The sequence below is a fragment of the Pseudonocardia sp. ZF1 genome (genome assembly GCF_056835605.1).
Window position 1 is genome coordinate 4,602,057 of record NZ_JAJNBY010000001.1, and the last position, 56,571, is coordinate 4,658,627.

At 74.2% G+C, this 56,571-nt stretch carries 51 protein-coding genes (2 of these 51 running past the window's edge); 21 read left to right on the forward strand and 30 right to left on the reverse strand.

Features of this window, described 5'->3' with window-relative positions:
• Positions 1–3,841, forward strand: the 3' portion of a protein-coding gene (locus ZF1_RS22130; protein ID WP_482638744.1) for a multifunctional oxoglutarate decarboxylase/oxoglutarate dehydrogenase thiamine pyrophosphate-binding subunit/dihydrolipoyllysine-residue succinyltransferase subunit. 11 nt of this gene lie to the left of the window's left edge; 3,841 of the gene's 3,852 nt are visible here — the last part of the coding sequence; the start codon falls outside the window, past its left edge; the stop codon is at positions 3,839–3,841.
• Positions 3,842–3,903: 62 nt separating this feature from the next.
• Here the strand turns inward: ZF1_RS22130 and ZF1_RS22135 are convergent, their stop codons facing one another.
• Both ZF1_RS22135 and ZF1_RS22140 read right to left on the reverse strand, forming a co-directional pair.
• Entirely contained in the window at positions 3,904–4,356 is a 453-nt protein-coding gene (locus tag ZF1_RS22135; RefSeq protein WP_482638251.1) for a hypothetical protein, read from the reverse strand.
• Between the two features lie 53 nt (positions 4,357–4,409).
• Positions 4,410–5,624: a DUF418 domain-containing protein gene (locus tag ZF1_RS22140; protein WP_482638252.1), complete on the reverse strand. Its 1,215-nt coding sequence runs from the start codon at positions 5,622–5,624 to the stop codon at positions 4,410–4,412.
• 87 nt (positions 5,625–5,711) lie between these two features.
• On the opposite strand from ZF1_RS22140, the gene ZF1_RS22145 reads away from it, so the two are divergent.
• Both ZF1_RS22145 and ZF1_RS22150 read left to right on the forward strand, forming a co-directional pair.
• Positions 5,712–5,888, forward strand: a complete 177-nt coding sequence (locus ZF1_RS22145) for a DUF6104 family protein (RefSeq protein ID WP_020623156.1) — start codon at positions 5,712–5,714, stop codon at positions 5,886–5,888.
• A gap of 125 nt (positions 5,889–6,013) precedes the next feature.
• Positions 6,014–7,444, forward strand: a complete 1,431-nt coding sequence (locus tag ZF1_RS22150) for a CitMHS family transporter (protein WP_476652512.1) — start codon at positions 6,014–6,016, stop codon at positions 7,442–7,444.
• Between the two features lie 204 nt (positions 7,445–7,648).
• On the opposite strand, the gene ZF1_RS22155 is transcribed toward ZF1_RS22150, so the two are convergent.
• From ZF1_RS22155 to ZF1_RS22165, 3 genes are read right to left on the reverse strand one after another with little or no spacing between them, the layout of a single operon-like run.
• On the reverse strand, positions 7,649–8,011 hold the full coding sequence (locus tag ZF1_RS22155) for a hypothetical protein (protein ID WP_139283056.1): 363 nt from the start codon (positions 8,009–8,011) through the stop codon (positions 7,649–7,651).
• Positions 8,008–10,797, reverse strand: a complete 2,790-nt coding sequence (locus ZF1_RS22160) for an FtsK/SpoIIIE domain-containing protein (protein ID WP_482638253.1) — start codon at positions 10,795–10,797, stop codon at positions 8,008–8,010. Before ZF1_RS22160 ends, ZF1_RS22155 begins: the two co-directional genes overlap by 4 nt.
• 19 nt (positions 10,798–10,816) lie before the next feature.
• Positions 10,817–11,077 (reverse strand): hypothetical protein, encoded by a 261-nt coding sequence (locus ZF1_RS22165; RefSeq protein ID WP_020623160.1) that lies wholly within the window; start codon positions 11,075–11,077, stop codon positions 10,817–10,819.
• A gap of 272 nt (positions 11,078–11,349) precedes the next feature.
• Between ZF1_RS22165 and ZF1_RS22170 the strand changes: the two genes are divergently transcribed.
• Positions 11,350–12,744, forward strand: coding sequence for an Nramp family divalent metal transporter (locus ZF1_RS22170; RefSeq protein WP_405415283.1), 1,395 nt, complete (start codon positions 11,350–11,352; stop codon positions 12,742–12,744).
• A 56-nt stretch (positions 12,745–12,800) separates the two neighbouring features.
• On the opposite strand, the gene ZF1_RS22175 is transcribed toward ZF1_RS22170, so the two are convergent.
• From ZF1_RS22175 to ZF1_RS22195, 5 genes are all read right to left on the reverse strand, one after another.
• Positions 12,801–13,595 carry an MOSC domain-containing protein gene (locus tag ZF1_RS22175; protein WP_345649930.1) on the reverse strand — a complete coding sequence of 265 codons (795 nt, stop codon included), beginning with the start codon at positions 13,593–13,595 and terminating at the stop codon, positions 12,801–12,803.
• Between the two features lie 1,606 nt (positions 13,596–15,201).
• Positions 15,202–16,137 (reverse strand): ABC transporter substrate-binding protein, encoded by a 936-nt coding sequence (locus ZF1_RS22180; RefSeq protein ID WP_345646489.1) that lies wholly within the window; start codon positions 16,135–16,137, stop codon positions 15,202–15,204.
• 21 nt (positions 16,138–16,158) lie between these two features.
• A complete protein-coding gene (locus tag ZF1_RS22185; protein ID WP_345646491.1) occupies positions 16,159–16,881 on the reverse strand; it encodes an ABC transporter permease in 723 nt (240 codons plus the stop codon).
• Complete coding sequence (locus tag ZF1_RS22190) at positions 16,878–17,537, reverse strand: ABC transporter permease (protein ID WP_345646494.1); 660 nt, start codon at positions 17,535–17,537, stop codon at positions 16,878–16,880. The genes ZF1_RS22185 and ZF1_RS22190 overlap by 4 nt, the downstream gene beginning before the upstream one ends.
• A gap of 10 nt (positions 17,538–17,547) precedes the next feature.
• Positions 17,548–18,621, reverse strand: a complete 1,074-nt coding sequence (locus ZF1_RS22195) for an ABC transporter ATP-binding protein (RefSeq protein ID WP_345646497.1) — start codon at positions 18,619–18,621, stop codon at positions 17,548–17,550.
• Positions 18,622–18,843: 222 nt separating this feature from the next.
• Between ZF1_RS22195 and ZF1_RS22200 the strand changes: the two genes are divergently transcribed.
• Complete coding sequence (locus ZF1_RS22200) at positions 18,844–20,073, forward strand: acyl-CoA dehydrogenase family protein (protein WP_482638254.1); 1,230 nt, start codon at positions 18,844–18,846, stop codon at positions 20,071–20,073.
• A 39-nt stretch (positions 20,074–20,112) separates the two neighbouring features.
• On the opposite strand, the gene ZF1_RS22205 is transcribed toward ZF1_RS22200, so the two are convergent.
• The 3 genes from ZF1_RS22205 to ZF1_RS22215 form a co-directional block, all read right to left on the reverse strand.
• Positions 20,113–22,905 carry a putative bifunctional diguanylate cyclase/phosphodiesterase gene (locus ZF1_RS22205; protein WP_482638255.1) on the reverse strand — a complete coding sequence of 931 codons (2,793 nt, stop codon included), beginning with the start codon at positions 22,903–22,905 and terminating at the stop codon, positions 20,113–20,115.
• A 304-nt stretch (positions 22,906–23,209) separates the two neighbouring features.
• Entirely contained in the window at positions 23,210–24,391 is a 1,182-nt protein-coding gene (locus ZF1_RS22210; protein ID WP_251784247.1) for an NAD(P)-dependent malic enzyme, read from the reverse strand.
• Between the two features lie 282 nt (positions 24,392–24,673).
• Positions 24,674–25,720, reverse strand: coding sequence for a serine protease (locus ZF1_RS22215; protein WP_251784250.1), 1,047 nt, complete (start codon positions 25,718–25,720; stop codon positions 24,674–24,676).
• Between the two features lie 125 nt (positions 25,721–25,845).
• On the opposite strand from ZF1_RS22215, the gene ZF1_RS22220 reads away from it, so the two are divergent.
• On the forward strand, positions 25,846–26,466 hold the full coding sequence (locus tag ZF1_RS22220; protein WP_405415269.1) for a histidine phosphatase family protein: 621 nt from the start codon (positions 25,846–25,848) through the stop codon (positions 26,464–26,466).
• A 35-nt stretch (positions 26,467–26,501) separates the two neighbouring features.
• Positions 26,502–26,960: a GNAT family N-acetyltransferase gene (locus ZF1_RS22225; RefSeq protein ID WP_251784436.1), complete on the forward strand. Its 459-nt coding sequence runs from the start codon at positions 26,502–26,504 to the stop codon at positions 26,958–26,960.
• On the opposite strand, the gene ZF1_RS22230 is transcribed toward ZF1_RS22225, so the two are convergent.
• The gene (locus ZF1_RS22230) at positions 26,957–27,385 is read right to left on the reverse strand and encodes a hypothetical protein (RefSeq protein ID WP_100878641.1); all 429 of its coding nucleotides are present in this window, start codon (positions 27,383–27,385) and stop codon (positions 26,957–26,959) included. The genes ZF1_RS22225 and ZF1_RS22230 overlap by 4 nt on opposite strands.
• 83 nt (positions 27,386–27,468) lie before the next feature.
• On the opposite strand from ZF1_RS22230, the gene ZF1_RS22235 reads away from it, so the two are divergent.
• Both ZF1_RS22235 and ZF1_RS22240 read left to right on the forward strand, forming a co-directional pair.
• Positions 27,469–28,419 carry a diacylglycerol/lipid kinase family protein gene (locus tag ZF1_RS22235; RefSeq protein WP_062397493.1) on the forward strand — a complete coding sequence of 317 codons (951 nt, stop codon included), beginning with the start codon at positions 27,469–27,471 and terminating at the stop codon, positions 28,417–28,419.
• A 477-nt stretch (positions 28,420–28,896) separates the two neighbouring features.
• Positions 28,897–29,148: a WhiB family transcriptional regulator gene (locus tag ZF1_RS22240; RefSeq protein ID WP_043277332.1), complete on the forward strand. Its 252-nt coding sequence runs from the start codon at positions 28,897–28,899 to the stop codon at positions 29,146–29,148.
• 479 nt (positions 29,149–29,627) lie between these two features.
• On the opposite strand, the gene ZF1_RS22245 is transcribed toward ZF1_RS22240, so the two are convergent.
• Positions 29,628–31,142 carry a sensor histidine kinase gene (locus ZF1_RS22245; protein WP_482638256.1) on the reverse strand — a complete coding sequence of 505 codons (1,515 nt, stop codon included), beginning with the start codon at positions 31,140–31,142 and terminating at the stop codon, positions 29,628–29,630.
• Between the two features lie 92 nt (positions 31,143–31,234).
• Between ZF1_RS22245 and ZF1_RS22250 the strand changes: the two genes are divergently transcribed.
• Positions 31,235–31,309 (forward strand): 50S ribosomal protein bL37, encoded by a 75-nt coding sequence (locus ZF1_RS22250; RefSeq protein ID WP_369804880.1) that lies wholly within the window; start codon positions 31,235–31,237, stop codon positions 31,307–31,309.
• 83 nt (positions 31,310–31,392) lie between these two features.
• On the opposite strand, the gene rsrA is transcribed toward ZF1_RS22250, so the two are convergent.
• The gene (gene rsrA, locus ZF1_RS22255; RefSeq protein ID WP_179763035.1) at positions 31,393–31,737 is read right to left on the reverse strand and encodes a mycothiol system anti-sigma-R factor; all 345 of its coding nucleotides are present in this window, start codon (positions 31,735–31,737) and stop codon (positions 31,393–31,395) included.
• Positions 31,738–31,778: 41 nt separating this feature from the next.
• On the reverse strand, positions 31,779–32,423 hold the full coding sequence (locus tag ZF1_RS22260; protein WP_062403710.1) for a sigma-70 family RNA polymerase sigma factor: 645 nt from the start codon (positions 32,421–32,423) through the stop codon (positions 31,779–31,781).
• A gap of 315 nt (positions 32,424–32,738) precedes the next feature.
• Between ZF1_RS22260 and ybaK the strand changes: the two genes are divergently transcribed.
• The 3 genes from ybaK (at position 32,739) to ZF1_RS22275 (ending at position 36,357) form a co-directional block, all read left to right on the forward strand.
• A complete protein-coding gene (gene ybaK / locus ZF1_RS22265) occupies positions 32,739–33,215 on the forward strand; it encodes a Cys-tRNA(Pro) deacylase (RefSeq protein ID WP_482638257.1) in 477 nt (158 codons plus the stop codon).
• 113 nt (positions 33,216–33,328) lie between these two features.
• Positions 33,329–34,150 carry an SAM-dependent methyltransferase gene (locus tag ZF1_RS22270; protein ID WP_346104314.1) on the forward strand — a complete coding sequence of 274 codons (822 nt, stop codon included), beginning with the start codon at positions 33,329–33,331 and terminating at the stop codon, positions 34,148–34,150.
• Between the two features lie 20 nt (positions 34,151–34,170).
• Entirely contained in the window at positions 34,171–36,357 is a 2,187-nt protein-coding gene (locus ZF1_RS22275) for a putative bifunctional diguanylate cyclase/phosphodiesterase (protein ID WP_482638258.1), read from the forward strand.
• 45 nt (positions 36,358–36,402) lie between these two features.
• On the opposite strand, the gene ZF1_RS22280 is transcribed toward ZF1_RS22275, so the two are convergent.
• Together ZF1_RS22280 and ZF1_RS22285 are read right to left on the reverse strand one after the other, a co-directional pair.
• Positions 36,403–37,002: an alpha/beta hydrolase family protein gene (locus ZF1_RS22280; protein WP_482638259.1), complete on the reverse strand. Its 600-nt coding sequence runs from the start codon at positions 37,000–37,002 to the stop codon at positions 36,403–36,405.
• On the reverse strand, positions 36,999–37,817 hold the full coding sequence (locus ZF1_RS22285; protein ID WP_208824105.1) for an SOS response-associated peptidase: 819 nt from the start codon (positions 37,815–37,817) through the stop codon (positions 36,999–37,001). The genes ZF1_RS22280 and ZF1_RS22285 overlap by 4 nt, the downstream gene beginning before the upstream one ends.
• A gap of 35 nt (positions 37,818–37,852) precedes the next feature.
• Between ZF1_RS22285 and aroA the strand changes: the two genes are divergently transcribed.
• The 3 genes from aroA to ZF1_RS22300 are packed head-to-tail and all read left to right on the forward strand — an operon-like array spanning position 37,853 to position 41,014.
• A complete protein-coding gene (aroA, locus tag ZF1_RS22290; protein ID WP_482638260.1) occupies positions 37,853–39,145 on the forward strand; it encodes a 3-phosphoshikimate 1-carboxyvinyltransferase in 1,293 nt (430 codons plus the stop codon).
• Between the two features lies 1 nt (position 39,146).
• Positions 39,147–40,166 carry a ribosome small subunit-dependent GTPase A gene (gene rsgA / locus ZF1_RS22295; RefSeq protein ID WP_208824101.1) on the forward strand — a complete coding sequence of 340 codons (1,020 nt, stop codon included), beginning with the start codon at positions 39,147–39,149 and terminating at the stop codon, positions 40,164–40,166.
• A 47-nt stretch (positions 40,167–40,213) separates the two neighbouring features.
• A complete protein-coding gene (locus tag ZF1_RS22300) occupies positions 40,214–41,014 on the forward strand; it encodes a hypothetical protein (RefSeq protein ID WP_405415254.1) in 801 nt (266 codons plus the stop codon).
• Between the two features lie 9 nt (positions 41,015–41,023).
• On the opposite strand, the gene ZF1_RS22305 is transcribed toward ZF1_RS22300, so the two are convergent.
• Positions 41,024–41,962, reverse strand: a complete 939-nt coding sequence (locus ZF1_RS22305) for an SMP-30/gluconolactonase/LRE family protein (RefSeq protein ID WP_482638261.1) — start codon at positions 41,960–41,962, stop codon at positions 41,024–41,026.
• A 32-nt stretch (positions 41,963–41,994) separates the two neighbouring features.
• On the opposite strand from ZF1_RS22305, the gene ZF1_RS22310 reads away from it, so the two are divergent.
• Complete coding sequence (locus tag ZF1_RS22310) at positions 41,995–42,825, forward strand: crotonase/enoyl-CoA hydratase family protein (protein ID WP_482638262.1); 831 nt, start codon at positions 41,995–41,997, stop codon at positions 42,823–42,825.
• A 14-nt stretch (positions 42,826–42,839) separates the two neighbouring features.
• Here ZF1_RS22310 and ZF1_RS22315 read toward each other — a convergent pair whose 3' ends face one another.
• Both ZF1_RS22315 and ZF1_RS22320 read right to left on the reverse strand, forming a co-directional pair.
• A complete protein-coding gene (locus ZF1_RS22315) occupies positions 42,840–43,346 on the reverse strand; it encodes a DUF6912 family protein (RefSeq protein WP_073576326.1) in 507 nt (168 codons plus the stop codon).
• Complete coding sequence (locus ZF1_RS22320) at positions 43,343–44,818, reverse strand: WS/DGAT/MGAT family O-acyltransferase (RefSeq protein ID WP_405415246.1); 1,476 nt, start codon at positions 44,816–44,818, stop codon at positions 43,343–43,345. Before ZF1_RS22320 ends, ZF1_RS22315 begins: the two co-directional genes overlap by 4 nt.
• On the opposite strand from ZF1_RS22320, the gene ZF1_RS22325 reads away from it, so the two are divergent.
• Genes ZF1_RS22325 through ZF1_RS22335 form a run of 3 tightly spaced genes read left to right on the forward strand, consistent with a single transcriptional unit; the run spans position 44,817 to position 47,181 of the window.
• Positions 44,817–45,611 (forward strand): TrmH family RNA methyltransferase, encoded by a 795-nt coding sequence (locus ZF1_RS22325; RefSeq protein ID WP_062397518.1) that lies wholly within the window; start codon positions 44,817–44,819, stop codon positions 45,609–45,611. The two genes, ZF1_RS22320 and ZF1_RS22325, sit on opposite strands and share 2 nt — an antisense overlap.
• Before the next feature lie 21 nt (positions 45,612–45,632).
• A complete protein-coding gene (locus tag ZF1_RS22330; RefSeq protein ID WP_482638263.1) occupies positions 45,633–46,904 on the forward strand; it encodes an alpha-hydroxy acid oxidase in 1,272 nt (423 codons plus the stop codon).
• A 19-nt stretch (positions 46,905–46,923) separates the two neighbouring features.
• On the forward strand, positions 46,924–47,181 hold the full coding sequence (locus tag ZF1_RS22335; RefSeq protein WP_482638264.1) for an antitoxin: 258 nt from the start codon (positions 46,924–46,926) through the stop codon (positions 47,179–47,181).
• Positions 47,182–47,299: 118 nt separating this feature from the next.
• Here the strand turns inward: ZF1_RS22335 and ZF1_RS22340 are convergent, their stop codons facing one another.
• Genes ZF1_RS22340 through ZF1_RS22355 form a run of 4 tightly spaced genes read right to left on the reverse strand, consistent with a single transcriptional unit; the run spans position 47,300 to position 50,019 of the window.
• On the reverse strand, positions 47,300–47,704 hold the full coding sequence (locus ZF1_RS22340; protein ID WP_062397524.1) for an HAD-IA family hydrolase: 405 nt from the start codon (positions 47,702–47,704) through the stop codon (positions 47,300–47,302).
• 47 nt (positions 47,705–47,751) lie between these two features.
• Entirely contained in the window at positions 47,752–48,516 is a 765-nt protein-coding gene (locus ZF1_RS22345; protein ID WP_178376074.1) for an ABC transporter permease, read from the reverse strand.
• A complete protein-coding gene (locus tag ZF1_RS22350) occupies positions 48,513–49,499 on the reverse strand; it encodes an ABC transporter ATP-binding protein (protein WP_482638265.1) in 987 nt (328 codons plus the stop codon). Before ZF1_RS22350 ends, ZF1_RS22345 begins: the two co-directional genes overlap by 4 nt.
• Before the next feature lie 16 nt (positions 49,500–49,515).
• Positions 49,516–50,019 (reverse strand): MarR family winged helix-turn-helix transcriptional regulator, encoded by a 504-nt coding sequence (locus ZF1_RS22355; RefSeq protein ID WP_482638266.1) that lies wholly within the window; start codon positions 50,017–50,019, stop codon positions 49,516–49,518.
• Positions 50,020–50,284: 265 nt separating this feature from the next.
• Between ZF1_RS22355 and ZF1_RS22360 the strand changes: the two genes are divergently transcribed.
• A complete protein-coding gene (locus ZF1_RS22360; protein ID WP_482638267.1) occupies positions 50,285–51,130 on the forward strand; it encodes an Rv3235 family protein in 846 nt (281 codons plus the stop codon).
• A 39-nt stretch (positions 51,131–51,169) separates the two neighbouring features.
• Here ZF1_RS22360 and secA read toward each other — a convergent pair whose 3' ends face one another.
• The 4 genes from secA to ZF1_RS22380 all read right to left on the reverse strand — a co-directional run.
• Entirely contained in the window at positions 51,170–53,995 is a 2,826-nt protein-coding gene (secA, locus tag ZF1_RS22365; protein WP_482638268.1) for a preprotein translocase subunit SecA, read from the reverse strand.
• Between the two features lie 211 nt (positions 53,996–54,206).
• Entirely contained in the window at positions 54,207–54,866 is a 660-nt protein-coding gene (hpf, locus tag ZF1_RS22370) for a ribosome hibernation-promoting factor, HPF/YfiA family (RefSeq protein WP_062397537.1), read from the reverse strand.
• Between the two features lie 238 nt (positions 54,867–55,104).
• On the reverse strand, positions 55,105–55,920 hold the full coding sequence (locus ZF1_RS22375) for a ComF family protein (RefSeq protein WP_482638269.1): 816 nt from the start codon (positions 55,918–55,920) through the stop codon (positions 55,105–55,107).
• Between the two features lie 117 nt (positions 55,921–56,037).
• On the reverse strand, positions 56,038–56,571 hold the final stretch of the coding sequence (locus tag ZF1_RS22380) for an LpqB family beta-propeller domain-containing protein (protein ID WP_346106780.1). Its footprint extends 1,191 nt past the window's final position; only the last 534 of its 1,725 coding nucleotides appear in the window; its start codon lies off the right edge, out of view — the gene reads right to left on this strand; the stop codon is at positions 56,038–56,040.

A 56,571-nucleotide genomic window follows, 5' to 3' on the forward strand; every position in this document is an offset into this window, starting at 1 on the left:
CTTCCAGGAGGACCCGTCGGCCGTGGACCCGGCCTGGCACGAGTTCTTCGCCGACTACGGCAAGGACGGTGAGAAGGCCTCCTCGTCGTCCGTCGGGACCGAGGAGCCGGCCGACACCTCCGCCGGCAACGGGTCCGCCCCGGCGGCCTCCTCGGGTGGGGTCACCCGGGGCGCGGCCACCGAGGACGACCAGGGCAGCGGGAGCGGCACGGAGACCGGCGCGGCCGGCTCCGGCGACGCCCCGGCCCAGAAGGCCGTGACGAACGGCGGGAAGGCAGGCGGCAAGGGCACCGCCACCTCCCGCGACGTCCCGCCGCCGGTCACCCCGAAGGCCGAGCCGCCGCCCGCCGAGGAGCGCCTGCGCACCGCGAGCGCACCGGCCCCGGCGTCGTCGAACGGGACATCGGCCAAGCCCGCCGCGGGCAGCGGTTCCAAGGCCGCGAAGCCGGCGCAGGACGGGGGTGGCGCGACCACCACCCCGCTGCGCGGTGCCGCGAACGCCATCGCCAAGAACATGACGTCGTCGCTCACGCTGCCGACCGCGACCAGCGTCCGTGCGGTCCCGGCCAAGCTGCTGGCCGACAACCGCATCGTCATCAACAACCACCTCAAGCGCACGCGCGGCGGGAAGCTGTCGTTCACCCACCTGATCGGCTACGCGCTGGTCCGGGCGCTGACCGACTTCCCGAACATGAACCGGCACTTCGCCGAGACCGACGGCAAGCCCTCGGTCGCGACGCCGGAGCACGTGAACCTGGGCCTGGCGATGGACATGCCGGGCAAGGACGGCAGCCGCTCGCTGATCGTCGTGTCGATCAAGGGCTGCGAGAACATGTCGTTCGCGCAGTTCTGGCAGGCCTACGAGGGCATGGTCCGCAAGGCCCGTGACGGCAAGCTGACCGCCGACGACTTCGCGGGCACCACGATCAGCCTGACCAACCCCGGCACGCTGGGCACCAACCACTCGGTGCCGCGGCTGTCGGTGGGCCAGGGCGCGATCGTCGGCGTCGGCGCGATGGAGTACCCGGCCGCCTTCCAGGGCGCGTCGGAGGAGCGGCTCGTCGAGCTCGGCATCTCCAAGATCATCACGCTGACCTCGACCTACGACCACCGGATCATCCAGGGCGCCGAGTCCGGCGACTTCCTGCGCCGGATCCACCAGCTGCTCCTCGGCGAGGACGGCTTCTACGACGACATCTTCGCCTCGCTGCGGGTGCCGTACGAGCCGGTCCGCTGGGTGCAGGACTTCCCCGAGGGCGAGGTCGACAAGACCGCCCGCGTGCTGGAGCTGATCGAGTCCTACCGGACCCGTGGCCACCTGATGGCCGACACGGACCCGCTGAACTACCGCCAGCGCCGGCACCCCGATCTCGACGTCCTCAGCCACGGCCTGACCCTGTGGGACCTCGACCGCGACTTCGCGGTCGGCGGGTTCGGCGGGCAGAGCCACATGAAGCTGCGCGACGTGCTCGGCCTGCTGCGCAACTCCTACTGCCGCACCATCGGCACGGAGTACATGCACATCGCCGACCCCGAGCAGCGCAAGTGGCTCGAGGAACGCATCGAGGTCGCGCACGTCAAGCCGGACTCCTCGGAGCAGAAGTACATCCTGTCCCGGCTGAACGCGGCCGAGGCCTTCGAGACCTTCCTGCAGACCAAGTACGTCGGGCAGAAGCGGTTCTCGCTGGAGGGCGGCGAGACCGTCATCCCGCTGCTCGACGCCGTGCTGGACAAGGCCGCCGAGCGCGAGCTCGACGAGGTCGTCATCGGCATGCCGCACCGTGGCCGGCTCAACGTGCTGGCCAACATCGTCGGCAAGCCGATCAGCCAGATCTTCCGCGAGTTCGAGGGCAACCTCGACCCGGGCCAGGCGCACGGTTCCGGCGACGTGAAGTACCACCTCGGTGCCGAGGGCAAGTACTTCCGCATGTTCGGCGACGGCGAGACCGCGGTCTCGCTGACCGCGAACCCGTCGCACCTGGAGGCCGTGGACCCGGTGCTGGAGGGCATCGTCCGCGCGAAGCAGGACCTGCTCGACAAGGGCGACGGCGGCTTCACCGTGCTGCCGGTGCTGATGCACGGCGACGCGGCCTTCGCCGGTCAGGGCGTCGTGGCCGAGACGCTGAACCTCGCGCTGCTGCGCGGGTACCGCACCGGCGGGACCGTGCACGTCGTCGTCAACAACCAGGTCGGGTTCACCACCGCGCCGGAGCACTCGCGGTCCTCGCAGTACTGCACCGACGTCGCGAAGATGATCGGCGCGCCGGTCTTCCACGTGAACGGCGACGACCCGGAGGCCTGCGTCTGGGTCGCCAAGCTGGCCGTGGAGTACCGCCAGCGCTGGAACAACGACGTCGTGATCGACATGATCTGCTACCGGCGCCGGGGCCACAACGAGGGCGACGATCCCTCGATGACCCAGCCGTCGATGTACGACATCATCGACGCCAAGCGAAGCGTCCGGAAGATCTACACCGAGTCGCTGATCGGCCGTGGTGACATCACCATGGAGGAGGCCGAGCAGGCGCTCAAGGACTTCTCCAACCAGCTCGAGCACGTCTTCAACGAGGTGCGCGAGCTCGAGAAGACCCCGCCGGTGATCTCGCCGTCGATCGAGTCCGAGCAGCTCGTCCCGTCCGACCTCGACACCTCGGTCCCGCTCGAGGTCGTCCACCGGATCGGCGACGTGCACGCCAACCTCCCCGAGGGGTTCGCCGTGCACAAGCGGGTCGAGCCCGTGCTGCGCAAGCGCGAGAAGATGTCCCGCGAGGGCGACGTCGACTGGGCCTTCGCCGAGCTGCTCGCCATCGGCTCGCTGGCGATGGACGGCCGGCTGGTCCGGCTGTCCGGTCAGGACTCGCGTCGCGGCACCTTCGTGCAGCGGCACTCGGTCCTGATCGACCGGCACACCGGTGCGGAGTACTTCCCGCTGCGCAACCTGGCCGAGGGGCAGGGCCGGTTCCTGCCCTACGACTCGGCGCTCTCGGAGTTCGCCGCGGTCGGCTTCGAGTACGGCTACTCGGTCGCCAACTCCGACGCGCTCGTCATGTGGGAGGGCCAGTTCGGCGACTTCGTCAACGGCGCCCAGTCGATCATCGACGAGTTCATCTCCTCCGGCGAGGCAAAGTGGGGCCAGCTCTCCGACGTCGCGCTGCTGCTGCCGCACGGCCTGGAGGGCCAGGGCCCCGACCACAGCTCCGGGCGCATCGAGCGCTTCCTGCAGCTGTGCGCCGAGGGCTCGATGACCGTCGCGCTGCCGTCGGACCCGGCGAACTACTTCCACCTGCTGCGCCAGCACACCCTCGACGGGGTGCGCCGGCCGCTGGTGGTCTTCACGCCGAAGTGGATGCTGCGTGCCAAGCAGGTCGTCAGCCCGCTGTCCGACTTCACCGAGGGCCGGTTCCGCCCGGTCATCGACGACCCGGAGCACGCCGGCAAGGGCGACACCGTCTCCGGGGTGAAGCGGGTGCTGTTCTGCTCCGGCAAGATCTACTGGGAGCTGGCCGCGGCCCGCGACAAGCGCCGCAAGAACGGCGACGCAGGCGTGGACGAGGCCGCGCTGGTCCGCGTCGAGCGGCTCTACCCGATGCCGGCCGAGGAGATCGCCGCCGTCCTCGAGCGCTACCCCGAGGCCGCCGGTGACGTCCGCTGGGTCCAGGAGGAGCCGGCCAACCAGGGCTCGTGGCCGTACTACGGCCTGGAGCTGCCGCAGAAGCTGCCCCAGCTGCAGGGCAGCTTCACCCGGGTGTCCCGGCGCCGGATGGCGGCCCCGGCCGCCGGCTCGTCGAAGGTGCACGAGGTCGAGCAGGCCGAGCTGATCGACAAGGCGTTCGCCCGGTAACACCACGCACGACGACGGCCCGGTCGGGGATCTCCCCGGCCGGGCCGTCCGTGTCCCACGGGTCAGGAGCGGCGCAGCGCCCCGGCGACGACCGCGACGCCGGTCACGACCGGCACGGCCCACTCCGCCACCCGGATCCGGCGGCGCAGCGCGGCATCCGGGCCCTCCGGCGTCGCGGCGCGGCGGCCCAGCGCCCCGGCCCAGGCGCTCGCGGCGAGCGCGGCACCGGTCAGTGCGGTCCGGGTCGCCGCCGCGGCCGCGACGCCCGGCTCGCGCCGGCGGACCGCGTCGCGCGCCAGCAGGCCCGCCCCGCCCAGCAGGTGCGCCGCCGTCGCGGCGGTGCCGATCCGGCCCCACCCGCCCCAGCCCGCGCCGGCGAGCCGTTCGCGCTCGGCCGGGTCGCCGACCGCGTCCAGTGCGCCGTTGAGGCCGGTGACGCCCATCAGCGAGCCGCCGAACCAGGCGGCCAGGCCGACGTCGTGCAGGGTGCGGGCCACGGGAGGGGTGAGTGCCATGAGAACTCCGGATCGGGGGGCGGCGGGGCCGCGGGCGCGGCGGTCCGTCGACGCTACCGAGCGCTCCGCGGCGACGGCCCGTAGGTCAGGCGGCGCAGCAGCGTCTCGGCGGGCCCCCGCACGCCGGCCCGGTCGAGCCGGTACGCGACGACGACGGTCAGCAGCCACACCCCGACCGCGACCAGCGACGCCGACCAGCCCGACAGGTGCGCGCCCAGCCCGAGGCCCCACGCGGCGAGCAGCGGCACGAACAGCAGCGACTGCGCCAGGTAGCCGCTCAGCGAGCGACGGCCGAGCGCGACCAGGGCCCGGACCGGCAGCGGCGCCGTCGGACGGGTTCCCAGCCGGTGCGCGACGAGGCCGAACACCGCCGCGTAGCCGAGCGCGGCGAAGATCCCGGTGGCGATGTGCAGGCCGGCGAACGCACCCGGGTCCGGCAGCGCGACGACGCCGACGTGCACGAGGGCCTGGGCCAGCCCGGCCGACCAGCCGACGGCGATGCCGACGGCGGCGGTGCGGCGCAGCAGGGGCAGGTGCGCGCCCGGCTCCTCCAGCACGCGGTGCCGCGCGGCGAGCAGCCCGAGCAGCACCGCGGCAGGCATCACCAGCGTCACGAACGCCCCGGGGATCGCCGACACCCACAGCGCGAGCCGCAGCGGCAGCGTCGCGAACCAGTCCGGGGTGGCGAGGGCGAGCTGCTGCGCGGCGGACGTCGGCGTCGCGCCACCCGTGAACTGCGCCAGCACGCCCGTCGCCGCGGGGACGGCCACGGCGAGACCGACCAGGACCCCGGCCCCGATCCGCAGGGTGCGGTCGCTGCGGTGCAGGAACAGCGGCACCAGCACCAGGCCCAGGACCCCGTAGGTGCCCAGGATGTCGCCCTGCCACAGCAGGGCCGCGTGCAGCAGGCCGAGGACGAGCAGCCACCGGTGCCGGGTGCGCAGCAGCCGCCGCGCCTGCGCGTCGGTGCCGCCGCCGGCGATCCGGCGGGCGTGGAGCTGCCCGATGCCGTAGGCGAACAGGAACCCGAACAGCGTCCAGGCGCGGCCGTCGACGGCGGTGATGGTCACGACCTGGGCGATCCGGTCGGCGGGTCCGCCGTCCGCGGCGTGGAGCAGCGTGGCCCCCAGCTCGGAGGTGTAGGCGAACCAGGGCGCGTGGGCCAGTGCGATCAGCAGCAGCATCGCGCCCCGGGCGAGGTCGGGGGCGAGCGCGCGGTCGCTCACCGGGGTCGGGGCGACGGTCGCGGCGGGCGGCGCGGTGGACATGGGATCTCCTCACGGGGCGGTGGGAGACCCATCGGAAACGATGCCGTCGCGTCCGGGTCAAGCGGCGGCCGCCGTATCCTCGCCGGCATGTACTTCACCGACCGCGGCATCGAGGAGCTCGTCGACCGGCGCGGCGACGAGCAGGTCAGCGTCGAGTGGCTGGCCGACCGGCTCCGCGCCTTCGTCGACGCGAACCCGCAGTTCGAGACCGCCGTCGAGCGGCTGTCGAGCTTCCTCGCGCGCGACGACGCCGACGACGAGTAGCCCCGTGACCACAACGACCACAGGGCACGCAGCGACCACTACGTGGGCTGTGTCCGCAAGCGGGACCGGGGCCGGGCCCCGGACCTAGCGTCGCTCCTCGACACATCCGTCGAGGAGGAGCACCGATGCTCATCGTTCTCGGGTCCGCGATGATCGCGGTCTTCATGTACCTGATCCTGGCGAAGCGGCTCGCGCCGACGCTGGCGCTGGTACTCGTCCCCCTGACCTTCGCCCTCGTGGCGACCGGCACCGGCCTGTCCGAGCCGGGTGAGGACGGCGTCGTCGACTCGATCTCGTCGGCGTTCTCCGACTTCGCGCCGACGGCCGTGCTGCTGTTCTTCGCGATCATCTTCTTCGGCACGATGATCGACGTCGGGCTGTTCGACCCGCTCATCCGCTTCGTGCTGCGCACGGTGGACAACGACCCGGTGCGCCTGGTCGTGCTGACCGCGGTGCTCGCCGGTGTCGTCTCCCTCGACGGCGACGGCTCGACCACCTTCATCATCACGGTGTCCGCGCTGCTGCCGATCTACCTGCGGCTCGGGCTGAGCCCGGTGGTGCTGACCGTCGTCGCCAACCTCGCGAACGGCGTGCTCAACATCCTGCCCTGGGGCGGCCCCACGATCCGCGCCGCGACGGTGCTGAACGTGTCGCCCTCGGAGCTGTTCAACCCGATGGTCCCGGGCATGGTGGCCGGCATCGCCACCGTGCTGCTGCTGGCCTGGCAGCTGGGCCGTTCCGAGCGCAAGCGGCTGCTGGTCTCGGGCCGCACGCTGTCGGTCGTCGCCGACGAGATGGTGGCGGTGCGCGAGCCCGCCCTGGTCGGCGGGGGCACCGCCACCGACGGCCCGGCCACCGGTTCGGGCGGAGGCCCCGCCGACGGAGCCGACGCCGGGGGCGCGCTGGAGGGCACGCTGGACCCGAACCGTCCGACGTTGCGGCCGAAGCTGATCTGGTTCAACCTCGGGCTCACCGTCGCGCTGCTGGTGCTGCTGGGCATGGACGTCCTGCCGCTGTCGCTGGTGTTCGTCGCGGCCGCCGCGATCGCCCTGGTCGTGAACTTCCCGAAGCCCGAGGACCAGCTCCGGGCGGTGACCTCGCACGCCACCTCGATCGTCGGCGTCGTGTCCATGGTGTTCGCCGCCGCGGTCCTGGTCGGGGTCCTGTCGGGCACCGGCATGGTGACGGCGATGGCGAACGGGATCGTCTCGGCCGTACCGCCGTCGGTCGGCTCCTGGTTCGCGGTGATCACCGGTGTGCTGAGCATGCCGCTGACGTTCTTCCTCACCAACGACGCGTTCTACTTCGGCATCCTGCCGATCCTCACCGAGGCCGCGGGCCACTACGGCATCGCCCCGGTGGAGATGGCCCGCGCCTCGATCATCGGCCAGCCGGTGCACATGACCAGCCCGCTGGTCCCGGCGCTGCTGCTGCTCGTCTCGCTCGCGAAGGTCGACCTGGCCGACCACCACCGCAGGGTGATCTGGCGGGCCGCGCTCTGCTCGCTGGTGATGCTCGGGGTCGCGCTGCTGCTGGGCGTCGTCCCGCTGGGCTGACCGCCCGCCCACCATCCGGTGCCGCCCACGCGGTACGCCGGGGAGGGGCGGACGGCGACCACCGGCCCCGGACCCCCGGCACGACCGTCGAGATGCAGCTCGGGGCTGCCCGCCACCCGTGGGGCGGCCCCGGGCTGCATCTCGGCGTATCCGGCCCGCGGCCGGGCCGGGCCGGGCCGGACGGGTGCGGCGTGCGGGGCGGGGTCAGTCGTCGTCGCGGCGCAGGCGGAACAGCCGCCGGTCGCCCGAGGAGCGCAGCTCGCGCAGGGCCTCGTCGGCGGCCTCCTCCAGCGCGGCGTGCTCGTCGGGGTCGGCCCGCAGGTCGGGCCGCGGCCGGGGCCGCCCCGGCTCCTCGGCCGACCACATCAGCTGCAACGCCGCCTCCCAGCGCAGCTCGAACATGCCGCGGGCCAGGGTGAGCCGGTCCGCGGCGTCGCGCAGCTCCCGCTCGGTGCCGCGCAGCTCGCGGCGCAGCTCCTCGGCCCGCCGGGCGTCGCGTTCCCGCAGGTCGACGACGGCGCCGGCCAGCTCGGCCACCACCGCGCGGTAGCGCTCCACGGCACTCACACCCCACCTCCGGCGACGCTGTCCGGGCCGCCCCCGCCCGCGTCGGTCAGGATGACCAGCTGCGGGCGGCCGTGCCGGGAGCGGTCGAGGAACAGCGCGCGCCCCGGCGTCGGCGTCCAGTCCAGCGGCTGTCCGCCCAGCAGCGGCACCAGGTCGGTGCCCTGCACGCCGGTCGCCACCCAGGCGCCCAGGTCGTCGATCGCCGCACCCGGCGGGGCCAGCAGCGTCTTCAGCCGCTGCGCGCCCTGCCACCAGCCCAGCACGTGCACCCCGACCCCGGGCCCGTGGCGCAGCAGCGCCCGCAGGTCCTCGGTGCCGGTGCGGTCCAGCATCGACTCCGCCGCGTCGGCGCCGAACACCACGACCAGCAGCGACGCGTGTCCCCCACCGCCGCCCGACGCGGCCCGGGCGCGGACCGTCGCCGCCAGCTCGGCGACGCGGGCGGCGAACCCGTCGGCGGACACCTTCTCCACCGTGCCGGGCAGGTCCGGGGCGAGCGCGCCCGCGGCCGCCGCGTCCGGGGCCAGCGGCACGAGCAGGACCTGCGCACCGGCCGGGTCGGGCAGCGACGCCGCCACCGAGCGGACGGCCGAGCACAGCAGCGGGACCGCGACACGGGCGTCGGGACCGATCACCCCGAGGTTGCGGCCGGGGCCGTCGGACAGCTCGGCGGCCGCGGGGCTGCCGTGCACGTCGACGAACTGCCCGACCAGCGCGCGGGGCACGCCGTCGGCGGGCAGCCGGGCGGCCAGTGCGTCGTGGGAGGGGGCGCGGGCGCCGTCGAAGACGACCGGCTCCGGGGTGTCGGGGAAGTCGGTGAACGCGGTGACCTGGACGTCGCGGACCACCGGGCCGCCCGCCTCGGGCAGCCGGACCACGTGGTTGCCGTGCGCGACGCCCGAGTCGTGGTTGACGATCGCGTGCCAGCGCGGGAGCGCCAGCGCGGCCTCGTTGTCCTGGGCGAGGATCCGCCGCGCGCGGGGCAGCGCGATCCGCAGCACGAACTGCTCGAAGATCGCCGAGCGGCCCCACAGCGCGTCGATGCCGGAGACGTCCTGGCTGGCCAGGACCAGGTGCACCCCCTGCGAGCGGCCGCGCCGGGCGACGTCCTCCAGCAGCGCGGTCGCCTCGGCGCTGACGGCGTCGCGACCGGTGAACAGGAACTGGAACTCGTCGATGACCGCGACGATCCGCGGCAGCCGCAGGTCGGGACGTTCCACCCGGAGCTCGGCCAGCTTGGTCGCGCCGTGCCGGCGGGCGGCCTCGGCGCGGCTGCGCATGACCTCGGACAGGTGGCGCAGCAGTGCCAGCCCGAACTCCCGGTCGGTGTTGATGTTGACGCCGATCAGCCGGGCCTGCGGGAGCCGGTCGGCGCGGTGGCCGTCGGGGTCCGGGGCGAACGGGGTGAACGACACCCCCTCCTTGAAGTCGAGCAGGTACAGCTCGACCTCGTCCGGGCCGTAGTGCGCGGCGAGACCGGCGATCCAGGCCAGCAGCAGGTTCGTCTTGCCCGACCCGCTGGGCCCACCGACGAGCGCGTGCGGGGAGTGGTCGTCGAGGCTCAGCTCGGCGGGGATGCCGTCCTCGTGCCCGACGACGACCTTGAGCCCGTCGTGCGAGCGGCCCTCGCCGCGCCGCCGGGGCAGCATGTCCTTGAACGCGCCCAGCCGTCCGCGCCACTGCTCGTGCCCGGCGGCGATCGCCTCGCACACCGCGGTGACGTCGTCGGCCGGTACCGGCGGGTCCGGCTCGACGAGCACGTGCGGCCCGGTCACCGAGGTCCGCACCGGGACCGGCGACCGGTCGTCGGCCGGGTCGACGCCCGGCGGGTCCCCGAAGCCGACGGTCTCCACCGGACGCGGCAGGGCCGCCGGCACGTCGAGCAGCACCAGCTGCACCCCGGCCGCGACACCGCCGCGCGCCACCCGCTGCAGCTGGCGCAGCTCGGCCTCGGGCAGCTCGCGGCCGTTGCCGACGAGCACCGCCACCAGCCACGCCTCGGGCCGCTCCCCCGTGCGGTCGGCGAGCTCGCGCAGCGAGGTGGCGCCGTCGGCGAGCACCCGGGTCTGCACCCGGCGGATCCGGTCCGCGAGCTGGTCCAGCAGCCGCCCCAGCCGGGTCGGGTCGTGCACGGTCAGCAGCCCGGTGCGGGTCAGCGGGTACAGCCCCGGCAGGGCGCCTGCGAGCTGGCCGACGTCCCAGACGTGCACGTTCACCGCGCCGGGCCGGAAGTACCGCACGGTGCGCAGGACCAGCTGCTCGACCATCGCCTCGGCCCGGTCGCGGGAGCGTGGCGTCGACACCACCTGCAGGTGCGCGCCGTCGAGCAGCGGGACCGCGACCCGGAACGGGGCACCGCCCTCCACCGAGCCGGTGCCCAGCACCCACATCTCCGGGACCGGGCCGGTCGGCTCGACGGCGCCCGCGACCGGCCTCCAGTCCGCCGGGGCGTCCCCGGCGGCGCCGGGGGTGGCGTCGGCGACGATCTCCGACAGTGTCTGCGGCGAGTCGCCCTGCCAGCGGTCGAACACGTGCGCCCGGTCCTCGGCGACCCGGGCGAGGACGCCCGCGAGCCGCGGGTTGCCGAGCACCCGGGCCAGCCCCGGGTCGCGGCGCGCGGCGTCGTGCCCGGTCTCGCGCAGCCACAGCTCCGCCATGACCTCGGCGTGCCGGGCCGCAGCCCGGTCGCGGCGGCCCTCCGCCGCACCCAGGGCCCGCGACGCCGCCCGGTGGAACCCGTCGAAGGCGGACCGGATCCGCTCGCGACGGTTCGGACGACGTGCCATCAGGGGCGGGCGGGCGCGGTCAGAGCCGCGAGGCGACGTCGTCGGCGGACTGCATGGCGATGTGCAGGGCCTGCTCGACCTCGTCGATCTTCTCCGACGCGGCGGCGAAGCGGGCGCGGGCGTCGTCGGCGTCGTTCTGGGCGGTGCCGTAGATGTTCTGGGAGAACGCGGCGCCGGCCTCCTCGATGGCCTGGCGGGCGTGCCGCAGCGCGCCGAGGCTCTCGGTGGCCTGCTGGTTGGCCCGCCCGATCCCGGCCCGGATCTCGTCGATGTTCGCCATGCCCACCCTCCGTGCGTGCGCGTGCGGCGACCGTGACCCGGCCGACGCCGCGGTCAATCTATCGGCCGGTCCCGGTACCCGTTCATGGTGCGCCGGGCGTGCACCGCCTGCAACGGCGGGTGCGCCGTGCGTCGTAGCCCGTCGCCGCGATCGGGGGGTCCGATACGTCCGTTCGTGACCCTTCCGCGCTGGAATGCACCGCCCCGCTCGCCTAGCGTGCTCGGCGAACCCGCGCGACACCTCCCACGACGCCGTGATCGGAGACTGTGACGATGGCCTCCCCCGGTCCGCAGACGGACTTCCTCGAACCCCCCACCGGCGCGCGGAAGATCCGCTCGATCGGGCCGGGCCTGCTCGCCGCGGCGACCGGCGTCGGCGCGGGCGACCTCGTCGCGACGATGGTGGCGGGGGCGTCGTTCGGGACGGTGCTGCTGTGGGCCGCCGTCGTCGGGACCCTGGTCAAGCTCGCGCTCGGTGAGGCCGTCGGTCGCTGGCACCTCGGTTCCGGCGCGACCATGCTCGACGGCTGGCGGCGGCTGGGCTACTGGGCGACGGGCTTCTTCGGCGTCTACATCGTGGTGTGGGGCTTCGTCTACGGCGCCACCGCGATGTCGGCGGTCGGGCTGCCGCTGAACGCGCTGTTCGGCGGGCTGCCGGTCGGCGGGTGGGCGGCGATCGCGGGCGTCGTCGGGCTCGCGCTGGTGTGGGTGCAGCGCTACCACGCGTTCGAGAAGTTCATGACCGTGCTCGTGCTGATCAAGTTCGCGACGGTCGTGTTCGTCGCGATCCTGGTCGGCCCGGACCTGCCCGCGCTGGCGAACGGCCTCGTCCCCCGGCTGCCCGAGGGGTCCACGGTCTACGTGCTCGGCCTCATCGGCGGCGTCGGCGGGACGATCACCATGGCCGCCTACGGCTACTGGCTGTTCGCGAAGGGCTGGAAGGGCCCGAAGTGGCTGTCGATGATGCGCCTGGACAACGCGACCGGCTACATCATGACCGGCATCTTCGTGGTCTCGATGCTCGTCGTCGGGTCCACGATCCTGTTCGGGGAGAACCTCACCGAGTCCGACAGCGGGCTGCTCACCCTCGCCGACCGGCTCGGCGCCCTCTACGGCGAGCCGGTGCGGATCCTGTTCCTGGTCGGCTTCCTCTCGGTCACCTTCACCTCGCTGCTCGGCGTGTGGAACGGCGTGTCACTGCTGTTCACCGACTGGGTGCGGGCGATCCGGCTGCCGCACGGGAAGAAGGCCGCGATCGGGCCGGAGGTGACGAACGCCGTCGTCACCGGGGAGGAGGACGCCGCCGTCGCGACGCCCGGGCGCGGCGACGGAGAGGGACCCGAGCGCGGCGACGGGCCCGGGCGGCCCGGGGCCTACGAGGCGGCCCGCGCCGAGCGCTCGCTGCCCTTCCGCGGGTACCTGCTGTGGCTGACGTTCCCGCCGATGGCGCTGCTGCTCATCGGGCGGCCGTTCGCGCTGACCCTGGTCTACGGCGTGCTGGGCTCGTTCTTCATGCCGTTCCTGGCGGTCACGCTGCTCCTGCTGCTCAACACCCGCATGGTGGCGCCCGAGGCGCGCTCGCGGTGGCTGTCGAACGCGATCCTGGGGATCTCGTCGGTCCTGTTCGCGGTCCTGCTGGTCACCGACGTCTACGGCCGCCTGACCTGACCCCCCGCCTCACGGCCCCGTCCCTCCTCACGAACGGGTGGGACGGGGCCGGGCGGTCAGGAGATCTCGAGCCGGTCCCCGGTGCGCAGGGTGCCGGTGTGCTCGACGCGGGCGTAGAGCCCCGCGCAGGGCAGGACACCGAAGCCCTCGACCTCGACGCGGTTGCGGTCGGCCGGGCCGCGCAGGGCGTGCGGGGCGCGCGGCAGGTCGCCGTGCTCCAGCGTCGGCACCGAGCAGCGCGGGGTCGGCAGCGTCGCGACCAGCACGACGTCGCCGAGGGTCAGCCGTCGCCCGAGCCAGGTGTTCTCCACGAACGGCTCGGTGCCCGGCGGCGTCGCGACCACGACGTTGGGCCGGTAGCGCAGCGCCTCGACGCCGAGCGCGTCGAGCGTCGCCGTGGTGATCAGGTGCACCGGTGAGTGGTCGACGAACCGGCCGCCGGGTGTGCCCTGGGCGATCTCCAGGGTCGGCGCGTCGACCTCGGCGTCGAGGCCGTGCGCGAGCACGTCCTCCGGGTCCGGCCGTTCGACGACGGCGCCGTCGGCCCGCTGCTGCGCGACGACGACCGGGCGGCCGAGCAGCTCGGCCAGCGGCCCGGCGGCGGCCCCGGCGGCCACGGTGCGGCCGTCGGGGAGGGTGACCCGGACGTCGTCGCCGACGCCGGACGAGGCGCAGCGCAGCAGGGCCCGCCAGTGCCGGGGCTGCTTGGCAGTGGCCACCAGACCGGAGTCGGGGTCGGTGAGCGCGAGCGCCCGGTCGCCGACGACGCCGTGGGTGTCCAGGTCGAGCGCGGCGAGGTCCTCCCCCAGCATCGACTTGACCGGGTAGCGGTGCAGGCTCGTGACATTCATCCTGATCTCCCACAGTGGCGAGACAGTCTGCTTCTACTCAAGTACGCTCAGGGCGTTCAGCCACCCATGTATTGACACCTAGAGACTGATCCGATTCAATTTCCACAGGCTCCGAATCGACAAACAATTCAACGGTGCCTCCAGTCCGCCGGAACCCCGTGCGACGCACTGTATTGCGGTTTCTGTCATGGCCCGCACCCAACATCTCCTGGACGTGCAGTGCCGCCAACCCCGCCGCCTCCTCCACTGAGGACGGATACGAGCCATCCCGCACCATGCAGCTGCAGTACTCCGAGATGTCGGACTCGTGGACAATGAGCTGCACGGGTCGACGATACGCGAGATCGTCTCGCCCTATAACGCTGAAGACTCCAGCGTCACCCTCGGCCTCCACCTCGAATCCATCGGACTCCAGTCCAGCAATTACCACCCCACTGATCCCGTCAACCATCAAGGACAGTTCCTTACATCAGGATACGCAGTAATGACGTCTCCAGTGGAGAGGACCACGAACATTCGAAAGTTCTGCTGGCGGACAACTTGGTTCGTACGAAGATTCTTGAGGTAGATCACTCGGTTCAAGCACCCCTTTCCATCTCCTGCCGGCCGAGCAACATCAGGGTCTCGCGCGATCGACTCCATCGCAAGATCAGCGACATCTCGCCAGTTCATATATGTCCCGGCCGCCAACTTTTCGAAGTCCACTCGGTGCCTGGCTACGATGTGTCGGTAGCCCACATTAGCGTTTCCGCAGCGAAGATAGTAGTTGCTGCGGGCATTCACGGCGAACTGCCGCACCAACTTGGACTCTGGAGTGCTTGCGCCGCAGGCCCCCCAGGGCGCTGCCTCCGCCGGGGGAGCCAACATCAAGGAGGCGCCGACAAGTGACATCGCAACTACCGCAAACGCGGTGAAGTGTCTTACCCAACGATTCATCGTCGCCCCCCATGGTTGATGTTGATCAGCCTAGCACCCGAGATGGACCGTCGAACACGATTCATCCCCGAAGGAGTGGTCAGTTCCTTTTCAATCAACGTTCGGCACCCACAGACTTGACTTCCGGGGCCGAAGCATCCTTTCGGGGGGGGCGTTGCGGTTGGCCTAGTACTGCAACGGCAGTTGTTCAGTCTGGTGGTCGTTCGCCGCGGCGCCGGTACTGGCAGGCGCGGGCTTGGTGCTGGCGTATCCGCCGCCAGCGCGACCAGTGCATGACCCGGTCCGTGCAGGTCAGCGGTGCGGAGGCGAGGGTGGCGAGAGTCGTCGGATCTCGTTGCTGCTCAGCGGAATCAGCTGTGCTCGGCTGGGTGGAGGCCCCCCCGCATTGCGGCTTCGCAACGGAAATCGCGACGGCGTCGGTCGCGCTGCGGCGATGCGAGCACGATCTCCACCCGCCGTAATGGGATCAGGTACTTCGCCGTCGTGGTAGTCCTTGCCAGGCGTCGAGCCTCATCCCGGTCGGCCTCGCGGACGAACATCTCAGGCTGACATCACATCACCTACCTCGTGTGGCAGCCTTCCAGGCCGCTGTCGATGCGGTTACAACTACAACGTTCCCGAACGAGGGAACACCAGCTCCGTACGGGGACTTCCGTAGTGAGAGGCTCGGTCAGACGAGTCCCTGCCGCTTGAGCCAGTCCCGGGCAATAGTTTCCACTGACGGCTTGTCAGACGCTCCCGCCGCCTCCCCCATCCCAAGTAACTCCTGCGTTGTCAGTTTTGCCGTCACGGCATTAAGTGCATCAACTACCTGCGGAGTCGCCTTCGCCTTATTGATCAACGGAACAACATTCTGCGCAGCAAAATTGCTCTTTGGATCGTCAAGGACCACGAATTCGTTCGCCGGGATCGCCGGGTCGGTGGTGAACAGGTCGGCGGCCTGGACGTCACCGTTCTTGAGCGCCGTGACCGTCAGAGTGCCGCCGGCGTCGAGCGAACGGTAGCTCTTGAACGTGCAGTTGTAGGTCTTCTCGATGCCGGGGATGCCGTCCGGGCGGGTCTGGAACTCCGGCGGCCCGCCGAAGACGAGCTCGCCGCAGCGGGCGGCGAGCGCGTCGATGGTCGGGGCCGACAGCTGCGCCGCGGTCTCCTTCGTGACGACGACGGCGTCCTTGTTCTCGGCCTCGGCCTTGTCGAGCACGATGAGGTTCGGGTCGGCGGTGCCGAGCGTCGACTGCAGGGCGGTGTAGACCTGGTCCGGCTCGGTCTGGGTCGCCGCCTTGTCCAGGTACTGCAGCAGGGTGCCGGAGTACTCGGGGATGAGGTCGATCGAGCCGTCCTTGAGCGCCGGGATGTAGGCCTCGCGGGACCCGATCGGCGGGCGGGTCTCGACGGTGACGCCCTTGGCCTGCAGCGCCTGGGCGAACACCGACGCGAGGATCTGGCTCTCGGTGAAGTTCGCGGCACCGACGACGACCGTGTTCTGGTCGGTGTCGGCGGGCTGCCCGCCGCCGGCGAGCGGGTCGGAGCCGCCGCCGCAGGCGGAGAGCGCGAACGCGGCGGTGACGGTCGCCGCGACGGCGGCGAGCAGTCGGGTGCGTCTCATGGTGGGTCCTCTCGGGGAGGGTCAGGCCGCTTCGCGGACCGGTTCGGGTCGGGTGGGGACCGCGCGCAACCGGCGCGGGGCGGCGGTCCGGCCGGTGGCCTGCAGGCCGGGCGAGACGATCAGCTTCTGCAGCCCGCCGAGCAGCAGGTCGGCGATGATCGCGAGCAGCGCCACCAGGATCGAGCCGCCGATCATCACTGAGAAGTCGCGCTGGCCGAGGCCGTCGATGATGAACCGGCCGAGGCCGCCGAGGGAGACGTAGGCGGCGATCGTCGCCGTCGCGATGACCTGCAGGGTCGCGCTGCGCAGCCCGCCGATGATGAGCGGCAGGGCGTTGGGCAGCTCGACCTTCCACAGCACCTCGGGGCCGCGCATGCCCATCCCCCTGGCCGCGTCGACGACGGCCGGGTCGACGTTGCGGATCCCGGCGTAGGTGCCGGCGAGCACGGCGGGGACGGCCAGCACGATCAGTGTGATGAGCGGGCCGAGCAGCGACAGCCCCAGGAACGTCGCGAGCAGCACGAGCAGCCCGAGCGTGGGCAGCGCGCGCAGCCCGTTCGCGAGCCCGACGACGAGGAACCCGCCGCGGCCGGTGTGCCCGATCCAGGCGCCGAGCGGGACCGCGACGACGACCGAGACCAGCAGGGTCAGCGCGGTGTAGCCGAGGTGCTCGGCGAGCCGCGCCAGGATGCCGCCGGTCATGGTCCAGTTCTCGGGCGTGAACAGCCATCCGAAGAGGTTCACGTGGTCGCGCCCGCCTTCCGGGTCCGGGCCCGCTGCCACGGGGTGAGCAGCCGCCCCGCGAGCAGCAGCGCGGAGTCGACGACCAGCGCCAGCAGCAGGACGAGCACGATGCCGGTGACGATCTGGGCATCGTTGCTGCGGTTGAAGCCCTCGGTGAACAGCAGGCCGAGCCCGCCGAAGCCGATCACGGCGCCGACGGTGACCAGGCTGATCGTGGACACCGCGGCCACCCGCAGCCCGGCCACGATCACCGGGACGGCGAGCGGCAGCTCGACGCCGACGAAGCGGCGCAGCGGCGTGTAGCCCATGGCGTTCGCGGCGTCGACGACGTTGCCGGGGACCGCGGTCAGCGCGTCGGACACGGTGCGGACGAGCAGCGCGACGGTGTAGATCGTCAGCGCGACCACGACGTTGACCGGGTCGAGGATCTGGGTGCCGAGGACGGCCGGCATGAACACGAACAGTGCGAGCGACGGCACCGTGTAGAGCAGCCCGGCGGCGTTGGTCAGGACCGCGCGGACGGTCGGGTTCAGGTTGGCGAGCCGCCCCAGCGGGATCGCCAGCACCAGCCCGAGCAGCACCGGGACGAGCGCGTAGACGACGTGCTGGCGCAGCGCGCGCAGCACCGGGTCGAGGTTGCCGAGCACCCAGGTCACGACGGCGGCCTCACGCGGCGTCGCGGGCGGCGGGCAGGGCGGCCAGCACGGCGTCCGCGGTGACCGCCCCGGCGACCCGGCCGTCGGCGTCGACGGCGACGCCCTGCCCGGACGGCGACGACAGCGCCGCGTCGAGCGCGCCGCGCAGCGAGCCGGAGCCGACGGTGTAGAGCGAGCCGCCGGGGACGACGTCGTCCTCGCCGATCGGGCCGTCGCCGGCGGCGACCCAGCCCAGCGGCCGGCCGGTGCCGTCGACGACGAGCGACCAGCCGTCGTCGGGCAGGGGGTCGCCGACCGAGAGCACCGGCAGCGGGCCGAGCGGGATGTCGTCGGAGCTCAGGAAGCCGAGGCCGCGGTAGCCGCGGTCGCGCCCGACGAAGGAGTCCACGAAGTCGTCGACCGGGCGGGACAGCAGCACGCCCGGCTCGTCGTACTGGGCCAGCTTCCCGCCGACCCGGAACACCGCGACCCGGTCGCCGAGCTTGATCGCCTCGTCGATGTCGTGGGTGACGAACACGATCGTCTTGCCCAGCTCGGACTGCAGCCGCAGCAGCTCGTCCTGCAGGCTCTCCCGCACGATCGGGTCCACCGCGGAGAACGGCTCGTCCATCAGCAGCACCGGCGGGTCCGCGGCGAGCGCACGGGCGACGCCGACCCGCTGCTGCTGGCCGCCGGACAGCTGCGCCGGGTAGCGCCTGGCCATCGAGGTGTCGAGGCCGACGATCTCCATCAGCTCCATCGCCCGGTCCCGCGCGGCCTTCTTGCTGCTCCCGACGAGCATCGGCACGGTCGCGATGTTGTCGACGATCGTGCGGTGCGGGAACAGCCCGGCCTGCTGGATGACGTAGCCGATGCCGCGGCGCAGCTCCGCCGGGTCGGCGGCCAGGACGTCCCGGCCGTCGACGTGCAGCTCGCCGCCGGTCGGCTCGATCATCCTGTTGATCATGCGGAGGGAGGTCGTCTTGCCGCAGCCGGACGGTCCCACGAAGACCGTGATCCGCCCCTGCTCGGCGACGAGGTCGAGCTCGTCGACCGCGACCGTCCCGTCCGGGAAGCGCTTCGTGACGCCCCGGAACTCGATCATCGGCGGTTCCCCCTGCCGTCGCGCGGGACCCCTGCTCCCCGCTTGGTCGCAGCACACTAACCCGGTCGTGCGCGACGGGCGAGCGGTCGGCCGCAGGTCACGGGACCCCCTCACGCGTGACCTGCGGTCCGGTTCGGCACCGACGCCGCGGGCATGACCCTGACCACTGCCGCGGGCCCGCTCTGCCGTGCGGCGGGTGCGCCGCGGCGCAACAGTGGGGCCATGCCGAAGGAGCCCACGCGCCTGCCGAAGCCCGAACTGGACCTCGACCCGGACCACCCGCACGTCGCGGACTGGTTCCACTACGCCGACCTGCTCACCGACGCCGAGCGCGCCGACCTGCGCCGGGTGCGGGAGTTCCTGCGTGCCGAGGTCGCCCCCGTCGTGCTCGACGCCTGGGACCGCGCCGAGTTCCCGATGCAGCTCGTGAAGGGCTTCGCGGGCCTCGACCTCGCGGGGGCCGGCTACGCCGACCCGCCGGCGTCGCGGCTGTTCCTGGGGTTCCTGCACGCGGAGATCTCCCGGGTGGACCCGTCGGTCAACAGCTTCTACGGCGTCCACACAGGCCTCGCGATGGGCTCGATCCACGCCGGCGGCACGCCCGAGCAGCGCGAGCGCTGGCTGCCCGCGATGTCCCGGATGGACTCGATCGGTGCGTTCGGGCTGACCGAGCCGCACGGCGGGTCCGACGTGGCCGGTGGCATGGAGACCACCGCCACCCGCGACGGCGACGAGTGGGTCCTCGACGGCGAGAAGCGCTGGATCGGCAACGCCACCTTCGCCGACCTGATCATCGTGTGGGCCCGCGACACCGACCCGGACGCCGGCGGCGCGGTCCGCGGGTTCGTCGTGCCGTCACCGTCGGAGGGCATGACGATCACGAAGATCGAGGGCAAGCAGTCGCTGCGGATCGTGCAGAACGCCGACATCCTGCTCGACCGGGTCCGGGTGCCGGAGTCGCACCGGCTCTCCGGCGGCTCGGGCACCTTCCGCGACGCCGGCCTGGTCCTGCAGCGCACCAGGGCCAACGCCGCCTGGGGTGCGGTCGGGGTGCAGATGGCCGCCTACGAGCTGGCGCTGTCCTACGCCGCCCAGCGGGAGCAGTTCGGCCGCCCGATCGGCGGGTTCCAGCTGATGCAGGACCTGCTGGTGCGGATGCTCGGCAACGTGAGCGCCTCGCTGGGGATGGCGGTCCGCAACGCCCAGCTGCTCGACGAGGACCGGGGCTCGGACGCGCACTCGTCGCTGGTGAAGGAGTTCTGCGCGACCCGGATGCGCGAGACCGTCGCGCTCGGGCGTCAGCTCGTGGGCGGCAACGGGGTGGTGCTGGAGAACCGGATCGCGAAGTACTTCGCCGACGCCGAGGCGATGTTCTCCTTCGAGGGCACCCGGGAGATGAACACGCTGATCGTCGGGAAGGCGATCACGGGGCAGAGCGCGTTCGTGCGGTGACGACGGCGGTCGCGCCCGCGGCGGGCGGGCGCGACCGGCTCACCAGACGCCCGGGGTCCCGTCGGCCGGGGTCGCGCTCGTCGCCGGGGTGGGCAGGCCGCCGCCGCGCAGCACCCGGTGCAGGTCGTCAGGGCGCAGCGAGCGGGCGAACAGCCAGCCTTGGAACGCGTCGACCCCGAGGCCCCGCAGGACGTGGAACTGCTCGGCGGTCTCGACGCCCTCGGCGACGGTCTTGCGGCCCATCGCGCGCGCGACCTCGACGACGGCGCGGGCCAGCGCGAAGTCGGCCGGGTCGGTGCCGACGCCGGTGACGAAGGCGCGGTCGACCTTGACCGTCTGCGCCGGGAGCTCCTTGAGCCGGGCCAGCGACGAGTAGCCGGTGCCGAAGTCGTCGACGGCGAAGCGGACGCCGCGGTGCACGAGCTCGCTCATCGCGTCCAGCGCGGGGCGCGGCAGCGCGACCAGGCTGGTCTCGACGAGCTCGAGCACCATCTGGTTCCACGGCAGCCCGGCGCCCTCGACGACGGCGGTGACGTCGGCCAGGAACGACGGGTCGGCCGGCAGCAGCCCGGCCAGGTTCACGGCGACGGCGACGGCCTGTCCGGCACGGGGCCAGGTCGCGGCCTCGGTGGCCGCGGTGCGCAGCACCCACAGGTCCAGTTCGCGCTGCAGGCCGCCGCGCTGGGCGACCGGCAGGAACTCGCCGGGCGAGACCTCGCCGTGCACCGGGTGCGACCAGCGCAGCAGCGCCTCGGCGGACAGCACGGTGCCGTCCGGCGCGACGACCGGCTGGTACTCCAGGCGCAGCGCGTCGCCCTCGATCGCGGCGCGCAGCTCGGCCTCCAGCTCCAGCTGGCGGCGCGCCGGGGCGACGGCGCCCCGCTCGGCGACGGCGACCGTGCCGCGTCCGCGCTGCTTGGCCTCGCGCACCGCGACCTCGGCCGAGCGCAGCAGGTCGTCGCCGCGGGGGCCGCGGACGTCGGCCTGCGGGCCGGCCACGGCGGCGTCCCGCCCGGCGACGCCGACCGAGGCGGTCAGCGTGATCGGCCTACCGGCCACGGTGACGTCGCCGCGCAGCAACCCGGCGACGACGGCGGCGAGCGCCTGCGGTCCGCCGACCTCGTCGACGTCGGCGCAGACCACCGCGAACTCGTCGGCCGACAGCCGCCCGGCCGTGCAGTGGTACGGCAGCTCGCGCTGCAGCCGCCCGGCCAGCTCGACGAGCAGGGTGTCGCCGGCGTCGTGGCCGAGGCCGGTGTTGACGCGGGCGAAGTCGTCGACGTCGCCGCAGACCACGGCGACCCGGGCGGCGTCCGGCCCGGCCAGCAGCCGGTCGGCGAGCTCCAGCAGCCCGGCCCGGTTGGGCAGCCGGGTCAGCGGGTCGACGGTGTCGGCCTCGCGGAGCACGTCGGCGGCGCGGCGGCGCTCCCCCACGTCGGTGACGACGAGCAGCCAGAACGGGCGGCCGTCGTCGGAGGGCGCGGCGTTGACCACGACCTCGCAGTCGACCCGGGTCCCGTCGGCGCGCAGCAGCGGCAGCGACTCGATCCGGTAGGTCGGCTCGGGGTGCGACGGGTCACGCAGCCAGTCCGGCAGCCCGCCGCGACCGTCGGACTGGGGCTCGGCGGACAGGCTGCGTGCCGGGACGCCGCGCAGGGTCTCCAGGTCGGCGTCGAGCAGCTGGCAGAGCGCCGGGTTGGCGTCGACGATCCGTCCGCGTCCGTCGAGCATCGCGACGCCGGTGGTGATGGTGGCGACGAGGTCGGCGAACCGCTGCCCGGAGCGCTGCGCGCGGGATTCGGCCCGGCGCCGGTCGGACACGTCCTGCACGGTCCCGATCAGGCGCAGCGGGGCACCACCGGGGGTGCGGTCGATCCGGGTGCGGCACGACAGCACCGCGCCGCCCTGGGGGCGGATCTCGGAGCTGTGCGCGGTGGTGGGCTCCGGCGCGGCGTCCGGGCCGCGGCGCAGCATCCGGCAGACGCGCTCGACCTGCTCGCCCTCGATGGGCCCGTCGGGGCCGTCGGGGCGCACGCCGAGCGCGCGGTAGAGCTCGACGAGCCCCTCGCTGCGGGTCAGCGTCCCGGCCTGCAGGTCGAAGGTCCAGGTGCCGGAGCGGGTGGCGCGCTCGAGGTCGAGCGCGGGGGCCTCGTCCGACGGCGCGGGCGCGGCGTCGGGGAACGGGGTGAGCAGCACGACGGTGCGGTCACCCGGCTGGTTCCAGCGGACGACCTTGACCCGGGCCAGGCGGCGGTCGGCACGGACCAGACGGGCGTCGGAGTCCGGGCCGACGAGCAGCTGCGGGAGCCGCATGCCGGTCGGGTCGGCGGAGCCGGCGAGGCGGCGGAGTGCGGCGTTGGTGTGGACGACGACGCCCCCGGCGTCGCAGACCATCGCGGGCGAGGGCGGGAGCTGCACCGCGGAGTGGTCGGCACCGTCGGCACCCGCGGCCCCGGTCCCGGGGGTCCCCGGGCCGGGGGCCGCCTCGGCGACCGACGGGGCCGGGCCGGCCGGGCGCGGCGCACCGGGGAGGCGGCGGGCGCTGCCGAACGGCGGCTCCCCGAAGCCCGCGCCGGAGATCTCGGCGTCCGGCGCGGCGGCGAGGTTCAGGGCCTCCGCCCGGCCGAGGAGCGGCTCGTTCTCGGGAGCGGGCCGGGCGCGGCCCGCCGGGGTGCCACCGGGACCGGCGAAGGCCCGGGCGAGGTCACCGGCGAGACCGGGGTCCCGGTCCCTGTCACGGCGGGCACCCGGTGCCTGCTCCGCGCGTCCACCGGCCGGGTCCCCGACCGATGCACCCGGACGGTGTCCCGCCCGCGATTCCTGCTCCGACACGCCCGCCTCCGTTCCGTTCGGCAGCTCCGTGGGGAACAACGAGCCACCGTGCCGGGCGATCCGGGCGGGTAGACCGATCGAGCCACCCGATACAGCGAGTGACGGGACCGTTCGGCCCAACACCATTGCTCTGACCGTCACTCACAGGTGGTGACAGGTAGTCGCCGGAGGGTGAAGGGTGTGACGTGCTCGGCGAGCGGTGGCAACCGATCCGACCGTGTGTGTTCGACCGCTCACAGCGCGCCGTGCCGTTCGGCGCAGACCCCGGTCGCACACGTTTCGTAACCGGGGTTATGGCCGTCCGTCAGCCCGCGGTCACGCCGGCGTCGCCCGCGGCGCGGGCCACCGCCGCGGCGACGGCCGGCGCCACCCGCGGGTCGAACGGGCCGGGCACGATCTTCTGCGGGGACAGCTCGTCGGCGACGACGTCGGCGATGGCGCGGGCCGCCGCGACCTTCATGTCGTCGGTGATGCGGCGGGCGTGCGCGTCCAGTGCGCCGCGGAAGATCCCCGGGAAGGCCAGCACGTTGTTGATCTGGTTCGGGAAGTCGCTGCGGCCGGTCGCGACGATCGCGGCGTGCCGGGCCGCGACGTCCGGGTGCACCTCGGGGTCGGGGTTGGACAGCGCGAAGACCATGCACTCCGGGGCCATCGTGGCCAGCAGCTCCTCGGGCAGCGTGGCGCTGGAGAGCCCGACGAACACGTCCGCACCGGCCAGTGCCTCGGCGATCCCGCCGGTGACCGCCCGCGGGTTGGTGACGGCGGCCAGCGCGGCCTTCTCCCCGCCGCGACCGGCGTCGACGACCCCGCGCGAGTCGAGCAGCACGACGTCCGAGGCACCCGCGGTCAACAGGATGCGGGCGCAGGCGATGCCCGCCGCGCCGGCCCCGGAGATCACGATGCGCAGGTCCGACAGCGAGCGGCCCTGCACCCGGCAGGCGCCGTCGAGGGCGGCGAGCAGCACGACGGCGGTGCCGTGCTGGTCGTCGTGCATGACCGGGCAGTCGAGCGCCTCGACCAGGCGGCGCTCCAGCTCGAAGCAGCGCGGCGCGGCGACGTCCTCGAGGTTGACCGCGCCGAAGGTCGGGCGCAGCCGGACCAGGGTCTCCACGATCTCGTCGACATCCGTGGTGTCGAGCACGAGCGGGATCGAGTCGAGCCCGGCGAAGGACTTGAACAGCGCCGACTTGCCCTCCATCACCGGCAGCGACGCACGCGGCCCGATGTCGCCGAGACCGAGCACCGCGGTGCCGTCGCTGACGACGGCGACCAGCCGGTGCGCCCAGGTGTAACGGGCGGCGAGCGAGGCGTCGTCGGCGATGGCCCGGCAGACGTCGGCGACACCGGGGGTGTAGGCGATCGACAGGTCGCGCTCGTCGGCCAGCGGCGCGGTCAGGCCGGTCGCGAGCTTGCCGCCCTCGTGCGCGCCGAACACCTCGTGCCGGTCGGGGGCGGAACGGGTGGTCGGGTCCTGGGCGAGCGTCATGGGAAGACTCCACGGGTGGTGCGGTACGAGAGCGGCGCACGGACGCGCCTGCCGTTGCACCGGGCGTCGCGGGTTGACGTCGACCTGCTCGCGGTGCCGGACGGCCATCCCGCGCACAGCGCCGGGATAGGGGCGCCGGGCCGGGACGAGCTGTCGGATCTGGCGACGAGTCTAACCGGGTGGACGCCGGGGACCGGTCACCCGGCGCGTCCGGAGTGGCCACCCGCACACCGACGGGCGTACGGATCGCCGCACGCCGGTCCCGGGAGCCGTGTCAGCGGGTCAGCGCAGCGGCGCCGGGGTGAGGTCGGGGAGCGGGAGCGCGGGCAGCGACGGGCCGCTGGGCAGCTCGGTCAGCGGCAGCACACCCGGCGTGAACGGGACCCGGCCGGGGACGACCTCCAGGGCGCCGACCTCGCCGTAGCGCTGGGCGTAGGCCAGTGCCCGGGCGATGTCGGTGACCCCGTTGGTGTTGGTCGGCAGCATCAGGCTCGACAGCAGCCCGAACGCCCGGCCGCGCGCGTCGAGGTAGCCCGAGCCCGAGTCGCCCGGCACCCCCGGCGGCGTGGTGGAGACGACGTGCGTGCGCGGCCCCTCCGGCTGCCCGAGGCTCAGGCCCTGCTTGTACGGCGTCGCCACGAGCTGGTTGGGCTGGAAGCTGTAGACCTTCTCCCCCTGCTCGGTGCCGTCCGTGTCGAGCCCGGTCGGGCCGCCGAAGCCGGGGACCGTCGGGTCGGCGACGGCGACGGCCGCCGGGCTCAGCCGGATCAGCGAGAGGTCGTTGTAGAGGCACAGCTGCGGGTCGGTCTCGCCGCGATCCTGCATGACCGCCCAGGAGTTGTAGGCGACCCGTCCGGTGTAGTTCTTCCCGTCGCGGCCGCGGATGCCGACCTCGATGCCCTCCGGCATGACCGGCTCACGGCAGCCGTCGACCGAGGACATCGCGTCCTCGCCCGCCATGCAGTGCGCGGCCGCGCCCAGGTAGAGCACCCCGGCCGGGGCGGCCTGGTGCTCGGCACCGCGGCCGCCGGGCTCGTCGCGGTGCCCGTCCTGCCCGGCGGCCGGGGTGTAGAGGAAGTTGGCCGTGCACAGCTCGGCGCCGCCGGTGACCGGGGTGGCGATCTGCACGCCCGGGCCGATCGCCCCGGCCTGCACCGCCGGGGCGGACGGGGCGGCCGTCGCGACGCCCGCGGCGGCGGGCGCGGTGAGCGCGGCGGTGACCGCCAGGCCGGCCGCGGCGGCGATCCCGGCGATGCGCCGCCGCGCGGGGCGGCGGGAGAACTGCGACGACATGACGCTCCTCGGCTCGTGGTCCGCCACGGATCCCATCCGATCCGGCCACCCTGCGGGTACGGCGCGCCCGGCGGACTGCCCGGTCGGGTCCGGATCCGACCCGACCGGGTGACCTGATCACCGCGAGCGTCCCGCAGTGTCCGCGACTAGCGTCGCCGCCCGTGAGCACCGACGCCGATCCGGACGGACGGATCCTCCTGCTGCGCCACGGCGAGACCGAGTGGTCGCGCACCGGGAAGCACACCGGCCGCACCGACGTCCCGCTGACCGACGAGGGCCGGGCCGCCGCCCGCCGGGTGCGCGACGCACTGGCTCTGGTCCGCCACGACGCCCCGCCCGCCCGGGTGCTCTGTTCCCCGCGCACGCGCGCGAGGGACACCGCCGAGCTGGCCGGGCTGCGCGTGGACGCGGTCGACGACCGGCTCGTCGAATGGGACTACGGCGACAACGAGGGCTGGACCACGCCGCAGATCCGCGAGTCCCTGCCGGGCTGGACGATCTGGGACGGGCCGTGGCCCGGCGGCGAGACCCCCGGCGACGTCGCCGCCCGCGCCGACGCCGTGCTCGCCGACGCGCGCGCCCTGCTCGGCGGCGGCGACGTCGTGCTCGTGGGACACGGCCACTTCTCCCGGGTGCTGACGGCGCGCTGGATCGGGCTGCCCGCGAGTGGCGGTGTGCACTTCCGCATGGACCCGGCCGGGGTCAGCGTGCTGGGGTTCGAGCGCGGGGCCCCCCGCCTCGACCACGTCAACCAGCGCCCCACCCCCGCGGAGGACCAGTGAGCGTCCGTACGGCCACCCCCGACGACGTGCCGGTCATGGTCCGGCTCGTGCACGAGCTGGCCGACTACGAGAAGGCCGCGCACGAGTGCGGGCTGACCGAGGACCAGCTGCACGCCGCGCTGTTCGGCCCGGACCCCTCGGCCGGGGCCTTCGTGGCCACCGGCGACGACGGCGCGGTCGTCGGCACGGCCATCTGGTTCCGGACCTTCTCCACCTGGGAGGGCGTCGCCGGGATCCACCTGGAGGACCTCTACGTCACCCCCGGCGCCCGCGGCGGCGGGCACGGCGCGGCCCTGCTCGCCGAGCTGGCCGCCGAGGTGGCCCGGCGCGGCTGGAAGCGCCTGGAGTGGAACGTGCTGGACTGGAACACCCCGGCCATCGGCTTCTACCGCTCCGTCGGCGCGGTGCCGAACGAGGGGTGGACCACCTACCGGCTCACCGGCGACCCGCTCGTCGCGCTGGCCGGGCGGACCGGCGGGGCGGCGGCCCGCTAGTCCTCGGGGTACTCGTCGCCCATCGACCAGCGCCGGGACTGCTCGCTGATCAGCATCAGGAACGTGAACAGCACGAACAGTCCGCAGACGATGCCCCACACCAGCTGACGGCTGGGGCCCAGCGCGTAGTAGATGGCCGGGAACAGCAGCAGCTGCACGACGATCGCCGGGGTGCGGCAGCCGTGCACCCCGCGGACCAGCCCGTAGCCGACACCGGCCACGGCGGCCGCCAGGAGCACGAAGATCCCGGCCTCGGCGAGCCCGTAGTAGAGGCGGGCGCCACCGGCCTCCAGGGCGCGTACGCCCAGCACGACCGCGAGGACGGCGCCGACGAGCCCCTCGGCCGCGACGAGCACCCCCGCCACCCGCACGTTCTCCGGCGGTCGCTCCCGCGTCACGGGGCGGTCGTCGCGGTCATCGGCCACCCGCCGAGGATAGGCCGCCCGCCGCGGCCGCCACCGCCGGGCGGCCGACGGACCGGCCGGTGCGCGGTCGATACAGTCGCCCCGTGCGCGCGCTGCTCGTGGTCAACCCTCAGGCCACGTCCACCACCGCCGCCGGCCGGGACGTGCTGACCAAGGCCCTGGCCAGCGAGCTGAAGCTCGACGTCCTGCAGACCCGCTACCGGGGCCACGCGGCGGAGGCGACCGCGGCGGCCGTGGCGGACGGCGTCGAGCTCGTCGTCGCGCTCGGGGGCGACGGGACGGTCAACGAGGTCGTCAACGGGCTGCTGGCCGCGCAGACCGGCTCGGGCAGCGGTGCCCCGCGGCCGGACCCGGACGCCACCGCGATGCTCGCGGTGGTCCCCGGCGGCTCGGCGAACGTGTTCGCCCGCGCCCTGGACATGCCGCGCGACCCGGTCGAGGCCACCGGGCACGTGCTCACCGCGCTGGCCCACCGGCGGCGACGGCTGGTCGGCCTGGGCTGGGCCGACGACCGCTGGTTCACCTTCAACGCCGGCATGGGCTGGGACGCCGAGGTGGTGGCCGCGGTCGAGCGCGCCCGCGCGCAGGGACACGAGGCCAGCCCCGGCCGCTACGCGCTGACCGCGATCGCCCAGTACCTCGCGCAGCTGCGCCGTCCGCCGTCGATGACGGTGGAGCTCCCCGACGCGGCGCCGCTGACCGGGGTGCGGCTGGCGTTCGTCTCCAACACCGACCCGTGGACCTTCCTGTCCGGCCGCGCGGTGCGGACCAACCCCCGCTCGTCGTTCGGCAGCGGGCTGGGGCTGTTCGCGCTCACCGGGCTGAGCCCGCGGACGATCGCCTCGACCCTGCGCCAGATCCTGGCCGCCGACGGCGACCCGCACGGGAGGCACATCGTCCGGCACGACGCCGTCGGCCGGGTGCGGATCACCTCGGAACAGCCTCTCGCTCTCCAGCTCGACGGCGACCACCTCGGAATGCGCACCGATGTGGAATTCCTCAGCGTGCCCGGAGCGTTACGCGTCGTCGTGTGAGACGGACGGTTCGTCGCGCATCGTGCGGGCGCTCTCACACGCCGGAGTGAGCAACCGCGCCATTCACCGATGTGAGCGGACCGTCGGTCCCGTTGGGGCTTACACCAGGCCAAACCCGTGATCCAAGGTGGTCCCTACGCAAGCGAGGCCACGAGCAACGCCGCTCGTGGAGGTTCCGTCCCACCGGGCCGGACCCCTCACTCAGAGGGTGTCCGGGTCGACATCGTTTTCGGGTGGCCGATTCCGGGTGGGACAGGGACACTGGATCGTGGAACCGGCCCAGGGCGGCTCGAAGTCCCGGGCACTGGTCTGTCTGCGTGCGTTCCCTATGAGGGCGCTCACGCATCCCGCGAGCAGTTTCCCATTGAGGACCGCGGTGGCTCGTGAAAGTATTCACAAGCTGCGAAACACGCACGTAACACCAAGCGCACAGACGATCGGCGCGACCCCGATCGCGCACCAGAGGAGAAAGTGATCATGGACTGGCGTCACGACGCGATCTGCCGCGACGAGGACCCGGAGCTGTTCTTCCCGGTCGGCACCAGCGGCCCTGCCCTGATGCAGATCGCGGAGGCCAAGAGCGTGTGCCGGCGTTGCCCGGTCACCGAGTCGTGCCTGCAGTGGGCTCTCGAGTCCGGCCAGGACGCCGGTGTCTGGGGCGGCATGAGCGAGGACGAGCGGCGCGCCCTGAAGCGGCGCAGCACCCGTCCGCGCGCTCGCACCGCGTAGGCAGCCCCGCCCGGGCACTCGCCCGGAATGCGGCAGGAACAGCTGTCCCGGACAGCAGCTCCGAACAGTAGAAGAAGTAGCTCCCCGACCTCGGGCCCGTAGCCGGACGCCACCGGCCACGGGCCCGAGGTGCGTTCGGGGTGATCTGCCACCCCGGCGTGAGGGTCGACCACGGTGCCGGCGCGACCACGGCACCGGGATCAACGGTCACAGGACGAGCGTATCCGGTGCCCTCCGGGCCCCCGTCCACGCCCCGGGTCACCGGGAGTGACCGGGATCGGTCACCCGCCGCACCGCAGCGACCGCCCGGGGACGGCGAGCATGTCCCCGGTTGCCTCTGACCGCCGTCGTCCGCGCCGTCCCTGGGCCCTCTCCGAGCCGTCCTGCGCGGCTCCGCCGGCCTGCTCCCAGGGGAACTTTCGGGGCGCTCTACGCCACGAGAGTTCCCCTGGGAGCACGCCCGAAGGGCGGTGGGGCGTTCAGGAGCCGCCGAGTGGTACCCGGACCACCGCCACCGTGCCGCCGCCCTCCCGGGCCCGCACCTCGATCGTCGCCTCCAGCTCGGAGGTCAGCAGTGTTCGCACGATCTGCAGACCCAGCCCCTTGGACCTCTCGAAGTCGAAGTCGACCGGCATGCCGTGGCCGTCGTCGGCCACCGACACCTCCAGGCGGCTCGCCGAGCGCACCGGGCTGACGACCACCTCCCCCGCCGTGCCTGGGTCGTAGGCGTGCGCCAGCGCGTTGTGGGTCAGCTCGGCCAGGACCAGCACCAGCGGGGTGGCCTTCGCCGCGGGCAGCGCCCCGAACCCGGAATCGACGCGCACCCGGGCGCGGGACTCGGTCGTCGCGCCGTCGCGGATGGCGGGCAGCACCTTCGGCAGCAGCTCGTCGAGCTCGACGACCTCGGCGACGGAGTAGGCCAGCGCCTCGTGCACGAGCGCGATCGAGGTGACCCGGCGGACCGACTCCTCCAGCGCCCGGCCCGCCTCCGGGTTCTCGCTGCGCCGAGCCTGCATCCGCAGCAGCGCCGCGACCGTCTGCAGGTTGTTCTTCACCCGGTGGTGGATCTCCCGGATGGTGGCGTCCTTGCTCATCAGCGCCGCGTCCCGGCGACGCAGGTCGGTCACGTCGCGGACCAGCACCAGCGCGCCCGCCGCGTCACCGCGGGGCCGCAGCGGCAGCGCGCGCACGAGCATCGTCGCCCGGCGGCCCTTGACCTCCATCCGGGTGGACGGGGCGCCGTCGAGGGCCTCGTTGATCCGGCCGGCGACGTCCTTCGCGTCGAACGGGTCCAGCACGAGCGCCTTGGTGACGGTCGCGAGGTCGGCGCCGGCGACGTCGCTGGCGTGGCCCATGCGGTGGTACGCCGACAGCGCGTTCGGGCTGGCGTAGGCCACGTTGCCGTGCACGTCGAGGCGGACCAGGCCGTCCCCGGCGCGCGGGCTGCCCTCGCCCGAGCCGGGCGGACCGGACTGCGGCGGGAAGGTCCCGTCGACGATCATCTGGCACAGGTCCGAGGCGCTGCCGAGGTAGGCGATCTCCAGCGGGCTCGGGACGCGCGGGGTGGACAGGTTGGTGTCCCGGGACAGCACCGCCACCGTGCGGCCCTTGAAGCGCACCGGGATGGTCTCCCGGCGCACCGGCACCTCCAGGTGCCAGCGCGGGTCGTCGTCGCGGCAGATCCGGCCCTCCAGCACCGCCCGGCGCAGCTGACCGACCTCCACCGGCACCGCCCGGCGGCCGACGACGTCGTCCGGGTGGGCGGTCGGCGCGGTGGTCGGCCGGGCCTGGGCGACGCACAGGAACTGCGCGGTCGCCGCCCGGGAGGCACCGCCGGTCCCCGTGTGGAGGTCGTCCAGCGGCACCCACAGCAGGAAGTCGGCGAAGGACATGTCGGCCAACAACTGCCACTCGCCGACCACGCGCTGGAGGTGATCGGCGGTCTCGCCGTCCATCGTCGTGTGCTCGGCGAGCAGCTCGCTCAGCGTGGTCACGATCGCCCATCCCACCACATGCGAGAATCGCGCGTACGAAGCTCCCGCGGCAACGCCGCGGAACCGTGACCCGGACGGGAAGGAGGGTCGAGATGTCCAAGCGTGCACGCAAGCGCCGTGACCGCGCCAAGAAGGGCGCCAACCACGGCAAGAAGCCGAACTGCTGAGTTCGGCGGCACCGACGCGAGAGGGCGGGCACCCCGGTGGGGTGCCCGCCCTCTCGCGTGTGTCGCCGGAGCGGCGGTGCCGGTCAGCCGCCGGAGCGGCGGTACTCGGTGCGCTGGTGCGACACCGAGACGCTCGTACCGTCCGGGCCGCTCTCCACGGTCACCTGGGCCTGCTCGAGCACCGCGGAGCGGATCTGCGACCGCAGCCGGTCCTTGAGCCCGGCCGGGGCCGCCTCGCCGCCGCACTTGCGCGCCAGCAGCGCCTTCAGCTTCTCGTCGATGCCGTACTCGGCAAGGCAGGGCCCGCACTCGTCGAGGTGCTGCTGGAGCAGGCGTCGCCGCTCCTGGTCGCACTCGTGGTCGAGGAACAGCCACACCTCGGCCAGCACCTCGGTGCACCCGGTGTTCGCGGGCGGGTCCTGGATCATGGGGTTGCGCTCGAGCGGTGCGCCCGAGCCCTCGGCGGCGCTCACGATGCCGTCACCTCCCGGTCCCCGGTCGCGCCGGCGGCCCCGTCGCGGACGAATCCGCGCTCGCGGGCCACGTCGGTCAGCATGTCGCGCAGCTGACGCCGGCCGCGGTGCAGCCGCGACATGACGGTGCCGATCGGCGTGCCCATGATCTCGGCGATCTCCTTGTAGGCGAACCCCTCGACGTCGGCGAGGTAGACCGCCATGCGGAAGTCCTCCGGCAGGCCCTGCAGGGCCTCCTTGACGTCGCTGTCGGGCAGCGCGTCGAGGGCCTCCACCTCGGCCGAGCGCAGACCTGTCGAGCTGTGCTCACCGGCCTGGGCCAGCTGGTAGTCGGTGATCTCGTCGGTCGGCGACTGCAGGGGCTGACGCTGCCGCTTGCGGTACCCGTTGATGTAGGTGTTGGTCAGGATCCGGTACAGCCACGCCTTGAGGTTGGTGCCTCGCCGGAACGACCCGAACGCCGAGTACGCCTTGAGGAAAGTCTCCTGCACCAGGTCCTCGGCGTCGGCCGGGTTCCGGGTCATGCGCAGCGCCGCGCCGTAGAGCTGGTCGAGCAGCGGCATCGCGTCACGCTCGAAGCGGGCCGTGCGGTCGGAGACGCTCTCATCCTCGGGCGCACGGTTGCCGTCGGCGTCGGCCACACCCACCAGGGCGGCGAGCTCCGCGGGATCGGTCCCTGCCGCGCCCGTCTCCGGCTGACCCGGCTGATCCGGCTGTACTGACAAAGGTTCCCTCTCCAGTGACACGAGTCGCGCACCGGTGCGGGTCACCGGCACGGCGGACGCGTCGGAGGGTACGCGCCCCGGCCGCTCACGGCCGTCCGGCGGCGCGGCCCCGGGCCTCTCCATCACTGATGTCGTCACGTACGGAACAACGGTGCGCCGCCGGAGGGCATTCCCGTAGGTTCCCGTCGGCGCCCGGGGCACGGCCCCGGGGACGGGTATGGGAGGACGACCATGGCGGGCAGGGGCACCCCGGCGACGGCGCTGCTGGCGAGGCGCGGCGTGGCGCACGAGCTGCACACCTACACCCACCACGACGGCGCCGGCTACGGCGAGGAGGCCGCCGCCGTCATGGGGCAGGACCCGCGCCGGGTGTTCAAGACCCTCGTCGCGCTCGTCGACGGGGCCATGACGGTCGGGATCGTGCCGGTGTCGGCCCAGCTGGACCTCAAAGCGCTGGCCGCCGCCGCGGGCGGCAAGAAGGCCGTCATGGCCGACGTCGCCGACGCCGAGCGGGCCACCGGCTACGTCGCGGGCGGCATCTCCCCGCTGGGCCAGCGCAAGCGGCTGCCGACCGTCCTGGACGCCTCGGCGCAGGAGCACCCGACGGTGTTCTGCTCCGGGGGCAGACGTGGCCTGGAGATCGAGCTCGCCCCGGCGGACCTGGTGGCGCTCACCGGCGCCGTCGTCGCACCGATCGCAACCGGCTGACCGCAGAGGGGCACCCGGACGGGGTCCGATCCGGGCACCGCGCCAGTAGGGTCGATCACCGACGGCAGCAGGACGCCGTCGCCACCGATCGAGACGAGCTACGGGGAGCACGCGTGGACCGACCGGCATGGGCGCCCGACGAGGTGGACATGACCAGCCCGAGCGTCGCCCGGGTCTACGACTACTACCTGGGCGGGTCGCACAACTTCGAGGCCGACCGCGCCTTCGCCGAGAAGGTGCTCGACGCGCTGCCCGAGATGGCGGCCGTCGCGCAGGCCAACCGGGCGTTCCTGCGCCGGGCCGTGCACCACCTGTGCGCCCACGGGATCCGCCAGTTCCTCGACCTCGGGTCCGGCATCCCGACCGTCGGCAACGTGCACGAGGTCGCGGCGACCGCCTGCGACGACGCGCGGGTCCTCTACGTCGACCACGACCCGATCGCCGTCGCGCACAGCCGTGCGCTGCTCGACGGCGACCCGTCGACGGCCGTCCTCGCCGCCGACCTGACCGACCCGCTCCGCGTCCTCGACGACCCGGTGACCCGGGCCCACCTCGACCTGTCCCGGCCGGTGGCGGTGCTGCTCGTCTCGGTGCTGCACTTCGTCCCGGACGAGGCGGACCCGGCCGGGATCATCGCCGCCTACGCCGGCGCGGCAGCCCCCGGCAGCCACGTGGTCGTCAGCCACGCGAGTGACGAGGGGGGCCTCTCCGGTGCGAGCCGGGCCCAGAACCTCTACAACAGGGACAGGTCCCCGAACCGGATGCGGATGCGCGACACCGAGGAGGTCGCGGCGCTGTTGGGTGATCTGGAGCTGGTCGAGCCCGGCGTCGTGCGGATCCCGCTCTGGCGACCGGAGTCCCCGGTGGGCCCCGAGGCGCAGCGTTACCCCGGCCTCGCCGCCGTCGCCCGTCACGCCGGGCAGCCCGGGATCTGACCGTCGGAGGGAGAGCCGTCGTGGCGAAGCCCGTCCCCGTCCTGCCCGGTGGGCAGGGACCGGGGCCGTCGGCGCTGACCGACGCCTGGGTGCGCGCCATCGAGGCCCGCAACTTCGTCTCCGCCGCCCGCGCCGACCTGTACGCGGTGCTGTCCGGCGCGGCCTGGTGGTTCACCGCCGTCGTCGAGGGACGGGCGGAGGAGGCGATCGCCGAGGAGGTCGGCGCCGAGCTGGTCGCCGCGCACCTCACCGACCCGGCCGCGCTGCGCTGCTCGATCGACGTCCTGGCCCGGCACTTCGCCGGGCCCAGCCCGGACCCGGAACGGTTCCGCCGCTGGACCGCGGCGGTCGGGGCGCTGTCGACGGGGTACGCCCGGACGCTGCGCGACCGCACCCGGTTGGAGCAGGAACGGATCAGCTCCGCCGCGTTCGCGGCGCGCGCCGCCGCCGAGGACGCCCGGTGGCAGTCCGAGGCGCGCTACGGGGTCGTCTTCGAGAGCTCCGTGCTCGGCATCAGCGTCGCCGACACCGGGGGCCGCATCCTGGAGGCCAACCGCACACTGACCGCCATGCTCGGCTACCGGCCGGGCGATCTCGTGGGCCGCTCGGTGTTCGAGTTCATCCACCCCGAGGACACCCCGGAGATGTGGCCGCAGATCGAGGCCATGCTCGCCGGGCGGATCGGCCACGCCCGGATGGAGAAGTCCTACTTCCGGGCCGACGGTGACCAGGTGTGGACCGAGCTGACCGTCTCGCTGGTCCGCTCCCCCGACGGCGAGCCCCGCTACCTCGTCGCGATGGTCTCCGACGTCACCGAGCGGCGCCGCCTGCAGTCACGGCTGCGCCACCAGGCCGAGCACGACCCGCTCACCGGGCTGCCGAACCGCTCGCTGTTCTTCACCCGGCTCGAGTCCGCGCTCGCCGGCCCGTACGGCTCGCCCGCCCCGGTGGGGGTCTGCTACCTCGACCTCGACGGTTTCAAGGCCGTCAACGACACCCTCGGCCACGACGCGGGCGACCAGCTCCTGCGCACCGTCGCACACCGCCTCGACGCCGAGCTCCGCCCGGCCGGGCACACCGTCGCCCGGATGGGCGGCGACGAGTTCGTCGTACTGGTGGAGCGCTGCGCCGGCGTCGAGCAGCTGACCGCGGTCGCCGAGCAGGCCCTGGCGGTCGTCCGACGGCCGGTGCACGTGCGTGGCCGGGAGGTCGTGGTCTCGGCCAGCATCGGGATCGTCGACCGGCCGTTCGCGGTGGGCTCCGGCGCCGTCGGTGCCGAGGGGGCGGCCGAGCTGATGCAGGCCGCGGACACCACGATGTACTGGGCCAAGCGCGACGGCCGGGACCGGATCGCGGTGTTCGACCCGGCCCGTCACGCCAACGACGTGCATCTGTTCGAGCTGGCCGGGCGGATGCCGGGCGCTCTGGAGCGCGGTGAGTTCCACCTGGAGTACCAGCCGCTGGTGTCGCTGCACGACGGCTCGGTCGTCGGGGTGGAGGCGCTGGCCCGGTGGCGCACCGCCGACGGCGAGCGGCTCGGCCCGGACGTGTTCATCCCGCTGGCCGAGCAGACCGGGCTCATCGTGCCGCTCGGGCTGCTCCTGCTGGAGCGGGCCTGCACCGACGCCCGGTCCTGGGTGGACGCGGGCGCCGACGCCGGGCTCGTGCTCAGCGTGAACGTGGCGGGCCAGCAGCTGCGCAGGCCCGACGCCGTCGCCCGCATCGCCGACGTGCTGGAGCGGACCGGGTGGCCCGCGTCGTCGCTGCAGCTGGAGCTGACCGAGAGCGACCTCATGTCCGCCGCCGGGCGCCCGGTGCAGGCGCTGGAGGAGCTCTCGCGGCTCGGAGTACGGATCGCCATCGACGACTTCGGCACCGGCTACTCCAACCTGGTCTACCTGCACCGGCTCCCGGTGGACGTGCTCAAGCTGGCCGGGTCGTTCGTCACCGGGCGGGGCGGCCCCTGCCCGGACGACGACGGCGTCCCTCACGACGTCGACAGCCCGGTGATCCTCTCGGCGATGATCGAGCTGGCCCACACCCTGGGGCTGACCGTCGTCGCCGAGTCGGTGGAGACCGAGGGCCAGGCCCGGCGGCTGCACCAGCTGGGCTGCGACGTCGGTCAGGGCTGGCACCTGGGCTGCCCGGCCCCGGCCGCGGAGATCGCCGCCCGACTCACCGCGCCCGGCGGGTCACCGAGGTCGTAGGGGGCCGCAGAGCCGGACCGACTCCGGGCGGCGACCCTCACCGACTCACCGGGTGAGTGTCGCCAGCCACTCCCCCACGGCGGACCCGAGCAGGTCGTGCTGCCGCTTCAGGCCGTGGTCGCCGTCGAGCAGGACGACCCGGCGGTCCGGACCGTCCCCGGGGACGCCGAAGCGGTCGTTGCGGCCCTGCACCACGAGCACCGGCACCCCGGCCGCCTCGAGCTCCGGGGCCCGCGTCCGCTCCGGGCGGCCCGGTGGGTGCAACGGGAAGGCCAGGCACAGCACCGCGGCGGCACCGGCCGTCGTCGCCGTGCGGCAGGCGACGCGCGCGCCGGAGCTGCGGCCGCCGACGACCAGCGGGCCGTCGTGGCCGGGCCGCACCGCCGCGACGACGGCGAGCCACGCCTCGTCGAGGTGCCCGGCCGGGGCGGGGGCCCGCCGGCCCGCCACCCGGTAGGGCTGCTCGACCAGGCCGACGTCGAACCCGGCGGCGGTGGCCGCCGCGGTCGCGGTGACCAGGTCGGGGGCCTCGACGCCGCCGCCCGCGCCGTGCCCGAGCAGCAGCAGCCCGCGCGGGGACCCCGACCGGTGCAGGGTGACCCGGGCCGGGCCGCGCGGGGTGTCGACCTCGCGCGCCGCGGTCACGAGAGCAGGTCGAGCTGGATCGGCTCGGTCACCTGGTCGTCGGGGAGCCGGTCGAGCAGCTCGGGCGCGTTGTTGCGGACGTTGTTGACCTGCGGCGAGACCGGCCGGATGTCCAGTGTCGAGACCAGCTCCGGCGACGGTGGCACCAGCAGCCGGGTCACCCCCTCGTCGCCGGTGCCGCGGTCCGGGTCGAGCCAGTCCGACCAGTCGTCGGGGCGCAGCAGCAGCGGCATCCGGTCGTGCACCTGGGCCAGCGGGCCGACCGCCTCGGTGGTGAGCACGCAGGCGGTGACCAGCCCGTCGGGGTACTTCTCGGTCAGCTCGTCGCCCTTCGGGCGCCAGAACTCCCAGATGCCCGCCATCGCCATCGTGGCGCCGTCGGCGTAGTGGGTGAAGTACGGCTGCTTGGTCGGCTTGCCGGTCCCTCCCTGCGACTTCGGGACGGCGTCGTGGCGCTGCCACTCGTACCAGCCGTCCATCGGGAACAGGCAGCGCCGCGACGCGGCCGCGCGGCGGAACGCGGGCTTCTCGGTGATCGTCTCCGACCGGGCGTTCACCATCCGCGCACCCGCCGACGGGTCCTTCGCCCAGAACGGCACCAGCCCCCAGCGGACGGTGCGCAGCGACCGCTCGGTGGTGTCCCGGTCGGGCTCGCCGCTCTCGTCGCGGGGGTGGCGCTCGACCACCACGGTGATGTCCTTGGTCGGCGCCACGTTGTAGTCCGGACGCTGCGAGGACTCCTCGGTCGCGTCGACGGCGTGGAACTCGTCGGCCAGGTCCGCGGGGGCCTTGGTGGAGGCGTAACGGCCGCACATGCGCCCCATCCTCCCACGTGGGGAAGGATGGAGGCGTGAGCAACTGGACCGCCCCCACGCCCGGGTCGCCGGTGACCGGCACCGTCACCGTCCCCGGGTCGAAGTCGGTGACCAACCGTGCGCTGCTGCTCGCCGGCCTGTCCGGCGGCGGCGTCCGGGTCGACGGCGCCCCGCCCACCCGCGACACCGCGCTGATGACCGGGGCGCTCGCCGCGCTCGGCGTCCCGGTCACCACGCTCGGGGACACGGTGGAGATCGGCGCGCACCCCGGGCTGCGCGGCGGGACCCCCGAGGCGCCCGCCGCGGTCGACTGCGGGCTCGCCGGCACGGTCATGCGGTTCGTCCCCCCGGCCGCGGCGACGGCGTCCGGTGCGGTCCGCTTCGACGGCGACCCGCGCGCCCGGGAGCGCCCGATGGGCACCGTGCTGGACGCGCTGCGCGCACTCGGTGCCACCGTGTCCTACGACGGCGCCGCCGACGCGCTGCCGTTCGTGCTCGACGGCGGCCCGGTCCGGGGCGGCGAGGTCACGATCGACGCGTCGGCGTCGTCGCAGTTCGTGTCCGGGCTGCTGCTGTCCGGGTCGCTGTTCGAGCGCGGCGTGACCGTGGTCCACGAGGGCGCGCCGCTGCCGTCGCTGCCGCACATCGCGATGACCGTGGAGATGCTGCGCGCCGCCGGGGTGGCCGTCGACGACGCCGAGCCGAACACCTGGCGGGTCGAGCCCGGCCCGGTCGCGGCGCGGGACTGGTCGGTCGAGCCGGACCTGTCGAACGCCTCGGTGTTCCTCGCCGCGGCCGTCGTGACCGGCGGGCGGGTCACCGTGCGCGGCTGGCCGGCCGAGACGACCCAGCCCGGCGTCGACGTCCTGCCGGTCCTGGAGCAGTTCGGCGCCACGGTCACGCACACCGCCGACGGCCTCACCGTGACCGGACCGGACCGGCTCACCGGCGTCGACGTCGACCTGCACGACGCGGGCGAGCTCGCCCCCACCGTCGCCGCGGTGGCCGCGCTGGCGTCGGGCACCTCGCGGCTGCGCGGGATCGGGCACCTGCGGGGCCACGAGACCGACCGGCTCGCCGCACTCGCCACCGAGATCACCGCGCTCGGCGGTGCCGTCACCGAGACCGAGGACGGCCTGGTCATCGAGCCGAAGCCGCTCACCGGGCGGTCCGACCGGCCGTGGGGCGCCTACGCCGACCACCGGATGGCGACCGCGGGCGCGATCATCGGGCTGGTGGTGCCGGGCGTCGAGATCGACGACGTGGCGAGCACCGACAAGACCATCCCGGACTTCCCCGGCCGGTGGGCGGCGCTGGTCGGGAACTGACATGCCCCGCGACATCAGCAGGCTCGACGAGTCCGACGTCCGTGTTCGCCCCGGACGGCGTGGGAGCAGGCCGCGCAGCAAGCGCAGGCCCGCACACGCCGACGCGACCCGCGCGATGGTCACCGCCGTCGACCGGGGACGGTGGACCTGCGCGGTCGACGCCGACCCGGGCCTGCCCCAGGTCGTCGCCATGCGGGCCCGCGAGCTGGGCCGGACGCCGGTCGTCGTCGGGGACCGGGTGGACCTCGTCGGGGACCTGTCCGGAGAGCCGGACACCCTCGCCCGGATCGTGCGGGTCGCCGAGCGTGACACCGTGCTGCGCCGCACCGCCGACGACACCGACCCCTACGAGCGGATCGTCGTCGCGAACGCACAGCGGCTGATCGTGGTCACCGCCGTCGCCGACCCGGTGCCGCGCAGCGGGTTCGTCGACCGCTGCCTGGTCGCGGCCTTCGCCGGTGGGCTGCAGCCGGTGCTGTGCCTGACCAAGTCCGACCTCGCCGACCCGGAGCCGTTCGCGGCGCAGTACCGCGAGCTCGGCGTGCCGGTGCTGGTGACCGGGCGCTCGGAGTCCGGGCCTCCGTCCGGGCTGGACGCGCTGCGCGAGGAGCTGTCCGGGCGGCTGTGCGCACTGGTCGGGCACTCCGGGGTCGGCAAGTCCACCCTGGTCAACGCGATCGTCCCGGCCGCCGAGCAGGCCACCGGGGTCGTGTCGGGCGTCGGGAAGGGACGGCACACGACCACCGCCGCGCTCGCGTTCCCGCACGCCGACGGCTGGGTGGTCGACACCCCCGGGGTGCGCTCGTTCGGGCTGGCGCACGTCGGTGCGGACGACGTCGTCGCCGCGTTCGGCGACCTGGCGACCGCGATCGAGGACTGCCCGCGCGGCTGCGGGCACCTCGGGCCGCCCGCCGACCCGGAGTGCGCACTGGACGACCTGGTCGCCTCCGGCGCACTCGGAGGAGGCAGACTCGAGGCGTTGCGCCGCGTGCTGGTGGCGCTGGCGAGCGACAGGTTCTGACCATCACGACGACGGCCGGGGAGCGGGTAGTGCCGGGACGGCGCGCGATGACGCTGCTGCTGTGCGGGGCGGTGCTGGTGCCCGGGCTGACCGGCTGCGCCTGGCCCGGTTCCCTCGGTGACACCCCCGCACCGCCCGCCGCCGCGCCCGCCGCGCTGCCGAAGTACTACGACCCGGCGCCGCTGATCACCGACGTCCGGGCCCGTACCCGGCTCGACGGCGGCTCGACGCTGTCGGTGGCGGGCACCCTGACCCACGACGGCACGACCGTCCCGGTGACCGGCGACGGCGCCCTGCGGGTCGGCCAGGACGGGGACGCCCCCGCGGTGCGGCTGCTGCTGCGCTCCGGCCCGTCCGGCGCGGTCGCCCGGAGCACGGAGCTCATCCGGATCGACGGCCGGACCTGGCTGCGCCCCGGCGACCGCGGCTGGGGCGAGGCCGGCCGGGTGGCGCTGCCCCCGGAGCAGATGTCCCACGCGACGCTGGCCGCGAACGTCGCCGCCGGACTGGACCCGCTGGGGGCGGTCGCGCGCTACCCGGACGCGGTGCTCGTCGCCGAGGCCGCCGACGACGCCGTCGACGGCACCCCGGCCGTGCACTACACACTGGTCGTCGACCTGGTCCGGGCCGCGGCGACCGAGACCGACCCGGCGCGCCGCACGGCGCTGCAGGCCCAGCAGCGGGCCGGGCTGACCCGGCTGAGCGCGGAGATCTGGGTCGACGCCGAGCGCAGGCCGCTGCGCAGCCGGGTCCGCCAGCAGCTCCCCGACGGAGCGGCGCTCGACGTCCTCGTCCGCTACGACGGCTGGGGCGCCCCGATCACCATCGAGCCGCCGGTCCGCGGCTGACCCGGGTCCTCAGCGGCGGAACGCCAGGTCCAGGCCGTCGACCGGCCAGGTGCAGCGGTAGAGCCGCCCCCACCCCGACGAGGTGACCCACGCCTCGCGCGACCCGGCGCCGGCGAAGCAGATGTTCGTGACGTGCGGGTCGTGCTCGGGCGGCGCGACGGTGCCGAGCAGCTCCCCGGCCGGGGACAGCACGCTGACCTCGCCGGAGACCAGGGTGGCCACGCAGACGTTCCCGTCGCCGTCGACGGCGAGCGAGTCGAGGTTGCGGAACCCGGCGAAGCCGTGCAGCAGCCGGGCGTCGCCGGGGCCGGGCGGGCCGGGCAGCTCCGGCGGCGCGGCGAGCGCGCCGGGTCCGGTCACCGCCCAGCACCAGACACGGCCGGTGGCGGTCTCGGCGACGTAGAGCCGTAACCCGTCCGGGGACAGGCCCACGCCGTTCGGGGTCATGAGCGGGTGCACGACCTCGGTGAGCGCCGAGCCGTCGGGACGGGCGTGGTACAGCCCGCCGAGGTCGACCTCGCGGGGGCGGCGCTTGCCGAGGTCGGTGAACCAGAAGGTGCCGTCGGCGGCGAAGACGATGTCGTTGGGGCCGCGCAGGCCGTCGTGGAGCACCGAGGAGCGGCCCGTGTCGGGGTCGACGCGCAGGATCGCGCCGCCGCGGTAGTCCTCGGGCTGGTTGCCCGGGTACACGGTGCCGTCGGGGCGGGTGTGCCAGGTGAAGCCGCCGTTGTCGCAGACGTAGACGGCGCCGTCCGGGCCGATCGCGGCGCCGTTCGGGCCACCCCCGGTCTCGGCGACGGTGACGTGGCCGCCGTCGGGCAGCACCCGGGTCAGCCGCCCGGCCGCGATCTCGACCACGAGCACCGACCCGTCGGACAGCGCCACCGGGCCCTCCGGGAACGCGAGCCCACGGGTCACCTCGTGCAGCTGCGGCGCGACGAACGCCATACCGGCCTCCGATCCGGGTTACGGTCCGGTGCATGAGCGAGCGTGTCCGGACCACCGTGGACGACGGCGTCGCCGAGGTGCGGCTCACCCGCCCGGAGCGCCGCAACGCCCTCGACGTCGTCCAGTTCACCGCGATCGTGCACGCCGCGGAGGCGCTGCGCGACCGCACGGACGTCCGCGCGGTGGTCCTCTCGGCGGACGGGCCGGACTTCTGCGCCGGGCTGGACCGCGACATGTTCCGCGCGATGCGCTCCGGGGAACGGCTCTCGGCCACCGCCGAGCCGCCCCCGCCGCGCGAGGGCTCCCCGGCGCACGCGACCGGGCAGCGCGCCGCCCACGTCTGGGCCGAGCTGGACGTGCCGGTGATCGCCGCCGTGCAGGGGCACGCGCTGGGCGGCGGGCTGCAGATCGCGCTGGGGGCGGACCTGCGGATCGTCGCGCCCACCGCGACGCTGTCGGTGCTGGAGATCGTGTGGGGCCTGGTGCCCGACATGGGCGGCACGCTGCTGCTGCCGCAGCTGGTCGGGCGCGACGTCGCCCGCGACCTGACCTTCACCGGGCGCACGGTGTCCGGTACCGAGGCCGTCGCGCTGGGGCTCGCGACCCGCACCGCCGAGGACCCGCGGGCGGCCGCGCTGGCGACCGCGCACGAGATCGCCGCGCGCAACCCGCACGCCGTGCGTGCGGCGAAGCGGCTGCTCGCGGCGCCCCGCCCACCCGCCGAGCAGCTCGCCGCCGAACAGGCCGAGATCGGTGCGCTGATCGCGAGCCCGAACCAGCGCGAGGCGGTGACCGCGCGGCTGGAGGGGCGGGACCCGCTGTTCGCCGATCCCGCACCGGGGCCGCCGGCCGGGACGGGCTGACCGCCCGCCGGGGCTCAGCCCAGCTCGACGAGGAACGGCAGTTCGGTGCCGTCGTACCAGGCCAGCTCGTGGTCCTCGGCCTCGCCGACGAGGAACTCGGCGTCCATGTCGCCCAGGTCGGCCTTGTCGACCGCGCCGGCCGCCTCCCGGACGGCGTGCTCGGCCTCCGGCAGGTCCACGTGCACGGCGGCGATCTTCGACACCGGGACCGGGCCGGTCACCCGGACCGCGCCGTCGTCGAGGTCGGGGCGCAGGGTGACGTCGTCGGTGTCGGCGGACACCACGACCCGGCGGGCGGGGGTGTCGTCCTCGCCCAGCCCGAACTCGACCGAGAGCAGCCGCAGCGACGCCCGCGCCGCCTCGTTCATCGCGGCGTACTCGAGCTCCTCGTCGTCGCCCGCGGTGTAGGACTCGCGCAGCTTCGGGGTGAGTGCGAACGCGGTGCCGCCCAGCGGCTCGAAGTTCCCGGTCTTCACCGTGCGGGCCAGCATCGGCCAGGTCGCGGGGAGGTAGATCCTCAACGGTCGTCTCCTCTGACGGGTGTCATCGGTGTCTGTCGCAGTGTCTCGAGGAGCTCCTCGAGTGACTCGTCCACCATCCCGGCGAGCACCTCCAGGTCGCCCATGGCGTCCCTGTCCCCGTTCAGCCCGTAGTACACGCCACCGTCGTAGCTGGTCAGGCCGATGGAGACGGCCTGGCCCTTCGCCAGCGGCACCACCGGGAACATCTCCAGCATCCGCGCCCCGGCCGCGTAGAGCGGGAACTGCGGGCCGGGCACGTTGGTCACGACCAGGTTGAAGAAGTGCCGGGCCATGCCGTTCGCGGCGCGGGCGCCGACGGCGTGCAGCGTCGGCGGGGCGAACCCGCCGATCCGCACCAGCGTGTCGGCGCCGACGGCGTCGCCGGTGTCGGTGTGCTCGCGCATCTGGTGGGTGACCTGGTGCAGCCGCACCAGCGGGCTCGGCTCGCCGACGGGCAGGTCCACCAGGAACGACGCCACCCGGTTCCCGAGCGACCCGCCGGTCGCCGAGCTGGGCACGTCGCCCTCCCCGCGCACCGACAGCGGCACCAGCGCCCGCACCGACGACGACCCGGCGACCGGCTCGCCGCGCGACATCAGCCAGGTGCGCAGGGCACCGGCGATGACGGCGAGCACCACGTCGTTGACATCGCAGCCGTAGGCGGCGCGGACCTTGCGGTAGTCCTCCAGGTCGGTGCGGGCCATCGCGAAGCGGCGCTGGGTGGAGATCTCGGCGTTCAACGGGAGCCCGGGCGCGCGGCGGCCCGCGGTGCGGGCCATGTTCAGGACCTTGCCCGCGGCCCCGGCGAGCTTGCCGACGGTGGCCAGCGCGTCGCCCGCGGCGACCCGGACGTTGTCCACGATCTCGGTGGGGCGGGTGACGGCCTCGGAGATCGCGTCGAGCACGAGCTGGCCGTCGGTCGGCTCCGGGCGCGGCATCCACAGCTCGTCCGGGGTGTCCCGCGGCTCGGCGGACACGTCCAGGATGACCTGTCCGATGTCGATGGCGGAGATCCCGTCGACCATCGCCTGGTGGGTCTTGGTGAGGATCGCGACGCGTCCGCCGTCGCCGCCGCCGCGGCCGTCCGCTGCGGGGGCGAGGCCCTCGATGAGGTACATCTCCCACAGCGGGCGGGTGTGGTCCAGCGGGCGCGACATCAGGCGCCCGACCAGCTCGGTCAGCTGCTCCTCGCTGCCCGGACGGGGCAGCGCGGACCGGCGCACGTGGTAGGCGATGTCGAACTCGGGGTCGTCGACCCACACCGGGCGTGCGAGGTTGCCCGGGACGTGGCGGACCTTCTGCCGGTAGCGCGGCACCAGCGCGATGCGCTGCTCGATGAGCTCGACCAGCCGGTCGTAGTCGAAGCCGTCGTCGGGGCGGTCGAACACGGCGACCCCGCCGACGTGCATCGGTGTGGTCGCCTCCTCCAGGTACAAGAAGGACGCGTCGAGTGCGGAGAGCCGGGACGGCATGGCCGCGATCCTACGTGCGACGCTTCTCCCCGTGAGCGATGCAGGTGCGGTCTCCCCGAAGGACCGGTTCATCACGGTCTACGGCCGCAAGCCCGTCCTGGAGGCGCTGGCCGACCCCGACCTGGAGGTCGACAAGGTCGTGCTGGCCGACACGGTGCGCGGTGGCGGCGAGCGCGAGATCACCGCGGCCGCCCGCGGCCGCGGGGTGCCGGTGCAGCGCGCGACCGCGCAGCGGGTGAAGGTGCTGGCCGGCAACGGCCGCCACGACCAGGGTGTGCTGGCCGACGTCGTCGCCCCGCGGATGTCGCCGCTGGAGCACTTCCTGTCCGATCTGGGCACCCGGCGGCCGGCGTCGGTGCTGGTGCTCGACGCCGTCACCAACCCGTCGAACGTCGGGATGATCCTGCGCAGCGCGACGGCCGCCGGTCTGGACGGCGTGCTGCTGCCCCGCCGCGGGGTGCCCGCCATCGACCCGCTGGTGATCAAGGCGTCGGCCGGGGTGGCGTTCGCCGCGCCGGTGCTGCGCTGCGCCACCGCCACCGAGGGCGTCGACCTCATGCACGCCGCCGGGTTCGGGGTGTTCGGGCTCGACGCCGGCGGCGACTCGCTGCTGGAGGCGTCGCTCCCGCCCCGGGTCGCACTGGTGCTGGGCAACGAGACCGACGGCCTGACCGAGGACGTCCGTTCCCGGCTCGACGGGATCCTCTCGCTGCCGATGTACGGTGGGGTGGAGTCGCTCAACGTCGCCTCCGCCGGCGCCGTCGCCGCCTACGAGCTGCTGCGCCGACGCTGACCGGTCACCTAGTGTCGGGCGATGGTGCGCCGTCGCATTCCCCGCCCGTCCGAGCTGGCGCCGCTGCTGCGGCCGGCTCCGTTCACCCTGGACCGCACGGCGGCCCGGCTCGCCCGCGCGTCGAGCATCGGTGACCTGCGCGAGCTGGCGCGGCGGCGCGCGCCGCGGGCCGTGTTCGACTACACCGACGGGGCCGCCGAGGACGAGGTGAGCCTGCGCCGGGCCCGCGAGGTGTGGGCCTCGGTGGAGTTCTCGCCGACCGTGCTCACCGACGTCTCGCGGGTGGACACCGGCCGGGACATCCTGGGCGGTCGCTCGTCGCTGCCGTTCGCGCTGGCCCCGACCGGCTTCACGCGGATGATGCACACCGAGGGCGAGCGCGCGGTCGCCGCCGTCGCCGCGCGGGCCGGGATCCCCTACGCGCTCTCGACGATGGGCTCGACGACGATCGAGGGCGTCGCCGAGGCCGGGCGCGGCGGGCGGCACTGGTTCCAGCTCTACCTGTGGCGCGACCGCTCGGTCGCCCACGAGCTCGTCTCCCGGGCGCGGGAGGCCGGCTACGACACGCTGCTGCTCACCGTGGACACCCCGGTCGGCGGCAACCGGCGCCGCGACGCCCGCAACGGCCTGTCCATCCCGCCCGCGCTGTCGCTGCGGACCTTCGTCGACGGCGCCCGCCACCCCCGCTGGTGGTTCGACCTGCTCACCACCGAGCCGCTGACGTTCGAGTCGCTCGCCGCGGGCGGCGGCAGCCCCTACGAGGTGATCAACCGGGTGTTCGACCCGGCGCTGACCCTCGACGACGTCACCTGGCTGCGCGGGGCCTGGCCCGGGAAGCTGGTGGTCAAGGGCGTCCAGTCGGTCACCGACGCCCGCCGCGTCGCCGACGCGGGCGCCGACGGCGTGCTGCTGTCCAACCACGGCGGACGGCAGCTGGACCGGGCCCCGGTGCCCGCCGAGCTGATCGAGCCGGTGGTGCAGGAGCTCGGCGACGACGCGGAGGTCCTGGTGGACACCGGGATCACCCACGGCGGCGACGTCGTCGCCGCCGTCGCGCTCGGCGCCCGCGCGGCGCTGGTGGGCCGCGCCTACCTGTACGGGCTGATGGCCGGTGGCGAGGCCGGGGTGTCCCGCGCGGTGGAGATCCTGCGCGCCGAGGTGGAGCGGACGATGCAGCTGCTCGGCGTCACCCGGGTGGACGACCTCCGCCCGGAGCACGCCCGGCTCCGCTCGGCGACCGGCGGCCGCCATCACCCGAACGAGCGGCGGCCCGGCACTGCGCCCCGGCGCTGACGGGGCCAGCATGGGGCGCATGAGTTTCCTGGACAAGGCCAAGGAACTGCTCGGCAAGCACGACGACAAGGTCGACCAGGCCCTGAACAAGGTCGGCGACGCGGCCAAGCAGAAGTACGGTCACGACGGTCAGATCGACACCGCGACCAAGTTCGCCCGCGAGCGGACCGGCACCGGTGACACCGCCGCGCCGCCGCCCCCCGGTCAGCCGGGTCCGGACGGCCAGGCCCCGCCGCCGCCCGCGCCGGGCCAGGCCCCGCCGCCCCCGCAGCAGTAAGCAGGGCACGACCGGTCCGGCCACCGCCGGGCTGCCCACGAGGCGCCGTCCGCACGCTGCGGGCGGCGCCTCCGCATGTCCGGGGTGTGCCCCGGCTGCGCCGCGGGTCGCCCGGGGCTCAGTCGCGGGCGGGCACCCCGAGCAGGACCTCCAGCTCACCGAGGGTGGTCTCGGCGCCGGTGTGGCGCACCCCGACCGCCCCGGCCGCGGCGGCGCCGCGCACGCACGCCCCCATGTCGTCGACGACGACGCAGTCCCCCGCGGGCAGGCCCAGCTCCGCCGCGGCGGCGGCGAAGGAGTCCGGGCTCGGCTTGCGGGCCCCGCGGACCGCACCGAGGAGCACCGTGCCGAACGCCGCGGCGACCTCGTCGGGCACCGCGTGCGCGCCGGAGAACAGTGCGGTGCGGATCCCCGCCGCCGCGGCGCGACGGGCGTAGGCGAGCAGCAGGGCCCCGTCGGCGGGGTCGTCGAGCACCCCGCCGTAGTCGACGATCAGGCCACGCAGGGTCCGGGTGTCCGCCACCCGGCCGACGGTACCGAGTGTCGCCGCCTCCCGGGGCGCTCCGCGGCTCAGTCGAGGGCCCGGCGCAGGAAGCCGCGGATCCCCAGCAGGGTGAACAGCACGATCGCCGCCACCGGGACGAGCACGCACACCCACAGCGGGATGTGCGGGACCTGCGGCACCAGCGACGCGCGGATCCCCTCGCTGACGTAGGTCAGCGGGTTCACCGCCGACAACACCTGGAACCAGCGCAGGTCGGCCAGGGTGAGCCACGGGTACTGCACCGAGCCGGTGAACAGCAGCGGTGTGAAGATCACCGCGAACAGGATGTTGATCCGCCGCGGCGGCACCGCGGTGCCGATGGTGAGCCCCATCGCCGCACCGAGCAGGCTCCCGAGCACCACCATCAGCAGCGCGGGGGCCAACCCCTCGGCCGGCCACCGGATGTCGATCATCGCGAATCCGATGGGGACCATCAGCAGACTGGCGAGCAGGCCGCGCAGCCCCGCGAAGGCGATCTTCTCGACGGCGACGGCCCACACGGGCATCGGCGCGAGCAGCCGGTCGTCGATCTCCCGCGTCCAGGACAGCTCGAACACCAGCGGCAGCGTCACCGCCTGCAGGGCGCCGAACATCGCGTTCAGCGCGATCAGGCCGGGCAGCATGATCTGCCCGTACTCGGGTGACACGAAGCCGCCGCGGCCGAGCACCACGACGAAGACCAGCAGGAAGAAGAACGGCTGCACCAGCGTCTGGGCGAGGAACGACGGCAGCTCCCGGCCGGTGACGAACAGGTCGCGGCGCAGCACCGCCAGGAAGGCACGCCCGGTCATCGCAGGTCCCTGCCCGTCAGGTCGATGAACACGTCCTCCAGCGTCGCCTGCCCCAGACTGACGTCGCGCACCGTGGCGCCGTGCCGCCCGAGCAGGTCGACGGCCGGCGCCAGCAGCGCCGCCGGCTCCGCGGTGACCGACAGCCGGAACGCCGACACGGTGCCGTTCTCCCCCGGGCCGCGGCCCGGCGGGGTCTCGGCACGCGCGACACCGCCCAACCCGGCCAGCGCCACGCGCAGCGTCTCCGCCGCACCGGGCCCGTGGTCGGCGACGATCTCGACGGTCGCGCTGCCCGGCAGCGACCGGACCAGCGCGTCCGGGGTGTCCAGCGCGAGCAGCCGCCCGTGGTCGACGATCCCGATCCGGTCCGACAGCTTGTACGCCTCGTCCATGTCGTGGGTGGTGAGCACGACGGTCACGCCCTCGTCGCGCAGCCCGCTGATCTGGTCGTGGACGAACAGCCGGGCCTGCGGGTCCAGGCCGGTCGAGGGTTCGTCGAGGAACAGCACCTCCGGGGAGTGCATGAGCCCGCGGGCGATCATGACGCGCTGGGCCTGGCCGCCGGACAGGTCGTCGGCGACGGCCTTCGCCTTGTCCGTCAGCCCCATCCGTTCCAGCAGCTCGTCGGCGCGGCGGTTGCGCTCCGCCCGCCCGACGCCGTGGTAGGCGGCGTGGAAGACTAGGTTGTCGCGGACACCGAGGGAACGGTCCAGGTTCTGGCGCTGCGGGACGACGGCCAGCTTCGCGCAGACGGCGACGGCGTCGGCACGCACGTCGAGCCCGGCGACCCGGGCCGTACCCGAGGTCGGCACCACGCGGGTCGTCAGCACGCCGACGGTCGTGGTCTTCCCGGCGCCGTTGGGCCCGAGCAGCCCGAACACCTCACCCTCGGCCACCGAGAACGACAGGCCGTCGACGGCGTTGCCCTTCGCCTTCGGGTACCGCTTCACCAGGTCGACCACCTCGACCGCGGTCCGTCCCATCGCACTCCCCCGCCGATCACGTCACGTCGGGCCGATCCTGCTCCAGGTCGGCGATCACCGCGAGCAGATAGGCGCGGACGGCGTCGTCGAGCCCGTCCGCCGGCTCCCGCAGCCACGGTCCGCGCCCGTCGGGGCGGGCGTCGCGCCACCGGTCCCGCCCGGCGTCGGTGAGCGCGACGAACCGTACCCGCCGGTCCGCCGGGTCCCCGCGGCGGGCCACCAGCCCCGCCGCCTCCAGCGCGTCGACGACCGGGGTCAGGCTGGTCGGGGCGACCCGGACCCGGGCGGCGAGCTCGCGCTGGGCCAGTCCGCCGCACCGCTCCAGCACGTCGAGGACGGCGAACCCGGTGACACCGAGGCCGTGGCCCCCGGTCCGCCGCCGGCGTTCGGCGAGCACCGCCGCCCCGGCCCGGACGACGAGGTCGGCCAGCGACTCCGCGGGGCCGTCCACCGGGTCGGGAGCGGCGACGAGGCGGGGCGGGGTGAGGTCGATGCGTCCCGGTGGGTGGGGTGCGGGCATCGCGGGAGGGTAGGACGCGGCGGGGCCCGGCGGGGGCGGTCGGGCGGGGCCGGTCGCGTTCGTGAACACCGGCCCCACCGGAGGGCGGCTCACGACCGCGGCTCAGGCGCCGCTCGCCTCCGTGGCTCCGTCGGGGCGCCGGACCACGCCGGCCGCACGTGCGCCCCCGGACCGTGCGGCACCGGACCGTGCGGCACCGGACGATCCGGTGGCGGATCCGGGCCGGGCCCCGTCGCGGCCACCGGGACCGTCGCAGTCTGGCGCCGTGACCACGACGACGACCGGCACCGCCCCGGCGGGGGGCACCTCCAGCCCGCGGACCGACACCACTCCCGGCACACGGGCCGCGCCCGCGCCACCGCCTCCCGGGAACCGGGCCCGTCCCGCCCCGGTTGCGGCCGGCCACGCGCGGCACGCGTCCTCGCGGGTGGGGACGGCGGCGCCCGCCGTCGCCCCGGCACCGGGCGCCGACACCGGTGCCGTCGACGCGTCCGGGTCCCCGGTCACGTCCGCGCAGGCCGGGGCCGTCGACGGGCAGGCTCCGCCGCCGCCCGGCCCCGGCGCGCTCCTGGTCCGCACCCCCGCCGAGGTGCCGGAACCGCTCGCACCGGGGGTCGTCGTCGTCCTGCCGGGTGGGTTCCGGATGTCCTCCGGACCGGCGCCCGCACCGCGCGGGGCGGTCCGCCCCGTCCCGGCGCCGACGGTGCCCGAGGAGACCTCCCCGGCCGACGCCGACCGGGTCCGGGCCCCGGCCCACGAGATCGTCCGGCTGCTGACCGAGGTGCTCGCCGGGCGCCGCCCGCCGGACGGGGTCACCGCCGTCACCACCCCGGCGGTGCGCCGCTACCTGACCGCGGCCCGGATCGTGCACCCGGCGCGCCCGCCCCGTGGCCGCCCGGGCCCCGGGGGACGGGTCGGTGCCCCCGGTTGCGGGAGCCCGGGCGGCTCGACCGCACGCCGGGCGCCGCGGGTGCACCTCGGTCTGCCTCGGCCGGACGTCGCCGAGGTCTGCGCGACCGTCAGCGTCGCCGGGCGGGTGCGTGCCCTGGCGCTGCGGCTGGACCGGGCGCCGGACGGCCGGTGGCTCGCCACCGCCGTCCGGCTCGTGTGAGGCGCGACGCGGCCGAGCCCGGCCGGCGGCGCCCGGAGCTCAGCGCCGCCGGCGGGCCTTCTCCGCGCGGCGCCGCTCGGCGCGGTTGACGCCGTCGTCGCCGTTCGCGGACGCCCCGTGGCCACGGGCCGGGACCTGGTGACGACCGGTACGACCGGTGCCCGGGGCGGCCGCCCCGCCCTCGCCGCGACGCGCGACCCCGCCGTCCTCGCCCGGGCCGCTGTACTGCAGGTTCTGCGGCGGGCTGGTGCGGAACAGGTTCGGCAGGACCACGGTGGACTCGGCGGGGTCCTCGGCCGGGACCCGGCGTACGACCGGGATCTCGGTCGTCTCCGGCTCGGCCTCCTGGACGGGGGCGGCCGGCTGCTGCACCTGGACGACGACGTTGAACAGGTGCCCGATCGTCTCCTCCTTGATGCCCTCGAGCATCGCGGAGAACATGTCGAAGCCCTCGCGCTGGTACTCGATCACCGGGTCGCGCTGGGCCATGGCCCGGAGCCCGATGCCCTCCTTGAGGTAGTCCATCTCGTAGAGGTGCTCGCGCCACTTGCGGTCGATGACCTGCATCAGGACCTGGCGCTCGAGCTCGCGCATCCCGCCCTGGGCGCCGATCAACGCGTCGATCTCGGCCTCGCGCCGGGCGTACGCGGCCTCGGCGTCGGCGAGGATGACCCGCTCGAGCTCCTCGGCCGACAGGTCGTCGATGTCGTCGGCGACGGTGCGCCAGTCGAGCTGGATCGGGTACAGGCCCTTGACCGCGGTCCACAGCTTCTCGAGGTCCCAGTCCTCGGAGTAGCCCTCGGCGGTGGCGCCGACGACGTAGGCGTGGATCACGTCCTCGAGCATGTTGCGGGTCTGGCGCTGCACGTCCTCGCCGTCGAGGACCCGGCGACGCTCGTCGTAGATGACCTTGCGCTGCTGGTTGAGCACCTCGTCGTACTTGAGGACGTTCTTGCGGATCTCGAAGTTCTGCTGCTCGACCTGGGTCTGCGCGCTGCGGATCGCGCGGGTGACCATCCCCGCCTCGATCGGCACGTCGTCCGGCAGGTTGAACCGGTTCATGATCGACTCGACGACCTGGCCGTTGAAGCGGCGCATCAGCTCGTCGCCGAGGGACAGGTAGAAGCGGGACTCGCCCGGGTCGCCCTGCCGGCCGGACCGGCCGCGCAGCTGGTTGTCGATGCGGCGGGACTCGTGGCGCTCGGTGCCGAGCACGTAGAGCCCGCCCGCGGCGCGGACCTCGTCGGCCTCGGCCTTGACCTGCTTGCGCATGCGGTCGAGCACCGCGTCCCACGCGGCCTCGTACTGCTCACGGGTCTCGACCGGGTCCAGGCCCTGGCTGCGCAGCTCCAGGTCGGCGAGGAACTCGGGGTTGCCGCCGAGCATGATGTCGGTACCGCGACCGGCCATGTTCGTGGCGACGGTGACGGCGCCCGCGTGCCCGGCCTGGGCGATGATCTGCGCCTCGCGCGCATGGTTCTTCGCGTTGAGCACCTCGTGCGGCACCCCGCGGCGCAACAGCAGCGTCGCCAGGTACTCGGACTTCTCGACGCTCGTCGTACCGATCAGGACCGGCTGGCCCTTCTCGTGCTTCTCGGCGATGTCGTCGGCGACCGCCTCGAACTTCGCGGGCTCGGTCTTGTAGATCAGGTCGGCCTGGTCGGCGCGCACCCGCGGCCGGTTCGGCGGGATCGAGACGACCGACATCTTGTAGATCTCGTGGAGCTCGGCGGCCTCGGTCTGGGCCGTACCGGTCATGCCGGCGAGCTTGTCGTAGAGCCGGAAGAAGTTCTGCAGCGTGATCGTCGCCAGGGTCTGGTTCTCCGGCTTGATCTCGACGCCTTCCTTGGCCTCGATCGCCTGGTGCATGCCCTCGTTGTAGCGACGGCCGGCGAGCACACGACCGGTGAACTCGTCGACGATCAGGACCTCACCGTCGTTGACGATGTAGTCCTTGTCCTTCTTGAACAGCTCCTTGGCCTTGACCGCGTTGTTCAGGTAGCCGACCAGCGGGGTGTTCGCGGACTCGTAGAGGTTGTCGATGCCGAGCTGGTCCTCGATCAGCGCGACACCCTCCTCGGTGATGCCGACGGTGCGCTTGCGCTCGTCGACCTCGTAGTGGATGTCCTTGGACAGCATCGGCGCGAGCCGCGCGAACTCCTGGTACCAGCGGGCGCTCTGCTCGGCCGGGCCGGAGATGATCAGCGGCGTGCGGGCCTCGTCGATGAGGATCGAGTCCGCCTCGTCGACGATGGCGAAGTTGTGCCCGCGCTGGACCATGTCGGCGGTGTTCCACGCCATGTTGTCGCGCAGGTAGTCGAAACCGAACTCGTTGTTCGTGCCGTACGTGACGTCGCAGGCGTACTGCTCGCGGCGCTGCGCCGGGGTCATCTCCGACAGGATCACGCCGACGGTGAGACCGAGCCAGCGGTGGATGCGGCCCATGGTCTCGGAGTCGCGCTTGGCGAGGTAGTCGTTCGTGGTGACCACGTGCACGCCGTCGCCGGGCAGCGCGTTGAGGTAGACGGCCAGCGTCGAGGTCAGGGTCTTGCCCTCACCGGTGCCCATCTCCGACACGTTGCCCATGTGCAGGGCCCCGGCACCCATCAGCTGCACGGTGAACGGGCGCTGGCCCAGCGTGCGCCGGGCGGCCTCGCGCACCGTGGCGAAGGCCTCGGGCAGCAGGTCGTCGAGTGACTCGCCGTCGGCGTGGCGACGGCGGAACTCGTCGGTCTTGGCGCGCAGCTGCGTGTCGGTGAGGCCCTCGAAATCGGGCTCCAGTCCGTCGATGTGCGCGGCGATCTTCGCGAGCCGCTTCACCAGCTTGGTTTCGCCGGCCCGGAGGAGTCGACTCAGGAAGGGCACTGCCGACCTCATTCACGTCGCGGTCAGGACACGGGGCCTCCCACCACGGTCTCCGCGCCGCGACCCGGTGCCGCGGGCGGCACCGGCACGGCACCGGCGCCGCACGGCGGGCCGACCCCGTCGTCCATGGTACGGGCACCGGCGACGGTGGCCCGCGCCGCGGCGGGGAGGCGTTCCCCGCCGCGGTACGGGCACCGTCGGGCGCGGGTGGTCAGCCGTCGAGCCGGATCACGCCGTAGTCGTAGCCGCGGCGGCGGTAGACGACCGAGGCACGGCCGGTCTCACTGCAGGCGAACATGTAGAAGTCGTGGCCGACGAGCTCCATCCGTGACAGCGCCTCGTCGACACTCATGGGTGTGGCCGGGTGGGACTTCTCGCGGACGATGCGTCCGGGCCGGTACTCGGCCTCCCACTGCTGCTCGAGGCGGACCAGCTCGTCGTCGGTCAGCGACTCGTCGTGGCTGCGCGGTGCGGGGATGGTGTCGGTGACGGGAGGGGCCGCTTCCATCAGCGCGACGGCCGAGGCGTCGGCGGCGGCGCGGGAGGCGGCCACGCGGTCGCGGCGGCTGGGCTTGCGGCGGTCGTGGGAGCGGCGCAGCCGCTCGGCGAGCTTGCCGACGGCCATGTCGAGCGCGGCGTAGAAGTCGGCGGCGGAGGCCTCGGCGCGGGCGACGGCTCCGCAGCCGCCGCGCCCGGTGATCTCGACGCGCTGGCAGGACTTCTGCTGACGGCGGTTCGGCTCGTGGAAGAGCTCCACCTCCATTCCGACGATCTTGTGGTCGTGGCGTTCCAGGCGGCTGAGCTTGTCCTGGACCAGGCCACGGAAGTGCTCCGGCACCTCGACGTTCCGGCCGGTGACGACGATCTCCACTCGAACATCCCTCGCTTCAGTCGTGCTGAACCCGGGACCCGACGACGGCCCCGGGGGGTGGGCTCGCGGTCGTTCCTCCTGATGTGGTAGCGGTCGGAGTTCAGCGGACGTTATCGGGAAATCCGCCTCCGGGACAGGCCGTTCGCCGACCCGTCGGGTGGACACCCTGGTGCCATCGGACGCGGTGTGCGACGACCCTGCGGCACCCGGGTGACCCGTCGCCCGCGGAGCGGCACGCTCACCTCCGGATCGCGCTTCCGGCGACCACTGTGGACGACTGACCGGGAGATCGGCTGACCCGCCGATCCGTGTGACCGCTGTCACAGTCGGCCACCCGGTAGGCGCCGTCGGGCCGAGGCGTCGGCGAGCACCACGGCCCCACGGCGGGCAGTCCGGATGCGGCGAGCGCCGCCCCGCAGGCCCGCAGGGTCGCCCCGGAGGTCACGACGTCGTCGACCAGCAGCACCGCCTCCCCGGGGGCCGCGGGCACCGGCTCGCGGCCCCGGGCCGGGTGCAGCGCCGAGGCCAGGTTCGCCGCCCGGCCCGCGCCGTCGAGCCCCACCGAGTCCCGGGCGCGGCGGTGCAGGGCCAGGACCGCGTCGGTGCGGGCGGGCAGCCCGGCAGCGGTCAGCAGCGGCGCGAGCGCCCGGCACAGCCGCAGCACGTGGTCGCCGCCGCGCACCCGGGCCGCCGACGGCCGGGACGGGGCCGGCACCAGGCGCACCGCGGCCGGGTCCGGCGTCCCGTCGGCCCGCGGCGCGAGCACCGCCGACACCGGGCCCACCAGCAGCCCGGCCAGGTCCGGCGCCAGGTCCCGCCGGCCGCGCTCCTTGTAGGTCAGCACGGCCCGGCGCAGCGGCCCGCGGTAGCGCCCGGCCGCCGCGACCCGGCCGGCGCCGGGCACGCGGACCGGCACCGGGCCCGCGGTGTCCTGCGCGCAGGCCGGGCACCAGCCCCCGCTGCCGGGCGGCCCGGCACCGCAGCCACCGCAGGTCCGGGGCAGGAGGAGGTCCAGCAGGGCGGCGGCCGCGGACGGGGCTCGGGTCGGGGTCACGGCTCCGATACTCGCCCCCGGCACCGTCGCCGCGGCCCCGCCGGAGCCCGCCCGGGCCGAGTTGTCCACAACCGCCGGAGTTGTCCACAGGCCGGGGATCCGGCCACCGGGACGCGCTCAGCCGGGGTAGAACGGCTGTGCGGCCGCTCCGGTCCCGCCCGCCTGCTGCCAGGCGTCGAACTCGCCGCCGGAGTAGCTCCACAGGCCGGTCCGGTCGGTCACGTACAGCGGGCGCCCCTCGGCGGCGGCCAGCGCCCCCAGCGGCGCGGTCAGGTTCGTGCCGGGGATCTGGTCCAGCCGCAGACCGTCGGCGCTCACCTCGGACATGGGGCGGTCCGAGTCGGACGCGACCACGATCCGGTCCGCGGAGTGCCAGTCGATCGACACCACGTCGTCGAGCTCCCCGGGGCGCAGGCGCCGCAGCGGCCCGACGGCGACCTCGCCGTCGTCGAGCGGGACGATCGGGCCGACGAGCAGCGCACCGTCGGCGACGACGGCGATCCGGCCGCCCTCACGCGCCAGCGCGATGTCCCCGATCCGGCCGAGCGGCGTCAGCCGGCCCGCGTCCACCGCGCCCTCGACCGGCGGCCCGGACGGCGGGACGAGGACCCGGCGCAGCCTGCCGTTCACGACCGCCCAGATCTCGTCGCC

Excerpts from the sequence above, each read along its gene's own strand:
- ZF1_RS22165 (WP_020623160.1), bottom strand. The coding sequence starts at position 11,077 with ATGGCGAACATCGACGAGATCCGGGCCGGGATCGGGCGGGCCAACCAG.
- ZF1_RS22305 (WP_482638261.1), bottom strand. The coding sequence starts at position 41,962 with ATGGCGTTCGTCGCGCCGCAGCTGCACGAGGTGACCCGTGGGCTCGCG.
- ZF1_RS22170 (WP_405415283.1), top strand. The coding sequence starts at position 11,350 with ATGGCCTCCCCCGGTCCGCAGACGGACTTCCTCGAACCCCCCACCGGC.
- rsgA (WP_208824101.1), top strand. The coding sequence starts at position 39,147 with ATGCCCCGCGACATCAGCAGGCTCGACGAGTCCGACGTCCGTGTTCGC.
- ZF1_RS22145 (WP_020623156.1), top strand. The coding sequence starts at position 5,712 with ATGTACTTCACCGACCGCGGCATCGAGGAGCTCGTCGACCGGCGCGGC.
- ZF1_RS22140 (WP_482638252.1), bottom strand. The coding sequence starts at position 5,624 with ATGTCCACCGCGCCGCCCGCCGCGACCGTCGCCCCGACCCCGGTGAGC.
- ZF1_RS22240 (WP_043277332.1), top strand. The coding sequence starts at position 28,897 with ATGGACTGGCGTCACGACGCGATCTGCCGCGACGAGGACCCGGAGCTG.
- ZF1_RS22335 (WP_482638264.1), top strand. The coding sequence starts at position 46,924 with ATGAGTTTCCTGGACAAGGCCAAGGAACTGCTCGGCAAGCACGACGAC.
- rsrA (WP_179763035.1), bottom strand. The coding sequence starts at position 31,737 with ATGATCCAGGACCCGCCCGCGAACACCGGGTGCACCGAGGTGCTGGCC.
- ZF1_RS22180 (WP_345646489.1), bottom strand. The coding sequence starts at position 16,137 with ATGAGACGCACCCGACTGCTCGCCGCCGTCGCGGCGACCGTCACCGCC.
- ZF1_RS22175 (WP_345649930.1), bottom strand. The coding sequence starts at position 13,595 with ATGAATGTCACGAGCCTGCACCGCTACCCGGTCAAGTCGATGCTGGGG.
- ZF1_RS22160 (WP_482638253.1), bottom strand. The coding sequence starts at position 10,797 with ATGGCACGTCGTCCGAACCGTCGCGAGCGGATCCGGTCCGCCTTCGAC.
- ybaK (WP_482638257.1), top strand. The coding sequence starts at position 32,739 with ATGGCGGGCAGGGGCACCCCGGCGACGGCGCTGCTGGCGAGGCGCGGC.
- ZF1_RS22355 (WP_482638266.1), bottom strand. The coding sequence starts at position 50,019 with ATGCCCGCACCCCACCCACCGGGACGCATCGACCTCACCCCGCCCCGC.
- ZF1_RS22135 (WP_482638251.1), bottom strand. The coding sequence starts at position 4,356 with ATGGCACTCACCCCTCCCGTGGCCCGCACCCTGCACGACGTCGGCCTG.
- ZF1_RS22350 (WP_482638265.1), bottom strand. The coding sequence starts at position 49,499 with ATGGGACGGACCGCGGTCGAGGTGGTCGACCTGGTGAAGCGGTACCCG.
- ZF1_RS22285 (WP_208824105.1), bottom strand. The coding sequence starts at position 37,817 with ATGTGCGGCCGTTACGCCTCCACCAAGGCCCCCGCGGACCTGGCCGAC.
- ZF1_RS22330 (WP_482638263.1), top strand. The coding sequence starts at position 45,633 with ATGGTGCGCCGTCGCATTCCCCGCCCGTCCGAGCTGGCGCCGCTGCTG.
- ZF1_RS22200 (WP_482638254.1), top strand. The coding sequence starts at position 18,844 with ATGCCGAAGGAGCCCACGCGCCTGCCGAAGCCCGAACTGGACCTCGAC.
- ZF1_RS22215 (WP_251784250.1), bottom strand. The coding sequence starts at position 25,720 with ATGGGATCCGTGGCGGACCACGAGCCGAGGAGCGTCATGTCGTCGCAG.
- ZF1_RS22210 (WP_251784247.1), bottom strand. The coding sequence starts at position 24,391 with ATGACGCTCGCCCAGGACCCGACCACCCGTTCCGCCCCCGACCGGCAC.
- ZF1_RS22325 (WP_062397518.1), top strand. The coding sequence starts at position 44,817 with ATGGCCGCGATCCTACGTGCGACGCTTCTCCCCGTGAGCGATGCAGGT.
- ZF1_RS22320 (WP_405415246.1), bottom strand. The coding sequence starts at position 44,818 with ATGCCGTCCCGGCTCTCCGCACTCGACGCGTCCTTCTTGTACCTGGAG.
- ZF1_RS22310 (WP_482638262.1), top strand. The coding sequence starts at position 41,995 with ATGAGCGAGCGTGTCCGGACCACCGTGGACGACGGCGTCGCCGAGGTG.
- ZF1_RS22300 (WP_405415254.1), top strand. The coding sequence starts at position 40,214 with ATGACGCTGCTGCTGTGCGGGGCGGTGCTGGTGCCCGGGCTGACCGGC.
- ZF1_RS22225 (WP_251784436.1), top strand. The coding sequence starts at position 26,502 with ATGGTCCGGCTCGTGCACGAGCTGGCCGACTACGAGAAGGCCGCGCAC.
- ZF1_RS22195 (WP_345646497.1), bottom strand. The coding sequence starts at position 18,621 with ATGATCGAGTTCCGGGGCGTCACGAAGCGCTTCCCGGACGGGACGGTC.
- ZF1_RS22150 (WP_476652512.1), top strand. The coding sequence starts at position 6,014 with ATGCTCATCGTTCTCGGGTCCGCGATGATCGCGGTCTTCATGTACCTG.
- ZF1_RS22345 (WP_178376074.1), bottom strand. The coding sequence starts at position 48,516 with ATGACCGGGCGTGCCTTCCTGGCGGTGCTGCGCCGCGACCTGTTCGTC.